General features: G+C 69.2%; 56 protein-coding genes and 9 pseudogenes (2 of these 65 only partly in view). 47 read left to right on the top strand and 18 right to left on the bottom strand.

What is annotated here, in order from left to right; translation table 11 throughout:
• Positions 1-50: the 3' portion of a hypothetical protein gene (locus ACKTSN_RS01240; protein ID WP_409467357.1), read on the top strand. It extends 784 nt beyond the left edge of the window; 50 of the gene's 834 nt are visible here — the last part of the coding sequence; the start codon falls outside the window, past its left edge; the stop codon is at positions 48-50.
• A 19-nt stretch (positions 51-69) separates the two neighbouring features.
• On the opposite strand, the gene ACKTSN_RS01235 is transcribed toward ACKTSN_RS01240, so the two are convergent.
• A complete protein-coding gene (locus ACKTSN_RS01235; protein ID WP_409467356.1) occupies positions 70-813 on the bottom strand; it encodes an SDR family oxidoreductase in 744 nt (247 codons plus the stop codon).
• A gap of 493 nt (positions 814-1,306) precedes the next feature.
• On the opposite strand from ACKTSN_RS01235, the gene ACKTSN_RS01230 reads away from it, so the two are divergent.
• The 3 genes and pseudogenes from ACKTSN_RS01230 to ACKTSN_RS01220 form a co-directional block, all read left to right on the top strand.
• On the top strand, positions 1,307-1,942 hold the full coding sequence (locus ACKTSN_RS01230) for an NAD(P)-dependent oxidoreductase (RefSeq protein WP_409467355.1): 636 nt from the start codon (positions 1,307-1,309) through the stop codon (positions 1,940-1,942).
• 829 nt (positions 1,943-2,771) lie between these two features.
• On the top strand, positions 2,772-2,951 hold the full coding sequence (locus ACKTSN_RS01225; protein ID WP_409467354.1) for a hypothetical protein: 180 nt from the start codon (positions 2,772-2,774) through the stop codon (positions 2,949-2,951).
• Positions 2,930-3,247: pseudogene (locus tag ACKTSN_RS01220) on the top strand (DUF5753 domain-containing protein); the annotation flags it as partial. The gene ACKTSN_RS01225 and the pseudogene ACKTSN_RS01220, both read left to right, overlap by 22 nt.
• On the opposite strand, the gene ACKTSN_RS01215 reads toward ACKTSN_RS01220, so the two are convergent.
• Entirely contained in the window at positions 3,244-4,287 is a 1,044-nt protein-coding gene (locus ACKTSN_RS01215) for a DMT family transporter (protein WP_409467353.1), read from the bottom strand. The pseudogene ACKTSN_RS01220 and the gene ACKTSN_RS01215 overlap by 4 nt on opposite strands.
• On the bottom strand, positions 4,284-4,889 hold the full coding sequence (locus tag ACKTSN_RS01210) for a TetR/AcrR family transcriptional regulator (protein WP_409467352.1): 606 nt from the start codon (positions 4,887-4,889) through the stop codon (positions 4,284-4,286). The genes ACKTSN_RS01215 and ACKTSN_RS01210 overlap by 4 nt, the downstream gene beginning before the upstream one ends.
• Before the next feature lie 641 nt (positions 4,890-5,530).
• On the opposite strand from ACKTSN_RS01210, the gene ACKTSN_RS01205 reads away from it, so the two are divergent.
• The 11 genes and pseudogenes from ACKTSN_RS01205 (at position 5,531) to ACKTSN_RS01155 (ending at position 12,347) form a co-directional block, all read left to right on the top strand.
• Entirely contained in the window at positions 5,531-5,755 is a 225-nt protein-coding gene (locus ACKTSN_RS01205; protein ID WP_409467351.1) for a hypothetical protein, read from the top strand.
• Positions 5,734-6,015, top strand: coding sequence for a hypothetical protein (locus tag ACKTSN_RS01200; protein WP_409467350.1), 282 nt, complete (start codon positions 5,734-5,736; stop codon positions 6,013-6,015). The genes ACKTSN_RS01205 and ACKTSN_RS01200 overlap by 22 nt, the downstream gene beginning before the upstream one ends.
• A complete protein-coding gene (locus ACKTSN_RS01195) occupies positions 6,012-7,736 on the top strand; it encodes a transposase (RefSeq protein ID WP_409467349.1) in 1,725 nt (574 codons plus the stop codon). Before ACKTSN_RS01200 ends, ACKTSN_RS01195 begins: the two co-directional genes overlap by 4 nt.
• Before the next feature lie 337 nt (positions 7,737-8,073).
• On the top strand, positions 8,074-8,265 hold the full coding sequence (locus ACKTSN_RS01190; RefSeq protein ID WP_409467348.1) for a hypothetical protein: 192 nt from the start codon (positions 8,074-8,076) through the stop codon (positions 8,263-8,265).
• Between the two features lie 18 nt (positions 8,266-8,283).
• Positions 8,284-8,544 (top strand): ester cyclase, encoded by a 261-nt coding sequence (locus ACKTSN_RS01185; protein WP_409467347.1) that lies wholly within the window; start codon positions 8,284-8,286, stop codon positions 8,542-8,544.
• A gap of 136 nt (positions 8,545-8,680) precedes the next feature.
• The gene (locus ACKTSN_RS01180) at positions 8,681-8,878 is read left to right on the top strand and encodes an NAD(P)-binding domain-containing protein (protein WP_409467346.1); all 198 of its coding nucleotides are present in this window, start codon (positions 8,681-8,683) and stop codon (positions 8,876-8,878) included.
• Positions 8,872-9,396 carry an NADPH-dependent F420 reductase gene (locus ACKTSN_RS01175; protein ID WP_409467345.1) on the top strand — a complete coding sequence of 175 codons (525 nt, stop codon included), beginning with the start codon at positions 8,872-8,874 and terminating at the stop codon, positions 9,394-9,396. Before ACKTSN_RS01180 ends, ACKTSN_RS01175 begins: the two co-directional genes overlap by 7 nt.
• A 260-nt stretch (positions 9,397-9,656) precedes the next feature.
• Positions 9,657-10,442, top strand: a complete 786-nt coding sequence (locus tag ACKTSN_RS01170; RefSeq protein WP_409467344.1) for a helix-turn-helix transcriptional regulator — start codon at positions 9,657-9,659, stop codon at positions 10,440-10,442.
• A gap of 615 nt (positions 10,443-11,057) precedes the next feature.
• Entirely contained in the window at positions 11,058-11,915 is an 858-nt protein-coding gene (locus ACKTSN_RS01165; protein WP_409467343.1) for a quinone oxidoreductase family protein, read from the top strand.
• A 13-nt stretch (positions 11,916-11,928) separates the two neighbouring features.
• A pseudogene (locus tag ACKTSN_RS01160) lies at positions 11,929-12,158 on the top strand (AraC family transcriptional regulator N-terminal domain-containing protein); the annotation flags it as partial.
• A 42-nt stretch (positions 12,159-12,200) separates the two neighbouring features.
• On the top strand, positions 12,201-12,347 hold the full coding sequence (locus ACKTSN_RS01155; RefSeq protein WP_409475114.1) for a hypothetical protein: 147 nt from the start codon (positions 12,201-12,203) through the stop codon (positions 12,345-12,347).
• A 325-nt stretch (positions 12,348-12,672) separates the two neighbouring features.
• On the opposite strand, the gene ACKTSN_RS01150 is transcribed toward ACKTSN_RS01155, so the two are convergent.
• The 5 genes from ACKTSN_RS01150 to ACKTSN_RS01130 all read right to left on the bottom strand — a co-directional run bounded on the left by ACKTSN_RS01150 (position 12,673) and on the right by ACKTSN_RS01130 (position 17,304).
• Positions 12,673-14,319, bottom strand: a complete 1,647-nt coding sequence (locus ACKTSN_RS01150; RefSeq protein ID WP_409467342.1) for a hydroxysqualene dehydroxylase — start codon at positions 14,317-14,319, stop codon at positions 12,673-12,675.
• Positions 14,286-15,029 (bottom strand): transposase, encoded by a 744-nt coding sequence (locus ACKTSN_RS01145; protein ID WP_409467341.1) that lies wholly within the window; start codon positions 15,027-15,029, stop codon positions 14,286-14,288. The genes ACKTSN_RS01150 and ACKTSN_RS01145 overlap by 34 nt, the downstream gene beginning before the upstream one ends.
• 139 nt (positions 15,030-15,168) lie before the next feature.
• Positions 15,169-15,726, bottom strand: a complete 558-nt coding sequence (locus tag ACKTSN_RS01140) for a helix-turn-helix domain-containing protein (RefSeq protein WP_409467340.1) — start codon at positions 15,724-15,726, stop codon at positions 15,169-15,171.
• Positions 15,727-15,911: 185 nt separating this feature from the next.
• Positions 15,912-16,586: a class F sortase gene (locus ACKTSN_RS01135; RefSeq protein WP_409467339.1), complete on the bottom strand. Its 675-nt coding sequence runs from the start codon at positions 16,584-16,586 to the stop codon at positions 15,912-15,914.
• Positions 16,587-16,812: 226 nt separating this feature from the next.
• Positions 16,813-17,304 carry a sortase gene (locus tag ACKTSN_RS01130; RefSeq protein ID WP_409467338.1) on the bottom strand — a complete coding sequence of 164 codons (492 nt, stop codon included), beginning with the start codon at positions 17,302-17,304 and terminating at the stop codon, positions 16,813-16,815.
• Between the two features lie 337 nt (positions 17,305-17,641).
• Here ACKTSN_RS01130 and ACKTSN_RS01125 point away from each other — a divergent pair.
• A pseudogene (locus ACKTSN_RS01125) lies at positions 17,642-17,734 on the top strand (cation transporter); the annotation flags it as partial.
• Positions 17,735-17,966: 232 nt separating this feature from the next.
• Here ACKTSN_RS01125 and ACKTSN_RS01120 read toward each other — a convergent pair.
• The 3 genes and pseudogenes from ACKTSN_RS01120 to ACKTSN_RS01110 form a co-directional block, all read right to left on the bottom strand.
• Complete coding sequence (locus ACKTSN_RS01120; RefSeq protein ID WP_409467337.1) at positions 17,967-18,620, bottom strand: IS200/IS605 family accessory protein TnpB-related protein; 654 nt, start codon at positions 18,618-18,620, stop codon at positions 17,967-17,969.
• 174 nt (positions 18,621-18,794) lie between these two features.
• On the bottom strand, positions 18,795-19,367 hold the full coding sequence (locus tag ACKTSN_RS01115) for a hypothetical protein (protein WP_409467336.1): 573 nt from the start codon (positions 19,365-19,367) through the stop codon (positions 18,795-18,797).
• Positions 19,368-20,012: 645 nt separating this feature from the next.
• A pseudogene (locus ACKTSN_RS01110) lies at positions 20,013-21,005 on the bottom strand (helix-turn-helix transcriptional regulator); the annotation flags it as partial.
• A 227-nt stretch (positions 21,006-21,232) separates the two neighbouring features.
• Here ACKTSN_RS01110 and ACKTSN_RS01105 point away from each other — a divergent pair.
• The 10 genes and pseudogenes from ACKTSN_RS01105 (at position 21,233) to ACKTSN_RS01060 (ending at position 33,139) form a co-directional block, all read left to right on the top strand.
• A complete protein-coding gene (locus ACKTSN_RS01105) occupies positions 21,233-21,658 on the top strand; it encodes a VOC family protein (protein ID WP_409467335.1) in 426 nt (141 codons plus the stop codon).
• A 100-nt stretch (positions 21,659-21,758) separates the two neighbouring features.
• Positions 21,759-22,014: pseudogene (locus ACKTSN_RS01100) on the top strand (aldo/keto reductase); the annotation flags it as partial.
• 858 nt (positions 22,015-22,872) lie between these two features.
• Positions 22,873-23,907 carry a hypothetical protein gene (locus ACKTSN_RS01095; protein ID WP_409467334.1) on the top strand — a complete coding sequence of 345 codons (1,035 nt, stop codon included), beginning with the start codon at positions 22,873-22,875 and terminating at the stop codon, positions 23,905-23,907.
• An 18-nt stretch (positions 23,908-23,925) separates the two neighbouring features.
• Complete coding sequence (locus tag ACKTSN_RS01090) at positions 23,926-25,611, top strand: CHAT domain-containing protein (protein ID WP_409467333.1); 1,686 nt, start codon at positions 23,926-23,928, stop codon at positions 25,609-25,611.
• On the top strand, positions 25,611-28,682 hold the full coding sequence (locus tag ACKTSN_RS01085; RefSeq protein WP_409467332.1) for a tetratricopeptide repeat protein: 3,072 nt from the start codon (positions 25,611-25,613) through the stop codon (positions 28,680-28,682). The genes ACKTSN_RS01090 and ACKTSN_RS01085 overlap by 1 nt, the downstream gene beginning before the upstream one ends.
• A complete protein-coding gene (locus ACKTSN_RS01080) occupies positions 28,679-30,490 on the top strand; it encodes an FHIPEP family type III secretion protein (RefSeq protein ID WP_409467331.1) in 1,812 nt (603 codons plus the stop codon). The genes ACKTSN_RS01085 and ACKTSN_RS01080 overlap by 4 nt, the downstream gene beginning before the upstream one ends.
• Before the next feature lie 65 nt (positions 30,491-30,555).
• Entirely contained in the window at positions 30,556-30,726 is a 171-nt protein-coding gene (locus ACKTSN_RS01075; protein WP_409467330.1) for a hypothetical protein, read from the top strand.
• A gap of 163 nt (positions 30,727-30,889) precedes the next feature.
• Positions 30,890-31,030: a hypothetical protein gene (locus ACKTSN_RS01070; RefSeq protein ID WP_409467329.1), complete on the top strand. Its 141-nt coding sequence runs from the start codon at positions 30,890-30,892 to the stop codon at positions 31,028-31,030.
• 1,373 nt (positions 31,031-32,403) lie between these two features.
• The gene (locus ACKTSN_RS01065; protein WP_409467328.1) at positions 32,404-32,613 is read left to right on the top strand and encodes a DUF2180 family protein; all 210 of its coding nucleotides are present in this window, start codon (positions 32,404-32,406) and stop codon (positions 32,611-32,613) included.
• Positions 32,614-32,701: 88 nt separating this feature from the next.
• Positions 32,702-33,139 (top strand): Fur family transcriptional regulator, encoded by a 438-nt coding sequence (locus ACKTSN_RS01060; RefSeq protein ID WP_409467327.1) that lies wholly within the window; start codon positions 32,702-32,704, stop codon positions 33,137-33,139.
• Positions 33,140-33,212: 73 nt separating this feature from the next.
• Here the strand turns inward: ACKTSN_RS01060 and ACKTSN_RS01055 are convergent, their stop codons facing one another.
• On the bottom strand, positions 33,213-33,461 hold the full coding sequence (locus ACKTSN_RS01055) for a hypothetical protein (protein WP_409467326.1): 249 nt from the start codon (positions 33,459-33,461) through the stop codon (positions 33,213-33,215).
• Positions 33,462-34,504: 1,043 nt separating this feature from the next.
• On the opposite strand from ACKTSN_RS01055, the gene ACKTSN_RS01050 reads away from it, so the two are divergent.
• The 5 genes and pseudogenes from ACKTSN_RS01050 to fmdA all read left to right on the top strand — a co-directional run bounded on the left by ACKTSN_RS01050 (position 34,505) and on the right by fmdA (position 40,116).
• A complete protein-coding gene (locus ACKTSN_RS01050) occupies positions 34,505-34,933 on the top strand; it encodes a hypothetical protein (protein WP_409467325.1) in 429 nt (142 codons plus the stop codon).
• A gap of 358 nt (positions 34,934-35,291) precedes the next feature.
• Positions 35,292-36,947, top strand: a pseudogene (locus tag ACKTSN_RS01045) (IS200/IS605 family accessory protein TnpB-related protein).
• A 631-nt stretch (positions 36,948-37,578) separates the two neighbouring features.
• Positions 37,579-37,857, top strand: a complete 279-nt coding sequence (locus ACKTSN_RS01040; protein ID WP_409467324.1) for an FmdB family zinc ribbon protein — start codon at positions 37,579-37,581, stop codon at positions 37,855-37,857.
• Positions 37,858-38,037: 180 nt separating this feature from the next.
• Positions 38,038-38,691 carry an AmiS/UreI family transporter gene (locus ACKTSN_RS01035; RefSeq protein ID WP_409467323.1) on the top strand — a complete coding sequence of 218 codons (654 nt, stop codon included), beginning with the start codon at positions 38,038-38,040 and terminating at the stop codon, positions 38,689-38,691.
• A gap of 177 nt (positions 38,692-38,868) precedes the next feature.
• Positions 38,869-40,116, top strand: coding sequence for a formamidase (fmdA, locus tag ACKTSN_RS01030; RefSeq protein ID WP_409467322.1), 1,248 nt, complete (start codon positions 38,869-38,871; stop codon positions 40,114-40,116).
• A 385-nt stretch (positions 40,117-40,501) separates the two neighbouring features.
• Here fmdA and ACKTSN_RS01025 read toward each other — a convergent pair whose 3' ends face one another.
• Together ACKTSN_RS01025 and ACKTSN_RS47510 are read right to left on the bottom strand one after the other, a co-directional pair.
• Entirely contained in the window at positions 40,502-40,657 is a 156-nt protein-coding gene (locus tag ACKTSN_RS01025; protein WP_409467321.1) for a hypothetical protein, read from the bottom strand.
• A 233-nt stretch (positions 40,658-40,890) separates the two neighbouring features.
• Positions 40,891-41,181 carry a recombinase family protein gene (locus ACKTSN_RS47510; protein WP_431197140.1) on the bottom strand — a complete coding sequence of 97 codons (291 nt, stop codon included), beginning with the start codon at positions 41,179-41,181 and terminating at the stop codon, positions 40,891-40,893.
• A 194-nt stretch (positions 41,182-41,375) separates the two neighbouring features.
• Between ACKTSN_RS47510 and ACKTSN_RS01015 the strand changes: the two genes are divergently transcribed.
• Positions 41,376-41,897: a hypothetical protein gene (locus ACKTSN_RS01015; RefSeq protein ID WP_409467320.1), complete on the top strand. Its 522-nt coding sequence runs from the start codon at positions 41,376-41,378 to the stop codon at positions 41,895-41,897.
• Positions 41,898-42,174: 277 nt separating this feature from the next.
• On the opposite strand, the gene ACKTSN_RS01010 is transcribed toward ACKTSN_RS01015, so the two are convergent.
• Positions 42,175-43,026: an NmrA/HSCARG family protein gene (locus tag ACKTSN_RS01010; protein ID WP_409467319.1), complete on the bottom strand. Its 852-nt coding sequence runs from the start codon at positions 43,024-43,026 to the stop codon at positions 42,175-42,177.
• Positions 43,027-43,170: 144 nt separating this feature from the next.
• Here ACKTSN_RS01010 and ACKTSN_RS01005 point away from each other — a divergent pair, with 144 nt between their 5' ends.
• The 9 genes from ACKTSN_RS01005 (at position 43,171) to ACKTSN_RS00965 (ending at position 49,403) form a co-directional block, all read left to right on the top strand.
• The gene (locus ACKTSN_RS01005; protein ID WP_409467318.1) at positions 43,171-43,470 is read left to right on the top strand and encodes a transposase family protein; all 300 of its coding nucleotides are present in this window, start codon (positions 43,171-43,173) and stop codon (positions 43,468-43,470) included.
• A 152-nt stretch (positions 43,471-43,622) separates the two neighbouring features.
• On the top strand, positions 43,623-43,844 hold the full coding sequence (locus tag ACKTSN_RS01000; protein ID WP_409467317.1) for a hypothetical protein: 222 nt from the start codon (positions 43,623-43,625) through the stop codon (positions 43,842-43,844).
• Positions 43,845-43,991: 147 nt separating this feature from the next.
• Positions 43,992-45,344 carry a M28 family peptidase gene (locus ACKTSN_RS00995; protein ID WP_409467316.1) on the top strand — a complete coding sequence of 451 codons (1,353 nt, stop codon included), beginning with the start codon at positions 43,992-43,994 and terminating at the stop codon, positions 45,342-45,344.
• Between the two features lie 599 nt (positions 45,345-45,943).
• Positions 45,944-46,687 (top strand): SOS response-associated peptidase, encoded by a 744-nt coding sequence (locus ACKTSN_RS00990; protein WP_409474699.1) that lies wholly within the window; start codon positions 45,944-45,946, stop codon positions 46,685-46,687.
• Between the two features lie 90 nt (positions 46,688-46,777).
• Positions 46,778-47,035, top strand: a complete 258-nt coding sequence (locus ACKTSN_RS00985) for a hypothetical protein (protein ID WP_409467315.1) — start codon at positions 46,778-46,780, stop codon at positions 47,033-47,035.
• Entirely contained in the window at positions 47,032-47,403 is a 372-nt protein-coding gene (locus tag ACKTSN_RS00980) for a fic family toxin-antitoxin system, toxin component (RefSeq protein ID WP_409467314.1), read from the top strand. Before ACKTSN_RS00985 ends, ACKTSN_RS00980 begins: the two co-directional genes overlap by 4 nt.
• Positions 47,404-48,004: 601 nt before the next feature.
• Positions 48,005-48,211 carry a DUF6417 family protein gene (locus tag ACKTSN_RS00975; RefSeq protein ID WP_409467313.1) on the top strand — a complete coding sequence of 69 codons (207 nt, stop codon included), beginning with the start codon at positions 48,005-48,007 and terminating at the stop codon, positions 48,209-48,211.
• A 428-nt stretch (positions 48,212-48,639) separates the two neighbouring features.
• On the top strand, positions 48,640-48,888 hold the full coding sequence (locus ACKTSN_RS00970) for a transposase (RefSeq protein WP_409467312.1): 249 nt from the start codon (positions 48,640-48,642) through the stop codon (positions 48,886-48,888).
• Between the two features lie 11 nt (positions 48,889-48,899).
• Positions 48,900-49,403, top strand: a complete 504-nt coding sequence (locus ACKTSN_RS00965) for an IS3 family transposase (protein WP_409467311.1) — start codon at positions 48,900-48,902, stop codon at positions 49,401-49,403.
• Positions 49,404-49,546: 143 nt separating this feature from the next.
• Here ACKTSN_RS00965 and ACKTSN_RS00960 read toward each other — a convergent pair whose 3' ends face one another.
• The gene (locus ACKTSN_RS00960) at positions 49,547-50,020 is read right to left on the bottom strand and encodes a DUF1348 family protein (RefSeq protein WP_409467310.1); all 474 of its coding nucleotides are present in this window, start codon (positions 50,018-50,020) and stop codon (positions 49,547-49,549) included.
• Between the two features lie 131 nt (positions 50,021-50,151).
• On the opposite strand from ACKTSN_RS00960, the gene ACKTSN_RS00955 reads away from it, so the two are divergent.
• Positions 50,152-50,706: a TetR/AcrR family transcriptional regulator gene (locus ACKTSN_RS00955; RefSeq protein ID WP_409474698.1), complete on the top strand. Its 555-nt coding sequence runs from the start codon at positions 50,152-50,154 to the stop codon at positions 50,704-50,706.
• 179 nt (positions 50,707-50,885) lie between these two features.
• On the opposite strand, the pseudogene tnpA reads toward ACKTSN_RS00955, so the two are convergent.
• A pseudogene (gene tnpA, locus ACKTSN_RS00950) lies at positions 50,886-51,067 on the bottom strand (IS200/IS605 family transposase); the annotation flags it as partial.
• Here tnpA and ACKTSN_RS00945 point away from each other — a divergent pair.
• The 4 genes and pseudogenes from ACKTSN_RS00945 to ACKTSN_RS00930 all read left to right on the top strand — a co-directional run.
• A pseudogene (locus tag ACKTSN_RS00945) lies at positions 51,064-51,912 on the top strand (RNA-guided endonuclease InsQ/TnpB family protein); the annotation flags it as partial. The pseudogenes tnpA and ACKTSN_RS00945 sit on opposite strands and share 4 nt — an antisense overlap.
• A gap of 115 nt (positions 51,913-52,027) precedes the next feature.
• Positions 52,028-52,498 carry a transposase gene (locus tag ACKTSN_RS00940; protein WP_409467309.1) on the top strand — a complete coding sequence of 157 codons (471 nt, stop codon included), beginning with the start codon at positions 52,028-52,030 and terminating at the stop codon, positions 52,496-52,498.
• Positions 52,450-52,878 carry a hypothetical protein gene (locus ACKTSN_RS00935; RefSeq protein ID WP_409467308.1) on the top strand — a complete coding sequence of 143 codons (429 nt, stop codon included), beginning with the start codon at positions 52,450-52,452 and terminating at the stop codon, positions 52,876-52,878. Before ACKTSN_RS00940 ends, ACKTSN_RS00935 begins: the two co-directional genes overlap by 49 nt.
• An 82-nt stretch (positions 52,879-52,960) precedes the next feature.
• Positions 52,961-53,701 (top strand): annotated as a pseudogene (locus ACKTSN_RS00930) (transposase).
• 344 nt (positions 53,702-54,045) lie between these two features.
• Here the strand turns inward: ACKTSN_RS00930 and ACKTSN_RS00925 are convergent.
• Positions 54,046-54,582: a hypothetical protein gene (locus ACKTSN_RS00925; RefSeq protein WP_409467307.1), complete on the bottom strand. Its 537-nt coding sequence runs from the start codon at positions 54,580-54,582 to the stop codon at positions 54,046-54,048.
• 493 nt (positions 54,583-55,075) lie between these two features.
• Here ACKTSN_RS00925 and ACKTSN_RS00920 point away from each other — a divergent pair, with 493 nt between their 5' ends.
• On the top strand, positions 55,076-55,163 hold the beginning of the coding sequence (locus ACKTSN_RS00920) for an SDR family oxidoreductase (protein ID WP_409467306.1). It continues 803 nt past the right edge of the window; the window shows 88 of its 891 coding nt (coding positions 1-88); its start codon is at positions 55,076-55,078; the stop codon falls past the right edge of the window.

Here is a 55,163-nt window from a genome sequence, read left to right as displayed (position 1 = left end):
CTGGCCGGCTGCCCGCCCATGAGGTCAGTCCGGCCCACCCGGGGCGGTAGCGGGACCTCCCCAGCGGCCCTATCGCTGCCTCGCGAGCCATTCGTCGAAGGTGGTCGGCGCAATGCGGGCGCCCTCGCCGGGCAGCAATACGTCACCGGCCATCTCCGGGCCGAGCACCGACGACCACGTCGGCACGAGCTTGACCGCGTGGCCGCGCGCGTCGTTGGTACGCCGGGCCATGTCCACCAGGTCCTGCAGATCCGGGCCGGCGACATCGCGGTAACGCCCCTGCGGCGCGCCCGTGGCGATCTCGGCGAGAACATCGGCCACGTCCTCGGGCGCGATCGGCTGTACGAGCAGCGGTGGGATCGTGGCGACGCCGTCCTGCTCGGTCCAGCCCGTCACCGTCGCGGCGAAGTCGTGGAACTGGGTGGCCGGAACGATTGTCCACGGCACCGGGCCCTCGGTCACGAGGCGCTCCTGCTCCCGCTTGCCGGCGTAGTGCGCGTTGCCTACAACACGATCGACCCCAACGATCGAGAGCAGCACATGGTGACGGACCCCTGCCCGCTTCTCGGCAGCGAGCAGGTTCTGCGTGGCGGTGCCGAAGTACGCCACTGCCGCGTCCCGGTCCGCCCCCGTGTAGCTGGTGGCGTCGACGACGGCCTCGACGCCCGTCAGGGCGGCGTCGAGGCCGTCGCCGGTGGTCAGGTCCACACCGAGCGAGCGGCTGATGCGAACGACGTCGTGTGCTGCCCGCTCCAGGGCGGCTACGGTAAGGGCTCCGATGTTCCCGGTCGCGCCGGCAACGGCGATTCGCATAGTGATCCCGCCCTTCTCTCGCACTCCGCCTCCGGGTACATCTTGAACTAAACAGACAATCGAGGAATGCCCGCCGCGCCCCGGACAGTCATCGCCTTGGTGGGCAGCTGTACGACGATGGGCACTGCTTCCCCCTTGCCACAGATAAAGGGGTCGCTTCCTGACGCGGATGTTCCTGCCTCCTGCCCGTGTCCGTGCCGCCGTCGTGGTAGGTCGGTGACGGTCCGGGTCAGGCGACTGGCTCGACGCCGTGGCGAAGGGTGCCCGAATGGACCAGGGCCGCCGCCGGACCCATCCGCCGAATGTCCCGCGTCGGTTTGAGCGGTGAACGGACACGGTACGGACAGCCCCACCGCTCAGCGCAAGGACACAACCCCATGGACCTGAAGCTCGAAGTCATCGTGGTGCCCGTCTCCGACACGGACCGGGCCAAGGCCTTCTACGAGAAGCTGGGCTTCCGCCGGGACCTCGGCGCGTACAACAGGAGCCGCACATGAAGATCGTGTTGCTGGGCGCCACGGGCATGGTCGGCAGCCGTATCGCCGCCGAGGCCGCCGCCCGAGGCCACCAGGTGACGTGCGTCAGCCGCTCCGGAGAGGCTCCCGTCCCGGGCGTGGCCTCGACCGCCGCGGACGCGGCGGATACACCCCGGGTCGCCGCCCTTGCCGCGGGGCACGACGCGGTCGCCTCCGCCCTGGTACCGCCGCGCGACGGCAGCGACCCGAGGGAGCCCTTCCTCGCCCTGAACCGCGCCGTGGTCGACGCCGCCCGCACAGCCAATGTCTCCCGGCTCGTCGTGGTCGGCGGTGCGGGCAGTCTGGAGGTGGCGCCCGGCGAGGCGCTGGTGGACCAGCCCGACTTCCCCGCCGACCTCCGCGGCGAAGCCCTCGCGCACCGCGACGTCCTCGCCTTCTACCGCACGGTCGACGATCTCGACTGGACCTACGTGTCCCCGCCTGCCGAGATCGCCCCGGGCGAACGGACCGGCAACTTCCGCATCGGCGGCGACCAGCTGCTGAGTGACGCCGAGGGCCACAGCCGCATCAGCGCCGAGGACTACGCGGCCGCTTTCGTGGACGAACTCGAGAGCAGCGCACATCTGCGCACCCGGATCTCCGCCACGTACTGAGCCGACGGGGGTTCGCGTCGTAGGCGGTTTTGCGACGGCCGGTTGGTCCTGGCCGTGGACGTCTCGCTGTGGCTGCGGTCAGATGCGCCGTGCTCGCCAGAGCGGCTGTTCTGCCACGCCTATGCGGGAAAGGTCGACGCCTGGATCAACAAGACCCGCACCATGTATCCCCCCGCCGCGCGTGTGGCCTCAGCACGGTCGGCCCACCACAGGGTCCGTTCCTCGCTCCGTCATCTGCCATCTGCGCCGTCTGCACGGGCAGGGCCTCACCCGCGAAGCACGCAAGCTGAGCGCTCTGCTGGAGCAGGCCGGTGACGAGGTGACACATGTCGAACGGCAGGAGGCCGACGCATGGATCGCCCGCGCCGCGCGACGCGCCGCGAGCCGGACCGGCTGTCCGACGCCAAGGTCAGCGAAGTGGCGGCCGCCGTGCGGGGCGCGCCGAAGAAGGCCGCCCCGAGCAGTCCACGACCACCTGGTCGCGGCTGCGCCGCCAGCTGGGTTCCGCGCTGCCGCGGCTTCACCCGGACGACCTGGTCGAGGTTCTCGTCCGGGGCGGCGCCAAAACGCTCGCCGATGAGCCCCTCCTGGCCCGCTCATCGCGGCTGCGGACACCAGCTTCCCGGCCGTGTACCAGGGGTCTGGCGGCCCGGCACGGCCGGGACATACCCGACGACGCGGGCACGGCCCGCGCTTGTGAGGGCGGGCTGGACGACGACCGAAGGGGAGAGGGGATGCAGGGCGACGACGCGGGCGGGCAGTCCGCGGCCGCGCACGCCCGGGACCTACAACCTTCCGGCCGGCTCGGGGCACATGATCTGGGCCACCCGTGTCCGAAGACTACCTGCGGCAGATGAAAGGCCGTCATAGAGACGACACCAGGCGGCTGCAGGAAGGCATCGACCGCCGGATGAACGACCAGCGGATCCTGGAGGTGCTGGCCCGGGACGGCTTCCAGGGGGCACGGTATGAGCAGTTCGTGGGCCTCCCTATGGCGACCGTGGGGTGATGCACGGCCGGTTCCAGCACCTGATCGAGATCTCCCATCGCCCCAACGTACGGTTGCAGATCCTGCCGTTCAGCTTCGGCGGCCACTCCGGCGATTCCGGTACGTTTACCACGCTCAGCTTCCCGGAGTCCGACCTGTGGGACGTCGTCTACCTGGAACAGCTCACCAGTGCCCTCTATGTCGACAATCCCGACGACGTTGCTCAGTACGAGAAAGTCCTGAAGGAACTGCAGCAGGACAGCCCAAGCCCGGACGAGAGCCGCGACCTGCTACGCGGACTCCTCCAGCTTTCCTAATCGTCGCTGGTGATGCAGTCGACGCCTCGCAGGAGTGGCTCCAGAGCGCCCTGCTGCGTATCGCTGGTATTGCCTTCGGTGGCCGGGTTCCGGGGCCGCTGCTGTCCGTCGCGGGTGGCGGGTGTTGGGGTGGTGAGGACGGCGAGGCAGGCGACAACGAGTGCGATGCCGGTCCAGCCGGTGGCGGGGAGGCGTTCGCCGACGACCAGGACGGCGAGGACGGCCGCGACGGCCGGTTCGAGCAGAGACAGCGTGGTGGCGGTACTGGCCGGCACGTGCGCGAGCCCCCAGCCGAACAGGACGTAGCCGGCGAACATCGGCACCAGCGCCATATAGGTGCCGACGGCAGCGTTGGACCAGGAATTGACGAGCGGGGCTCCTGTGGCGAGGAGGACGGGCAGGAGGAGCAGTCCGCCGAGTCCGAAGACGGCGCCCATCGCCGCGCGGGAGGGGATCTCGCGGGTGATGAGCCGGCGTGCTGCCCAGGAGTAGAGGGCGTACGTCGCGGCGGCGACCAGGCCGAGGCCGATGCCGAGCAGCGTGGCGACCACGGACGCCTGCCCGGTGCCGTTGGTGCCGTCAGTGGCATGGGAGGCTTCGGTGACGCACAGCAGGGCGGTACCGAGCAGGCCGAGGGAGGCCGCGAGTATCCAGCGGCGCGTGAGCTGGCGGCCGTCCACGACGCGTTCGATCAGGGCCGAGCCGAGCGGGGCGGTGCCGATCGACACCACGGTGCCCACGGCGACTCCGGCCAGGTGCATGGAGCTGTAGAACGCCAGGGGATAGATCGCCACCGAGGCGGCGCCGAGCAGCACCGTGCCGCGCTGGGTGCGCAGCCGGGGCGCGTGGCGGGCGATCTGCCGGGTGGCGGCGAGGGCTTGGAGGAGTCCGCCGAGGCCCATGGCGACGGCGCCTATGGCGAGCGGGCCCGCATCTGGGGCGAAGGTGGCGGCCGTGCCCGTCGTACCCCACAGCACGGAGGCGGCGAGCACGCACAGGGCCCCCATGCCCGCGGACCGGCAGCGCTCGATGCCCTTCACAGCCGGTCCAGCAGGGCCGCAGCCATGGAGCGGGCGTGCTGGAGGCGGTCGCCGTCGCCTTCCAGGCCGGCGCGGGCCATCGCGCCCTCCAGGAGGAAGGCCAGGTGCTCAGCCATCGCGTGCGCTTCCTCGGGGCGGTCGGGCAGCAGCTCTCCCAGGTGCCCGGCGATCAGCCGCTCGACCTCCTCCTTGTGGGCGCGCACCACGGCCCGGCCCTCGTCATCGGCCGGAAGCTCGGCGGCGGCGTTGAGCAGCCCACAGCCACGAAAGCCGTGCTCGTAGGCGAACGCCGCGTGATCGGCGTAGGCGTCGAAGACCGCCAGAACACCCTCGCATGGCCCCTGGGCCTGCTCCAGCCGAGCCCGGTACAAGCCGAGCCACTCCTCGTGCCGCGCGTTCAGGTAGGCCCTCACCAGGTCGGCCTTGGATGAGAAGTTGTTGTACAGGCTCATCTTCGCCACGCCGGCCTCGGCGGTGATCGTGTCGATGCCGGTCGCCGCCACACCATCGGCGTAGAAACGGCGGGCCGCCGCCTCCAGCAACCGCTCCCGCGCCGGACGCCGCCGCCCGCTCCCGGTCGCACTCATGTCGGTCTCGCTCATCACAATCCAAATTAGGTAGGTAGGTCTACCTAGAATGCGGGATAGCAGTCATGGAAGCAAGGCGGCGCGAGTCCGGCGCCTGCCCCTCAGCTGGACCGCCTCAGCCACCCATGGGGTGACCGTGGGCGGCTGAGGCGGACAGAGGAGCTGAGCCCGGCGGGCGGTGGCTCGCCCTTCGGGCGGGATCCGGCAGAGCATGCCCCGGGGACAGTTCCTGGCAACCGCCCTGTCTGTGGGCGTGGCGACGCAGTGATGCCTGGGCGAGTCGGCCGAGGAACTGGCCGACGAGGTGCAGCCCGGTGCGCCGGGTCGGGGTGTCGTCGGCGCAGCCGATGCGCACGGTGTGCTCGATGTCGAAGGCGGCGCCGGGGTGAACATGACGCCGCTCTCCCCAAGATGCTCGCACGTCCCGAGGGCCATGCCCTGGCATGCCATCCCCTCCGGGCTGCCGAACTGGTCATGCAGTTCACGAAAGCGGTAGGCGGCGTCGACCTGCGCCACGCCGCCATTGGTGTACTCCGGCTGGACTACGGCCACCGCCTCGGTCCGCCGCTCCAGCTCGACGGTCTGGCCTACCGGTCTTTGGAACCGCAGTTTTCCGCCCGCGAGCGCATTGATCTGCTGAGTCGCGATCCCGACGGGTGGTCGGCTGGTCCATCGACGCCTCACCCACCGCCGCTTTGGCTACCAACGCACTGAGCATGGTCATCAACAACCGCCATCTGCAGCCGGGCGGCACCATCATCTGCTCCGACCACGGGGTGCAGTTCGGCTCCTGGGCCTTCACCGGACGCGCCCGCGCCTGCGGCCTGCTGCCGTCCATGGACTCAATCGGCTGCTGCAAATGGTCTCTGACGGCAGCGTGACGGTGGTGCGGGTGACGCATGAGGATCGGCTGGCCAGGTTCGGAGTCGGCTGGCTCAAGCGGCTGTTCGCCGTGTACGGCGTCACCCTTGAGGTGCTGCATCCGAAGAAGTCCGGCGGCCGGGACGAACTCCTCGAAGACTTCGTGTTCCTGGTCACCACCTTCGCCGGCCGCCTGTACGGGATGCGTTCGGCGGAGGCCCGCAAGCGGCTGCTCGCCGAGTCCGGGCAGTGTACTGGTGCGCAGGACCGTGCCACGTGAGCCGCAAGATACCGCTCGCCGAGGGCGAGACTTCCCGCACCGCCTGCGCCCGCGCTGTTATGCGCACCGGGATGGATGACACGACCGGCGAACTCCTGCCCACCACCGTGCTCGCCGAGCGCGTCGGCTGGGCGGCTGATCTGGTGTTGGGCATGGTCGGCGTGCTGCTCGGCGAGCACTGGAACGCCACCGACGTGGACGTACTCGCCTCCGGCGAGGATGCAGGCGGCAGGAAGCTACCGTCGAACGCGTGGATGGCCTGCCGTCGGCTCGGCTGGATCGTCGGCCCGCCCGAGGGTGTGAAGGTCAACGACCGGATCGTGCGCATGGCCCAGGAACAGGCCGGACGCACCCTGCGGTCGGTCAAGTGGCGGGCCGACCTGACGGGCGGGGTCATCAAGACATGGCCAACTGATCCGGTGAAGCGCACCCCCGAGGAGTGGGGCGCCGTACGCGACGCCGTTCCCGGCGGTGAGCATCTGCCGTCCAGCGTCATCAAGTCCCGCACCCGGCAGGTCGCCGCGTTCCAGCGGAAGCATGGCCGCCTTCCTGTCGATCTGTTCGAAGCGGAGGCCGAGCCGCGCATAGCGAGGATGCTGCTGCTCGCCTCGTGTGACGGGCAACAGGCCACCATCGAACGGGCTGATGAGCCAGGTCGGGCGCTGCTCAGGTTGCAGCTGCCCACCAGGCCTGATCCGGCCTCGTACCGGGACTGGACGTGGGTGTCCTGCCCGATCAGCCTGCCCCCGACCATCCCGGCCCGTGCGGTGCTGCACCTGCCGACCCTGCGTCTGCACAACGGAAAGGTGTACGCCGACATCGCGTTCACCCACACCGTACCCAAGGCGTCCCGTACGGGGCACGCCGTGGCCCTGGGTGTCGACTGGGGCCTCAATACGCTTCTCTCGGCCGGCGCGATCCGGCGGGGCAGTGACGGCACGATCACTGCTCTCGGTTCCGGGGGCATGTTCCGTGCTGCTGGTGTGCTCGCCAGGCAGCACCGGCTCCGCCGGCACGATGAGCGGCTGCATGCGAAGGCTGACCAGTACGAGCGGCTCATCGGCGGCGCCGAGGATCACGCCCTGACCGTGAAACACCAGGTGCTGCGAGACGAGATCGCTCACGTCTCGGCCCGCAGGTCGAATCTCAACGATGCGTTGGCGTGGTCCGCGGCCCGTTGGACCGTCGATCAAGCTATCGCCGTGGTGACGGTACCTGCCCGCAACACCTCCAAGCACTGCCCGCAATGTCTCACCCCACTCCGGCACCGCAAGGCCCCCGACCGTTCCACCGTCGCGGGTTGGAAGTGGGCGATCTGCCCGAACCTCGACTGCCGGTATCAGGGCGACCGCGACGCCGGCGCGTGGCGGCGTATCGCAGCCCGCGGCCTCACCCACCAGACCGAGACGGTTGTCGACCGCGCCAGCGGCACGATGGTGATCCGCAAGGTCGTCGATGAACTCGAAACCCGCGCCGTGGTCACCCTGACCACCAAAACCAGCCGGAAGGACCGGTCGAAGACCGGCCCCACCCGGCCTCGTACAACACGCCCCGCGCCCAGGCGACGCAGGGCACCCTCCCCCAGCCATCCGCAAGGACGGGCAGGTCAGCGTCCGGAGGGACACGCTCACACGGACCAGAGGCGGCTGCCCCGCGCAGCCCACCGGCACCAGGGCGTGAACACGTCGGTCAAGCACACCCACCAGCCGCACAGGCCGTGAGGGGCAGCACTGGGCGCGGGATTCCACCTGCACGCTCATGCTTCCCCTCCACGGTGGGCAGAACCCACGCCAGGCACTACGCCTTGCATGGGATCGCTTAACTGAGCAGAGACGCTGTGCCTCCAGCCGGGCAGCCTGGACCGGCTGAGCCTGGGACTGGCTGGGCCAGGTTTGAGGGGCGAAGTGCCGTTGCTCAAGTCAAGACTGGAGATGTGCCGCCTGGAAGCCCCTCGGGCCGTGGTCGGTGCACTTCCCCAGGAAATGCCTGCTGGACGCCCTGGCGTCCATGTCGGCCCTGGGTTTCTGCTGCCGTCACCCGAAGTCAGTGAGGAACGACATGAACGACACCACGGTCCAGCGCAACATCGACACCGCCAAACTGCTGCTCGAAGACGCGATGCCGAACGGCAACTTCGACCTCATCCGTTCGCTGGTCACCCCCGACGCTCCGATCCGCCGGGCCGGTTTCGCGGACCTGTACGCGGTCACCGGGGATGCGATCCCGCAGGGGGGCAACTTCGTCGAGTGACTCGAGGCGGGCTGGAAGGTGCTGTCCGGGGCGCTGACCGACCAGACCTCGGAGGCCCGCGACATCGTGGGCTACGGCGACACGGTCGTGCTCCAGTTCCACATGACGGCGCTGCACTCCGGCACGTTCGCCGGTGCCCCGGCCACGGGCAAGCGCGTGAAGTGGGACGAGATCGGCGTGCTGCACTTCGACGACGCGGGCAAGATCACCGACCTGTGGTTCATGTGCCAGGAGCTGAGCCTCGCCGAGCAGATCGGCTACAAGGTGCAGCTCAGCTGAGGCCCTGCCCCGATTCTCCGCATCGGCCCCATGGTGGTTTTCCCTCGGGGACCCCAGGGGGCCGGGCCCCCGTACCCCGGGCGTGTCTCCCGTCGGCCGCCTGCGTGATGAAGGAACGTAAGGAAACACCGAGAAGATGAGCACGATCGGACTGATCGGCAGTGGGCTGATCGGCAGCACTGTCGCGCGGCTCGCCGTCGCCGCCGGACACGACGCCGTCCTGAGCAACCGCCGAGGCCCCGAGACCCTCTCCGGCCTGGTCGCCGAGCTGGGCTCGAAGGCCCGCGCCGCGGCCTCGGCCGAGGCGCACAGGCCGGGGACATCGTCGTGGTGACGATCCCGCTGCACGCCTACCGCTCGGTGCCGGTCGAACCGCTGCGCGGCAAGGTCGTCATCGACACGAACAACTACTATCCCGAGCGGGACGGTCACATCCCGGAGCTGGACACCGAGACCACGACGACCAGCGAGCTGCTCCAGGCCCACCTGCCCGCATCGCGCATCGTCAAGACGATGAACAACATCTTCTCCGTGCACCTCGGCAGGCTTGCCCGGCCCAGCGGCGACCCCGAGCGGTCGGTGCTGGCGATCGCCGGCGACGACGCGCAGGCCAAGCAGACCGTCACCGCCTTCCTCGACTCGATCGGCTACGACGCGCTCGACGCCGGCCCGCTCGCCGAAGGCTGGCGCTTCCAGCGCGACACGGCGGCCTACAGCGAGCCGTACTTCAGCGAGGGGCACAGCCTGGCCGCGACGAACGGGCAGGGAGCAGACCCGGGGCCGGGCCGACCCGTCACGGCGGAGACGATGCGTGCCGCGCTGGCGGCGGCGAAGCGGTACCGAGACATGTGAGCCCACCGCCCGTGGCCGGCGCGGAAGCGTCCCGGCGACGGGTACGCCGCGCCGGCCAGGGACGAGGCGGTCAGGCCAGCGGCTTCGGGCCGGCCAAGGACCAGAAGGCGGACACCGCGGCGTGCACGGTCGGTCCGCGCACCGCTACAGCCTGCCGCCGCACCGTCCGTGCCTCGCTTCCGTCGGGTCCAGTCGAACCTAGGACTGACCGGGCCACCTTCGGGCCCGCGCACCCGCTCCTGGTGCGTCACGCTGAAGGCATGGACCACAACGCCGAACTGGGAAACTTCCTGCGTTCCCGCCGCTCCCGGCTCCAGCCTGAGGACGCCGGGCTGACCCCGGGCGCCGGCACACGCCGCGTACCCGGGCTGCGCCGCGAGGAGGTCGCCCAGCTCGCCGGCGTCAGCACCGACTACTACACCCGCCTGGAACAGGGCCGCCACCCGCACGTGTCCGAGGCCGTGCTCGACGCCGTCGCCAGTGCCCTGCGCCTCGACGACGTCGAGCGCGGTCATCTGCGCGACCTCACCCGCACCACCGGCGGCTCCCGTCAAAGCCGCGCCCATGCTGCTGCGCGCGCACCGCGCGTGCGACCCGCCGTCCACCAGATGCTCGACGTGCTCGGCGACGTCTCCCCGGTCCTGGTCGTCAACCACCGCCGCGACGTCCTGGCCACGAACCACCTCGCCCAGGCCCTGATCACAGACTTCGACGCGCTGCCGTACCGCGAGCGCAACCTGGCCCGCTTCGTCCTGCTCGACCCGGCCGCCCGAGAGCTGTACCGCGACTGGGAGGACGTCGCCCAGGTCTTCGTCGCCAACCTGCGCCTGGCCGCCGGACGCCACCCCGACGACCGGCAGTTGAACGAGCTGATCGGCGAGTTCTGCGTCAAGGTACCGCAGTTCAGCGCGTGGTGGGACAGCCACCGCGTCCAGCAGTGCGCCCACGGCGACCAGCGGTTCCAGCACCCCGTCGTCGGCGACCTCACCCTGCACCACGAGACCCTCGCCCTGCCCGCCGACCCGGACCAGGAGGTCTGCCTCTAATCGGCCGAGCCCGGCACCGCCTCCGCCGAGACCCTGCGTCTGCTCGCCAGCTGGACAGCCCCCACAAACCCGGAAAGGAACCTTCCCACCGATGCCCGGCACCACCCCTGACACCACCGCACCCGGAGCCCACCTCCGGCTGCTCTGGCCCGAGTGGCAGGGGGCCGGCGCCGACATGGTCGGCCACCTCGCCCCCGAGTTCCCGCTCGACATGGCCCGCCGGGCCTACACCGTCGGCACCACCGTCCTGCAGGCCGTGCTGCCGCAGCACGACGGGCCGATCGCCACCGTCCCCGTACCCCTGGGAGATCCCGGTGGTGAGGTGCGGGACGGTGTCGAGTCCAAGACCGTGCTCACCCAGCAGCTCGGTGACGCCCTGAAGATCATCCAGAAGCAGGAGCCGGCCCGCACCGCCACCTTCGGCGGCACCTGCACCGTCAGCGTCGCCCCGTTCACCTCGCTCGCCGCCCGCTACGCCGACGACCTCGCCGGCGTATGGATCGACTCCCACCCCGACGTTGACACCGTCGACGTTGGGGAGCCCTCGGCCTCGGCAAGGTTTCCAATGGCCGCACCGGCGCCGAGGTCAACCGGTTCGCCCGTGACCTGGAGGGCGTGGTCGGTGTCGTGGCGACCACGGTCGCCGAGTTCTTCCCCGCGACGTCCTCCACGTCCAGCAAGCCCTCGCCGGCTTGCCCCTCATCGGCGACTGAGCACACCGGCCAGTCCGTCATCCGGGCCGGGCCCCAGGCACACCTGGGGCCCGGCGTCGCCCTTCCTCGGTCAGCGTTGCCCGACCCACCCTGCCCGGCATGCGACCGAGGCACCGGGACCCATGGTGCTGGGCAACGAAGGATCCGGAACCGTCGAGGAGAGCGACACCCTCTCGCCGGCACCCGAGTTGCCGTCTACGGCCACGGCGGCATCGGCGTCACCACTGATGGGCTCTACCAGCAGTGGGTCTCCGTCCCCGACCATCGTCTCCTGGAACTGCCCGCCACCCTCGACTGGGCCGAAGGTGCCGCCCTCACCGTCAATCACCTCACCGCCTACTTCGCCCTGGCCAAGACCGGCCGTCTGCACAGCGGCCCGACCGTTCTGATCTCCGGCGCCACCGGAAGCCTGGGCAGGGCGCTGGTGCAGACTGTCAAGGCGGTCGGTGCCCGCCCCATCGCTGCGGTCTCCACCCCGCACAAGGCACATCGCGCGGCCGAGGAAGGCGCCGAGGCGGTCATCGACCTGTCCTCGCAGGACCTGCAAACGGCCGTCGCCGACCTCACCGGCGGACAGGGCGCCGACCTGGCGATGGATCCCGTAGGCGGCCCCCTGCCTGGGCGACCTGCTGCGCGCCGTGGGACGCCGCGGCACCCTGGTCTCGCTTGGTTTCACCGGCGGCTCCGTCGTGATCGAGCTTTGACAGCGAGGCACACGCGGCCCGCACAGCACCGGGACAGCATCATCGGCACACCCTGACAGCGAAGCTGTGATCGTCGTCAGCGACGCTCCGGCCGCGCTGCTCGACGCCGTGTCCGGCTGCTGCGCCTGCTCGACGAGTCCCGCGACCGGGCCGTACTGGCGCCGCTGGTCAAACGCGAGCTCCTGGGGCGCCTGATCACCGGCGAGCAGGGTGCGACGGTACGGCAGCTCGGCCTGGCCGACAGCAGCCTCAGCCACGTCTCCCGGGCCGTTCGCTGGATCCGCGAGCACTACGCTGAGCTATACGCGTGCGTGATCGACTCCCAAAGCATCAAGACGTCCGTGAGCCGCAGGCGGAGCATCGTGATCGACACCCTCGGCTTGCTGCCGGCGGTGCTGGTCACCGCGGTCGGCGTCCAGTACCCCGTCGCCGGCACTGACCGGATCGACCACGTCGCAGCCGCTCCTCCCGCCCTGCGCAAGGCATGAGTGGACGCGGCTGCCGCGACCATCTCGTCGAGCCCACGGCCTGGCTCGGCATCGACTTGGAGATCGTCCAACGCCCGCCCGCACAGCGGTGATTCACCCCTCCTCTATACGGGGGGCGTTGGGGGCGCCCTCGGATGGCTGATGTGCCGATGCCTGGTCCGCGACTGCGAAACTGTGTCCAGCCGCTCCGAAGCCGTGATCCGCCTCGCCGTGACCGACCCGATGACCGGCCGCCCCACCCGGGAAGCCACGATCTCGTGGTGCGACCCGCATCGCGGGATGAAATGCCGTCCATGGAATGGAACACCAGGAGAAGTACGGCCTCTCAGATATCGAGGACGTGCGGCAGGCCCAGCCGGTAGCGGATGTGGTCGGCGGCCTTGAGCTCGGCGAATCCCGGTGGTTCGACGCCGCCGAAGAGACGGACCTCGTCGGCTCCGTCGGTACCGGCGGCCTCCAGCACGGCGTTGGCGGCTCGGCGGCCGGTCTCGTTGGCGGTCTCCATGGATGTGAAGTCGAGGTTGCTGTGGGCGCGCACGTGGTAGCCGGCGAGGAAGAGGTTGGGGATGGCGGTGACGGCTTCGGATCGCAGGTGCCAGGAGGAGACGTCGTTGAGGAAGTACGTGTCGTCGTTCTCGAGCCTGCCGCCGGCGGTCTGGGTGACGGCCGGGTCGAGGAACCAGGAACGGACGATGCCGTCGGGGAGGATGACATCGCCGTTGTCCTCGAGGCCTGCCTTCATCTGCGCCCAGACTTCCTCTGAGATCTCCTTCGGGGTGCATTCCTTGGCCGGTTTGCCGTAGAGGGGGCCGGGTGTGTCCCAGTCGGAGATGACGACGGAGAGGGATTCGGCGGCCACACCGTCGCCCCAGGTCTCGGTGAAGGGAGCGGACCAGAAGCGGGACTGCCCGACCGGGGCCAGTGCCCACGGGGAATCCATGAGGGCGAGGTGGGAGACGGGGCCGCGGAAGGTCTCCTTCAGGTAGTACATGATGCCCTGGCACCACGTGGTGCGCAGTCCGTCCATCTTGGCGAGTTGAGGATCGGCCGCCCGGATCTCGGGAGACCACAACTGCCGTACGCGGTCCACGGGGAGGGCGGCCACATACCAGTCGGCGTCGATCCGAGCGGGACCGGCCGCGGTGCGGGCGTGAGCGGCCGCGATGCGGCCGTCGGAGCCGAGTTCGAGGGCTTCGACGAGATGCCCGGTGACGAAGCGGGCGCCCAGGGATGCAAGGTGCCGCACCCACGGGTCGATGAAGCGTTCCGTGGTGGGACCGTCGAGGATCCGGTCGAACGGGCCGTCGGGCCCCATGCCGAGCATGGAGTAGAGGATTTTCGCGATGCCCTGCCCGCAGGTCCGGGTGCTGGCGGTCTCGGGCCGCAGAGCCTCGATGACCTTCGCCGAGCCGCCCCACATCACCTGGTAGAAGTCCGACTTGCCCTCGTATTCGATGAAGTCGAGCCAGCCGGTGTGCTCCCACTGCCCGAACTGGCGCTCGTCGCAGCTCGTCATGAGGATGGCGAGTTTCCGGGCGAACAACGCGCATTCATGGGGCAGGAGTTGGGGCATGGTGCGCAACAGCCCCTCGATGGCGAGGGGGAGGGTGGCCGGGTCGAGGGTGCGTGTGTCGGGCGGGATGGTGGGAAGGTGGAGATCGTCCTTGCCGCTCTCTCTGATGAACGCGAAGTAGGGGACGGTGACGAGGTTGTCCCAGACGCCGTGTGTCCGGTCACCGAAGGGGATGCGCCGCATGGCGTCCGGAAGGTTGGTGTAGAAGCCGAAGAAGCCTCGATGGCCGTGTTCACCGGGCAGGTCGCGGCGGCCACCGGTTGCTGTGCCGGTCACCGGCAGGCTGCGTGCCTTACCGCCCCATTCCGCTCGCCGGTCGTAGACGGTGACGTCGAAGCCGCGCTCGGTGAGCTCGTGGGCGGCGGTCAGGCCGCCGATACCGCCGCCGAGTACAGCCACTCTCGTTCGGGCCCGCTGCGCCGCGGTCGCCTTCGCGGGCCGGAGTCCGAACGCGCCGGCTGCCGCCAGCGATCCACCCCAGCCCAGCACCTGCCTGCGTCCCGGCATCGCATCCTCCCCTCGGCGGCGTCGTCGCCGGGACGCTGGAGGGGCACCCACAAGATCGGAACGTTGGGCTCGTCATGTTCGCATCTTCCGCACATCGGTGAAACAGCGGGCCTGGTGCCGCACTTGACCTGCACGGGCTTCGCACGCACGAAAGTCCTCTTCACGTGCCGCTCGCACCGTGCCGCGTCCGCCATGCGGCAGGGGCCCTCCCCTGCGTGGCGTGGAGTTTGCGGGTGGCGGTGTAAGCGCCTGGTGGGTGGTGCGGGTCTGCCCCGGATCCAGGGTCGGGCGCGGGCGTTGAGCTGGTCGGTGGCGACGCGGGTGGTGTGGGTGATGTGGTCGCGATCGCCGAAGGAGCGCCCGGCGAGAGCGGTCTTGCGAAACAGTCGCCACCAGCCTTCCTGCAGGTTGAGCCGGCACGCGCCGACCGGGATGAACGCGTGACGGATTCGGGGGTGCTCCTCCAGCCAGGCGGGGGTGGACACGCTGTTGTGGGAGGAGAGGTTGTCGGTGATGACGTAGATGTCCCCGTGCGGGTTGGCGTCCTCGACCAGCTGGAGGAACTGCTGGTGATAAGCGCTGTTGCGGGATGGGGCGGCCATGGTGATCTCCTGCCCGTCCCGGGGTCGCAGGGCTCCGTAGACCCAGGTCTTCTCCGGACCGGGGGAGTAGTCGATCTCGCTTTTTTGATGCGGTGTCCGTCCGGCGACCAGCCCGGTGCCGGCGGGAAGGTGCGTGGGATCACCGGTCCGAGCTCGTCGGCGCAGACCACGGTCGCGTCGTCGGGCGGGCTGGTGCAGAGCTCGATAAGCCGCGTCCTTTTCCCTCGAAGCCGGGCTCCTTCGACCGGGCCCAGGACCGGGTACGGCGCCAGCGGACGCCCTCGGCCAGCAAGATCCTGCGCACCTGGGAACGGCCCACCTGGATGCCCAGCTCCTGAGCGGCGGCGGCCAGGCCGTCCAGGGGCCACTCCGCCGGCCCGGTCTCATCCGGCGCCCACATCTCATGCGACGGCTGGACCTCGAGCCGGCCGGGTGGGGTCTGCTTGACCAGGGCAATGATCCGGGAACGTTCGGCCTCGGTGATCCTGCGCTTGCGGCCCTGCCCGCCCAGATCCTTCAGGCCCTCCAGTCCGGAGCGGTTGAAGCGGTGCAGCCAGCGGCGGACTGTCTTCTGACTGCGCCTCAGCTCGTTGGCGATCTGCAGGATAAGCCACCCCTTCCAGCTCAACTCCACCATCCGGCACCGCTCCACCACCACCTTCGGCGCCTTTCTGGTCGACGCCAGGCGGTGGATCATCGCTGCTCGCCCTCGTCACGGCCCGGCCGTGCCCGCAGGACCATTCCCCAGCACCCGCCCCCGAGCACCCGCATTCACCCCGCTACCAACAGCTATACCCACCGAAAGCGGAATCGATCACTAGCCGCTGACTGGTCGCTTCCGGGACTTCTGACCGGGGCTTGCGGCGGCGCCTGTTCGGCTGGCTACGTCACCGCGGTCAGCGTCGCGTAGACCACGACGTTGCTCAGGTAGCCGGTGCGCTTGGTGTAGCCGCCGCCGCAGGTGATCAACCGGAGTTCGGGCTGGCTGGAACTGCCGTAGACCTTCTTGCTGGGGAATTTCTTTCTGTCGTAGAGCTCGACGGCGCGGACGGCGAACACCGCCGTCCGCCGGTCCGCCCGGCTGATCTCGATGGTGGCGCCCTTGGTCAGGGCGCCGAGGTTGTGGAAGACACCGGGGCCGCCGGTGGGCGTGTCCACATGCCCGGTGGCGATGGCGGTCCCTGCCGAGCCGGGAGCCGTGCCATCGCCGTACCAGCCGGCGAGGCCGGGTTTGCCAGGTGGTGGGGTCCGCAGCGCCCCTGCCGCGTCGAGGCCCAGTCGTGTCATGGGGGCGTTCACGCCAATGGCGGCGATCCGGAGCCGGATCGGATCCGCGGGGGGCAGCGGCTGGACGGCGGGGCGGGTGGGTGAAGCCGTACGGGATGCTGAAGCAGCAGGGGCAGCTGAAGCAGTACCGGTGACCGAGGCGGTGCGGGTAGCCGAGGCAGTGGCGGGGGGCGTGGGGTCTGCAGAGGTGGAGAAGGCCTGGGCCGCCGATGGCTGCGGTGGCTCCTCGTCGTGCACCCCGTTGATCAGCAGGACCGCACCCGCCATCATTGCGCAAGCCAGAAGGCGCACTGCGGGGATGAACGGGTCTCGGGAAGCGCTGGCGTGGTGCCCGGGTTCCATCGCGGTTGAGCCTTTGCTTCACGGCGGGTGGATTGTAGGGAGTGGTGTGGGCCTCGCGGTGGGTGGGCCTTGCGGCCCCCGGATCGATGCAGTGTCGGGGGCCCGGTTCAGGCCGGAGTGCACGCAGCTGGTCGAAGTCGGCGGAGTCGGGCGGTCAGGTTCGATTGCCGTTCGGGCGGCGGCACATCCAGACCACACCCCCGGCGGCGGCTCCGGCGAGCAGCGCACCGCCCAGGGCGAGCTCCATGCCTGTGTCTTCGGCCGGTCCGAAGCCGGCGCTGACTGAGCCGCTGGGAGGGCGGCCGGTGACCTGGTACGTATCCGTGATCTTGGTCAGTGGTGGGCACTTAAGGGTGACTGTGTCGCTGCCCGGCCTGGTTCCTTCCGGGATCTGGAACTGGCCGGTGAGTACCCCGTCATAGTCGCCTTCGAAGAGGTGGAACGGCCCTCCCACCTCCGACCAGCCCTTGCCGTAGTCCACGTCAGGGTCGCAGGCCGTTGTACTGACCGTGACCGTGGAACCCGGGGAGGCATTCCACGGATTGATGTGGACTTCTGAGTCGTCAGCGGCGACAGCGGCCGGGATCTGCAGGCCGAGGGCACCGAGAACCAGGCCGATACCTGCACCCATGTGTGTGTAACGCATGCGAATCCTCCGACGGAGCAGTGTCCGGCCTGTCTGCGCGGCGTCTCTGCTGTGCTCCCCTCACGAGGCAACCGACAGTCCGTCAGTCCCGCAACATGACGGATCGGCGGATGTGTCGCCCGGTCAGGTGCAGCGGCGTTCCCATTTGATCGATTACGCAGGTCACCGGCGCGGAGATCATCACGGCGGAGGAAGCGCCGGAGGGGAGCGAACGGGCTACGGGTGCCTCGTCAGGTCTGCGCCCTGGAGACCAGCGCCTGCGGCAGCAACTCGAAGCTGCCACTGGCGTCACCCGCATCGGAACCCAACGCCGCCGACCACCGACCCGATAGTTCACGCTGTCGCCGACTCCAAACAGATCCTCCTCTGCACCTATCTCTCCGCGGTGTTGCTGATCGGCCTGCCGGCGAACCGTTCCTACGGACTGAGCGGGGGTGGGTCCTGTTGCCAGAACCCGTGCTCAGCCGCGTGCCCCGAACGGTGTTGGGCACACTGATCGGCCGCTTTCCCATCGCATCGGGCGCGCACGGATCGTGTCCGTGGTCCGGGGATGCGGGGGCGGCTTTCCTCACGCCCTGGGGTACCTGGTCCGGCCTGGGCGGCCCGATACCCGCGACGATCGCTCTGGTCGTCGCGGGGCGGTGCCGTCCTCCCCCAGTGCCTTAAGGGCCTGGGAGGTACCCCCAGCCGGATCGGGTGCCCGGCGCGTCGTCCGATTGCCACGCCTGCGGCGTGGTGACGCTGGTCTTGCTGGCGAGGAGGCGTTGCCAGTGCTGGGCGCCCCACTTGGAGGTGTAGGCGGGGTCGACGGCGACGAGGGGGATGCCGAGTTCGGCGGCCATCGACGCCAGCCGGGAGCGCAGCTTCGCCACGGGCATGCCGGAGATGAGCTTGCGGAACCGCTTGCGTCTGCCGTGCTTCTCCCGGGTCTTGTCCGCCGCGAAGTCGAGGTCCTCGACCGCGAGGGCCAGACCGTACCGCTTGGCCCAGTGCAGCAGCCGGATGAGGGCGTGGCGGACCTGGGCGTCACGGTGTGGGGCGGTGCCGGACAGGTCGTAGGCGAAGGTGCGCGGGGCACCGACGGGGTTGCCGTGCTCGTCGAGACGCCAGGCGGCCAGATGGTCGGCGTTGGTGTCGACGCCGACCAGGCCCCTCGCGCGGGCGGTGGCCAGAGGCACGGTGGTCACCGGGGGAACGGTCCATGAGGCGGTGAGGTACCAGCGGCCCCGGGTCACGTCTTCGTGGATGCGGTAGGCGACGGCCCGGTTCGCGGCCACGCGGTCGCGCCACTGCTCGCCCCGGTGCGCGAACGCCACCCGCGCGGCGAGGACGTACCGGCCGTGTGGCGCGTTCGCCAGGTGCGCCAGCGGCGCCGGGAGTTTGATCGAGACCTCGCCGTCGGGGGTGACGCGGAGGGTCTCGTTGCCGTACCGCTTGCCGGATTCGCCGTCCGCGGCGAGGAATCGGCGCCCGGCCTGCCACCGCTGCCGTCACTCGGCTTCGGTGAGCCGGGCGGCCTGCAGGCGGTGGCGGGTGTTCAGCAGCTGTTTCCCGCCCCGCACCACGCGCACGAACCCGGCCTGCCAGTCGGCCCGCGCCGCGCCCAGCCGGTCTTGGAGGACGTGCAGGCGGCTGGATTTGGCGAACCGCTCCTGCCTGCTGGGGTAGCCGCCCGGAGAGTGCTTGGTGCCCTTCTCGCCCAAGGGCAGGGACAGCCGGTGCGCGATCGGCCGTACCCCGGCTTCAAGGTTCTGGATGTGCGCGAGCTGAGCCCGGCGGGCCAGCGCCCACTGGTCGTGGGTGGCCTTCGTGAGGCTCCCGGTCCAGCGGGACGACGACTGCGTCCTGAGGATCCGCTTGCGCTCGGCCCAGGCGTCGGTGTCGTGGTCCAGCCTGGCCGCGCAACGGGCCTTCAGGCCACGGGAGGCCAGCGCGCCCAGATGGTCGCCGACCAGGCGCAGCACCTTCTCGTCCATGGTGGTCAGGTGCTTGAGCCGGTCGCGGACCGCCACCCCGAGGGGCCGGGCACGACGAACGACGCCGCCACCTCCCAGCCCGCTCACCCCCTCAACCGGCGCCGAAGAACCCGTCACCGCACCCAGCGACCACCATCCGAAAAGGTCACCAACTCGATGTGAGAACTCCCGTTCCCGTTCCCCCTTCGGGGGGCACACCTGCCGCAGCCCGGACACTCACTCATACGCCCCAGAACATGCTCGTGCGCTGTCATGCGACAACGGTTCACAACCCCTGCTCGGCTGGTCCTGGGCCGACCCGATCGCCGCCCTCGTCAAAGATGGCCCCGAGGAACAACTGACTTCCGGCGCGCCAGAGAGGGCCCTGGCGCCTCGTCCTGGCGGAAAGCCACGGACGCGCGCCGATAGCAAGAGGAATCACGAGACATGCGCCCGGATGACTGGCACCTCACCGAAGACAGGCGCAGCAACAAGCCCCGTTCTAAAACACGGCCTAGCTGGGCCGTGGCGTACTCATGGCCCCGCTCCAGGCGGCGGATTTTCTGCGCCGCCCGGTCGGAAGCGTGCGAGTTCGCAGCTGCCTGGAAGGAGCAATGCAGGAACCCGTACGCCGAGCCGGGTGCGACAGCGGCTCGGCGTACGGGTTCGCTGATGACTGCGGGAGCTGGACGGGCTGGGGCCGACCGAGGCGTCGACGTGCGCTTGGGTCATCGAATCGGGGGGCTGCGTGGCGGGTGCGTCGGCTGCGGTGTTGGCGTAGCGGCGGGCCAGGTGCGCGAAGGCGTCCTTGAGCTCGGCCGGGCCGACGACCTGGATGTCTGCGTCGAACACGCCGATGGTGGCGGCCAGGCCGGGCCATGACCAGGAACCGAGGACGAGCCGGCAGCGGTCCGGGCCGAGTTCCTCGACGACTCCGTCGCGGGTGTACTGGGACACGATGGCGGCGGGCAGGTCGAGGATCACCTCGCCGCGGCAGGGCCAGCCGCCGGAGCCGTCGGAGCCCTGGAACCTGCCGGCGACGAAGGCGGCCACGTCACCTCCGGGTGGTTCGCGCGGGGTGAAGCGGGGCCCCGTTGGAGTGCGCGGGGTGATCCGGTCGGCGCGGAAGGTGCGCCAGTCGTCGCGGTCGAGGTCCCAGGCGACGAGGTACCAGCGCCTGCCCCAGGTGACGAGATGGTGGGGCTGCACCCGGCGCGGCGGAGTTTCGGTGCCGTTCTGACCGGCTCCTGGTGGGGATCCGGGGGTGTAGTCGAAGCGCAGCACTTCGCGGGCGTGGACAGCGGCGCTGACAGCCATGAGCACGCTGCTGTCGGCCTGCGGGTTCGGCCGGATCGCGGGCCGCTCGACGGCAGTGACCTGGAGGGTGTCGATGCGGCGGCGTAGCCGGGCGGGCATCACCTGCCGGACGGTATTCAGCGCGCGTGCCGCGGCTTCCTCGATGCCGGCGCCGGTGGTGGTGGCGATCTGGAGGGCGACGGCGAGGGCGACGGCCTGCTCGTCGTCGAACAGCAACGGGGGCAGCTCCGTGCCGGCGTCGAGCCGATATCCGCCGTCGGGGCCCTTGGTCGCCACGATGGGGTAGCCGAGTTCGCGCAGGCGGTCGACATCGCGGCGCACAGTGCGTGGGCTGATGTCCAGCCGCTCGGCAAGTAGCGCCCCGGGCCAGTCCCGGCGCACCTGGAGCAGCGAGAGCAACGACAGCAGTCGCGCTGAGGTCTTCTGCATGATCGCCATAGTGCCCCAAGAAGCGGCCACAACCTGGCCGCTTCTCCTGCGACTGTGGTCACAGGGGGGCAAGGCCAGGCAAGCCGAGCCTGGTGCTCGTCATCGGCGGCGGGAGTCCAAGCTCGCGCCGTCACCGCAAACCGACCCTGCGGTCGCGCTTTGAGCGCCGTCGGCGCGGATGCGTAGGGCCGCCCAGACAAGACGAATCGAGAGACAGGGAGCCGATCATGTCCGTCAACGTCGTGACCCACCTGAACTTCCGGGGTGACGCCCGCGCGGCACTCACGTTCTACCAGTCCGTGTCCGGCGGGGACATGGCCATGGTCACGTACAAGGACGCCGGAAACGTCCAGGATGTGTCCGAGGCGGACCAGGTGCTGTGGGGCCAGGTGGCCGCCGGCAGCGGTTTTTGCGTGATGGCCTACGACGTGCCCTCGCACATGCCGTGGAACCAGGGCGAGAACGCGTTCTTCGTTTCGCTCCGCGGCGAAACGACTGAGGAGGTCACCGCGTACTGGGAGAAACTCTCCGACGGCGCGACCGTCCTGCAGCCGCTGGGGCCTGCGCAGTGGGCGCCCCTCTACGGAATGCTGAAGGACCAGTTCGGCGTCACCTGGGTCGTGGACGTCGTCAGCGAATACAACGCGTCCTGACCGCCGATGCCCGGGGCGGGCATCCGCTGTCCGGCCGCCGCTGCGATGACGGCGTTCGACAACGGCCTGCTGCCCGCCACCCCGGTGGCCGGCAGCAGGCCTCGTCGGCCAGGCCCTGAAGGGCCGGCGCGACGACGGCGTGCCGGCCACCAAGGTGAACGGCTCGATGGGGGAGGACCCCAACCGCGGCGGCAGCTCACGGCGCTGGATCGTCACCGAGGTCGAGGACTCGTTGCGGCGCCTGCAGACCGACCACATCGACCTCTACCAGATCCACCACCCCGGCCCGCGAACCGACATCAAGGAGACGCTCTCCCCCCTGGCCGGCCTGGTGCGCAGCGGCAAGGGCGCCGCTGTGTACAGTCGGAACTCGAGCGGTGATACCGCTCTCGAGGCCTTCACCGCACGCGAGGTGGCCGAGCGGATCCGGACGAGCACCGGACCAGCGCCTACCGTCGGCTGCTGTTGAGTGAGGAAACCGAGGCGGTGTACACCACGGTGTTGCGCCGCCGTCCTTGCGGGCATGAGGCCGCCCGGGCGGCGGCTGACGAGGCCCGCCATCGCATCGCCCCGTACTTTCTCCACCAGAAGCTCGGGGAATTGCAGGCTCTTCGTGTGCGGGCGGTAGGTAGGGCATTGCAGCAGCCGAGTTGAGAGACAGTCCTCGTGCGCCGGTGCCCCAGTGGCAGACGTCTCACGGGACACCTCCGCCTCGGCAATGCCACTCCGGACGTCGGACCGCCCTGCACCGACCCCAACACAAGCCGATGCGGGGGTGATCGTGTGCCCAGATCCTCGGCTGACGCCGGTCACGTCCAAGCGCGTGCCCCACGGTCACCGGAAGGCTTTTGCAGCAGGGGGGACTTCGGTAACCTTCGGTGCCGACGGCGGTGCTGTGCGTGAGTCTTCCACTGCTCCGCGATCCCGTCGGGGGGTGGGGGGCTTCTCATGACGTTGCTGAGTCGGCTTCGTGAACGGTGGCGCGGTTTTCCTTCTGCACCGGGGGTAGGAGCAGAGGCCGTTGGCACGTCGTTGTGCCGGCGTGAGGACGGCCTGGACGTGACGCCCGCCTTCCGCGCGTTCCCGGTCGGACGAATGGGGGCCTGGACGGCACCGGATGCTGACGGACTCCGGAAGGCAGGCGGCCAGGCGGCAATCTGGGTGAGCCGGCCCTGCGAACGGCTCGTCCGGCCCGGTCGGGAAAGCAGGGTGTCATGAGTGCCGGCGAGAGCCTCACCGCCCGGATGCGGGGATTGCTGCGCACGCCGGCGCGGCCGCCGCTGTGGGTGGCGATCGATCCTCAGCGCGTCGACCGCCCGCTGTCCGGGGGGCTACTCGATCCTCGCCGGGACTACTTCGCCGTGCGGATCAACCGGCTCCACCTCGGCTACGAACGTGAATGGTTCACCCGCTACGTCCCGGTCGTCTTCGCGGCGACCGAGTTCTCCCACGATGGGACGAGCACCGTGGCGCCCGCCATGGTCGGACCCGGCCTGATCGAGCAGCTGGGCGGAGCGACACCGGTGGGGACCGTGGTGGCCGACACCAGGGTGGCGGGACCGCATCCGGTGCCACCCGAAGGGGTCGCGGTCTCGGTCGTGTTGTACCGCGTGGAGAAGGAGCAGTTGGCCCAGGCCTTCCTCGACGTGGTGCAGAGCGCCGCGGGAGCTCTCGACCTCGCGGCCGGGATCGCGCCGTTCACCGCGCTGGCCAAGGTCGTCGTCAACGGCGTCACCGCGCTGGTGGGCGGTGACCAGCCGGTGCTGGCTCGGCGTGACAGCTTCGCACCGGTGACGCCCGGACACTATGCCCTGGTCGATGACACCGGTGCGGTCGATCCGGCGGATCTGCACGTCGAGCACGGCGAACTCGCGCAGCGGGTAGGCGGAGGGCTCAGGCCGTACCGGGCGTCGGACTATGTGCTCTACAGCATCGAGGGCGTACCGCCGACAGCCGTGGATCTGGCCCGCCTCCCGCTGTACCGCCTGTGGCAGGACGTCATGGGGCAGGCGACGACGGCTGTCTCGGATGAGTTGTGGAACGGGACCAAGGCCATCATGTCCACGCTCGTCGGCCTGCTCTACGCCAGTCCGGACCTGACCTGGGAGCACGCCAGGATGCTCGAGCAGGATTGGACCCAGACGATGGTGACCTTGCGGGAGGCGGCGGTACGGCGCGCGCACTTGGCCGATGACCAGCAGCGGCCCGACATGGCGCGGTCGCGGGCGCTGGCGGTACTGGATCTGTAAAGCGCGGCCATGCAGGGGGTGACGTCCACACTCACGATCCTCGATGACTTCCACGGCGAGTACGAGGACAACGTGCTGTACCGCCGCGCGCAGAACAGACACGTGAGCGGACGCCTCGGCGGCAGTCCGCTGATGCGCGAGACGCTGTTGCTGCTCAACCGCTGGGTGGGCAGCTACGACATGTGCCGGCGGCCCGAATTCACCCTGCTGGGGCAGTACCTTTACATCGTGGCCTTCGGCGACACCCAGCCGTTCGACAGCGGGCAGGCGCCGGTTCCCGCGGCGCTGCCGCCGCTGCGCAGGGCCTTCGAGGAGTCATACGAGTGGCACCTGCAGCAGCAGCTCCGCGACGACTTCCGGTTGCGGTTGGTCGTCCGGCGCGAGGCGCGGGAACTCGGCAGTTACCCCTGGGAATTCCTGTTCATGCCCCGACCCAGCGGCGGTTTCTTCCTGGCGGAGGAGGACAGCCGGTTGGTGCTGAGCAGGTACGTCCCCAACACGGACTTCACCCAGGACACCGAGGTCCGCCTCGGATCGCCGGAGGGGCACGACGAGGGGCTGCGCATCCTTGTGGTTCTCTCCCGGCCCCGGGCCCCGGAGCTTGCCGAGCCCAAGGCCGACGAGCTGGTCAGGGCCGTCGAGAATCTGGCGGAGAACTCGGACGTGGACGTGGACGTCATCGAGTCCCCGACCCGTGGCCAGCTGCGGAGAAGCATCGTGGAGAAGCCGACGCACATCATTCACTTCATCGGGCACGGCCGGGCCGGTGCGATCGCGCTGAAGAAGGACGACCAGCAGCTGAGGGAGGACCGCGCGAAGTGGCAGCTGCAGCGGTCGCGGGACGACACGGTCTTCGAGGTGGACGAGGCGGACTGGGCGGACAACCGCTCGGTGTGCACGCTGCTGCGGAGCGGGCTCGCGGGCGACCCCGACTACGTACGCGCACATCCGCGGGGTCGGCTCATCTTTCTCCACGCCTGCCACGGGGCCTCCGCGCACGGGCGGGAGGATTCTCTGCAGAGCTTCAGCAGCATTGCCCGGGACCTCGCGGACGGCGAGCGCGTCGCCGCCGTGGTCGCGATGCAGTACGCGATCGAGATGGGTCACGCGCAGCAGTTCGCCATGGACTTCTACTCGCGGATACGGTCCGGGAAACGGATGGACGATGCGGTCAGCTGGGCCAGGCGGGAGCTCGGGCTAACGCCCGTGCCCGGCCGGCAGGTGTGGGACCACCGCTGCTTCGGTACGCCCGTCATCTACGTACGGCAGGAGGCTCCGTTCTTCCAGCCCCCACGACGGGTTGCGGTCTCGGCGAAGACGCAGTGCCCGAACACCCGGTGCCAGGGCTTGGTGATCCGCGACCGTCCGCCGTGCCGTGAGTGCAACTCCCAGTTCCGGCGCTGCCCGAAGCCCGACTGCGAGGGCGTACTGATGCTGGCACCGGGTTCGGCCTGTACCGACTGCGACTACCTGGTCGAACCGCGAGAGGATCCGGGCTCTGGGGAAGGACCGTCGGGGGGGCAGGGTCCCCGTCCCGGGCCGTCGGGCGGCACGGGCTTCGACGGTGGCGGGCCGCGGACCGGTCCCAGCCTTCCGGGCGACGGGCGGGGCGCGGCAGAGCGGGGGCGGACGAGCGGGGCCCGGGACATCGGCTACGGCGATCAACTCAGTGGCGGCTCGGGCCCGCCGGATCGGGGGGACTGATGGCTCGCACCGCCGCCGTCCTCGACCTCCTGGCCGACGCCTACCGGGACGCGGCCCTCGCCGGGGCCAATATGCACCATGCCGTGGACGTCCTGGAGCACCTGCGCGGCGCCGCCCACGAGGGCGCCGACCTGTACCGGTTGCTCGAGGTGGCGGACGCGCGGGCGGGTGAGGCCGTCGGAAAGCCACTGCTTCCGGTTCTGGACCGGCTACGGGACCGGTTCATTGGGGTGCTGTGCGAGACACTGACCGAGTCGCTGCGCAGTTCGCTCGACCATGGCCCGGACAGCGGTCGGCGAGAGTGGCTGCGTTGCTGGGCCGAGGCCCTGATGCACTACCGCGAGCCCGTTCTCAGGCACCTGCTGACGGTGGATCTCCCGATTCCGTTCCCGAACCCTTCCGGTCGCGAGGAGATTGCCCGGTGCGCCGAGTACTGGTTCGCCGAGCGGTGGGAACACGTCCACCCTCTGCTGGAGCACCTGCTGGAGTACGCCGACGTCAACGGCGGGGCGCGTGTGAACCTTCTGGTCACAGCCGGTGAGCTCGAGCTGTACTGGCGCGGGGGCCCGGCCACGGCCAAGCCCTTCATCGACACCGCGCTGGAGGAAGGCCCGTGCGACCCGCGGGCTTGGGAGGGCCTCGGCGAATACAGGCTCCAGGTACGGGATGTCGACGGCGCGGAGGACGCCTTTGAGCGGGCCGTGGAGCTGGCGCCGGACCGCAGCCACGGGTACCGCGGTCTGGGTAACTGTGCCGCCGAACGAGGCAATCTCGACGAGGCCGCACGCCACTACCTGCGCGGAATCGCGGAGGTCCCCCATGCGGTGGACAACTACCGTGCCCTGATCGAACTCTACGGACACCCACAACTGTTCGAACAGCGCAAAGGTCGGCTCGACGGGATCGCGGCGCAGGCCGTCGCCGTGGAGCCACCGTCCCGGTACGGCATCGAGGTCCTCCTCGGCTCGGTCTTCCGGCAGAACGACGACCGCGAGCGGGCCCACCGCCATTTGCGCGCCGCCTTGGCCCTGCGTCCTGACCGCTTCGACGCCCGCGTCGAGCTGTCCGCCCTGTACAGACAGGAAAACAAACTGGACAGTGCCGAATCGGAATGCGAACAGATGCTCCTGCAGGATCCCGAATACTGGTCCGCCCACTACGAGTTGGCGATGACGTGCGAACAGCGCCGGCAGTTTGACCGCGCCATTCGGCACTACGAGAAGGTCCTCGCCGTGCGACCGGCGTGGGCGGCGAGGCTTCACACCGACATCGCGATGACGCACCTCGGAGCCGGCCGGTACGACCGTGCCGCTGCAGTCGTGCTCGACGGCCTGCGCGTCGACCCGGCCGACGACGAGCTGTGGAGCGCAGTGAGCGATATCGCGCTGGGCATGCTCACGGATTCCGAGAATGCGGAAGGCGCGGAAGAACTCCTCAGCCGGGCACGCAACCTGCGCGGCGATGACTTCGAAACGGCATACCAGCAGCGCCGGGGACGCATGTACCACGACGCGGGAATGTACCGGGAGGCTGCCGCCGCATTCGAACGCGCCATCGATACGCCCGCGACGGGCGCAACCGACACCGACTGCCACCGGAACGCGGCGCACTCCTACACCGAGTTGGGCGAATGGAACCGGGCCAGGTCACTGCTGGACCGGGCGTACGCGATCGACGGGGACCAGGACACCTATGAAAAGCAACTGGCGCGCCTCTGCAACGCAGAGGCCAACAGCCACTACGAGGCCGGGCGGTACGCGGAGGCGGCCGAGGGCTACCGTCGGGCTGCTGAGCTCGTACCGGACGACGCGGTGCTCCACTCGAACTTGGCGCTGGCCCTCGAGTCGGGCATGAAGCCAGGTGGGCGGGGAGCGGCTCTCCGAGAGGCCATCACCGCGCTCACGCGGGCCGAGGAACGGTCCGACGATCCCGCCCTCTACAAGGTCCGTCGCTCCCGGCTGGAGCGGCTCGAGAGCCTGGTACAACGCTTCGGTGAACTGGTCGCGACAGCCCCGACCGTGCCACCGGTCCAGATCATGGTCGCGAACGACCTCGTTCCCTGGGTCAACCCTGCCCAAAGCGGTGACACCTTCATGCACGGTGATGTCCCCGCCGCTCGGGAGCGAGTGGGCGAACTCCTCGGTTTCCCGCTGCCCGGCTACCGGTTCAGTAGTGACCCCGAGCTGCGACCGGGCGGCTACGTCATCCATATCCACGGCGTCGAAGAGGGCCGGGGGGCGGTCGTGACTGGCAGCCACTGCCTGGTGGCGTCCGTCGCCACGGTCGTGTCGTCCGGGGTGGATGCCGACCGTATCCGTCCCGGCTGGGACCCCGTCACCCGTGGTCCGTGCTGCTGGGTCGCCCCCGCGGACCTCGACGGAGCATGGTCGGCCGACGAGACAGGGGGCGGCCGGGAGATCCGCCGCCTCACCGATACCGGGTTCCTGCTGGCACACGTGTCCGAGGTGGTGCGGCGCCATGGCTGGCGCCTGCTCGGGACCGACGAGGCGGAGCGATGGCTGACCGACGCCGCCCCCAAGGGCGCGGGTGCGGCGGTCGACGACGTGAGCGGTGGGCTCGGGCACGGCGCGTACGCGTCTGCGCAGACACGTCTGGCCGCCACGCGCGTTCTGCGCGCACTCGCTAGGGACGGCATTACGCTGGCTCCGGCATCCCGGATCGTGGCCCTGCTGGAGGGGGCCGATGTCACCGGCACGAAGCTGGCGGAAGCCGTACGGACGATGCGCCGGGCCTTGCGTGACGGGCTGCCGGGCAATGAGCCGGGGGTCATCCGCCGTCCGGTCCCCGAGTGGGTGGAGGACCGGAGGATCGACGTGCCGCAGGACTCCAGCTCGGCCGCGCTGGACCCGGCGCAGGAGCATCGGCTCGCCATAGTGCTCGGCCACATGTTCGTCCCTGGTGGACGCACGGCCCTGGTCACGGCGGAGCCGGCGCTGCGCCCGTATCTCCAACGGTTGATCGAAGGCGGCATGGGACCGGAGCAGGGGGGATTCGCCGGGGTGTTGGAGACTGTGGAACTGAGCGAGCCGCGCGCGGAGGAGAGGGAATGACGGGGCGGGCCGGCTCGGTCGGCGGCAAGGGGAGCGCAACCGCCGGGCAGACCGGCGGTATCGGCCTGACGGCTGCGGTAACGGTGAGCGGCCCTCTTGCGCGGTACCTGGGGTCCGGATCCGCCGCCGATTCGTCTGCGGCCGCAGTCTGCAAGGAGTTGTCCAAGGTGGCGGCAGCCCTCGGGCTGCCCGGGCCCGTAGCCGTGGATGTCGTCAGTAGCTGCGAGGACCATGTCGCGCCGGAGAACTGGATCAAGCTGTACGTCGACGGCCGCCGCTGCCGCTACCCCGCCGAACTGCTGGCCCAGCTCGCCGCGGCGCTGGATGGCCGTCAGGCCGGACGCGTGCACCCGCCCCTGCCGGAGGACTGGCCGGAGCGGCCGGCGAGCGACCAGCCCTCTCCCACCGCGCGGGCCTCGGCCCTGGAACGGGTCGTCGCCCTGGTGGGCCTGGTCTGCGCCGAGGCGGTCAAACTACGGCCGTCGGCGCTGCTTGGCCCCGGCTGGCTCACGGCGTACGCCGTCGGCTTGGGACAGCACCTCCCCGACCGGCTGTCGGCCGTCGTCACGCCCGAATGGCTGGCCGAGGTGCTCAGCGGCGTGCTCGACCTCGGAATCGGGATCGGCGACATGGCGTCGGTGGCGGGTGTGCTCACAGAGTGCCAGGAGACCCGGCCTCGAGCCGCCAGAGAGCTATTGGTCTCCGCCCTGGCCACCGATGGCGTCGACGTCCTGGTCCCGGACACGATCGCCCCGCTCCTGGGGAAAGGCGATGTCGGCGACTCCGGGGATCTTCTGGGGTACGTGGCCGCTGCCCTGTTCGAGGAGAACGGCATATTGGTCCCGCCGTTCCGGGTGGTGCCCCCGGACGGCATCCCGGAGGCCTGTTTCGCGTTCCGGGTGAACTCCCTGCTCACCGCGCCGCTTGGGCTCCTCGCGCCGGACGACGTCCTGGTCAACGACATCCCCCAACGGCTGGGTCTGCTGGGCGCCGAGGCCCGCCCGGCCGTCAATCCGGCCAGCGGTCTGCCCGGGGCTCTGGTCCCGGCCACGTACAGACAGCGGCTTGAGGACATGGGCATGACCACATGGGGCCCTGCCGACTACATCGTCCTCTGTCTCGCGCAGGAGCTGCGCAGCAGGGCCGGCCAGCTCGTGCACCAGGACAAAGTGCAGGCCCAGCTCGACGTCCTGGAGGACGTACTGCCCGCGGTGGTGGGCGCCGCGAGAGCCCGGCTCCAGTCTGCCGAGCTGACGGCGCTGGTGCGCGGACTGGCCGACGACAAGGTCTGGCTGCGCAATCTCCCCCCGCTCCTGGAACGGATCATCGACTCCGCCCATGCGCAGCCTGGCCCGGACCGCTTCCTGGTCTTCGACGATCCGGTCACGGCCAGCCACACCACTGCGGCGGCTGAGCCGGACGACCCCGCATGGCTGGAGGGGTTCGTACGCACTGGGCTGCGGCGTGAGATCGCCGACAGCCACACCAGGCACACGGGAACCCTCGTCGTCTACCTGCTGGACGCTGCGGTCGACCGGCTGCTGCGGGAGGGCCTCGACGAGGAACGGGAAGACAGGTTGATCGCTGCGGTCAAGGCGGAGCTCGCACAGCTGCCGGAGACCGCTCAGCTGCCCTTCATCCTCACCGACGACGACCTGCGCCCGGTGCTGCGGCCGTTGCTCGCGCGCGTACTGCCGCGCATCGGGGTCGTCGGTTACGGGGACCTGCCGCCCGACCTCAACGTCAAGCCGGTCGCTCGCATCGCGATGGACGTAGCCGAGCCGACGGATGTGGGGAGGCCGCGATGACCGGGACCGGGCGGCCGACCTGGTACGGCCAATGCCCGTGTGGAGGGAGCTATGAGGAGCGCGTGGTGGAGGTGCGGTTCACCGGGCCGGACGACGCTGCGAAGGTACTCCTCGACGTCCCGCAGGGGACCTGCCCGCTGTGCGGGTCGCGCGTCTACAAGCTGGCAGTGCTGCAGCGGATCGAAACCGCCTTCAAGAGCGGCATGAGCGGCCGCGCGCCAGATCGTCCCGGTTGATGTGCGGCGCGGGAGAGCCGAGCCGCCGGAGCACGGCTCCGGTTCGTTGACCAGTGTGCAATTGTCGTGCGGACGTTGCCGCACCCGGTCTGGATCATGTGGGGGCAGTACCTCATCCCCGGCTGCCTCAAAAGGGAGGGCGAGATGGCCATCCTGGTTGCGGATGTCGTGCTGTCGGAGCGAGCGGCTGACGCAGAGGTCCGCGCCGGAAGACCTGTGCGCCGCCGTCCACGAGAGCCAGCCCCGCGCGATGGGTCTGCTCCTGGCCGACGCCGCCGACGTTCACGACCTGGCCCGGCAGTAGATGGTGGACATGGTTCTCACGGCCATCACAGCGAGCACAAGTCGGAGCTGCACTCGAAGGTGCCGGAGAAGCACTCCGGGGCCATGTAGGCAGGGGTGCCGATCAGCATGCCACTGGCCGTGATGTCGTGCTGTACGCCGGTGCCCTTGGTGATTGCTGCCGGCCGACGGGCAGGCCGAGCAGGGGTCCGTACGGCGGGACACGACTAGGGCATAAGCCGGTGGCGTCTGTACCTGACGCAGCTCCGCCTCACCACGGATGACCTGGTCCAAGGGTGCGGGCCGCCACCGCCGCGTCGCCTCCTGCGGTCGAGCGCGAGGATGCCCCCGATGGGGGTGTTCGGGCAACCGCTGAGGATGCCGGTGAGCGCTGCTCGTTCGGCGGGGTCGATTGCCAGGCTCCACCGGGTTTTGGCGTTCCTCCAGTCCGTGGCGTAGGTGCATCGGTAGCTCTCGGCCGGCGGCTTCCGGGTGGCGGGGTCCAGGTCGGCCTTGGACCGGTTGGAACTGGCGGATACGGCGATCAGTGGGCGTCGTGGAGGTCGTTGGCGTATGTCTCCCGCTCTTTCGCGGTCCAGGCGAGGCGCCCAAGGCGCCACCAGAGGTGAAGCAGTGTCGGTGCCGCGTCGGCGGTCGGAAAGAACGATCAGGAGGGATACGTGGCAGATCATCATCGTGATGCCCAGCATCGTGCGCATCTTGCAGCCCAGGCCCTGGAGGAGATCATCGACTCGGTGCAGTGGGCCACCGTAGACGCGATGCCGGCAATCACCCTGGCTCTGACGGCCGCTTCCGTCTTCGGCGGGCCGACTGATCGGAGAAGGACGGGACGCGGACAAGCTCGACGTCGAAGTGGCCCGGGCTGTGCTCGTACGGCTGCGGGTTTTCGACGTGGGGACGAGAGGTCATGCGGCGTGTCCCCGTGGGAGCGTCGGCCGGCGATCAGGCGGCACGGGGCGCTCCGCTCGGCAAGGGCGGAGTTAGGAGGATGGCGAATTGCGCCACGCGGGCCTGGTGGTGGGCAGCCGGCGGAGAGGGCTTGCCTCTCGTGCGCGGAGAACGGCGAGGGCGCGCTGGACGGCGTCGGCCGCTCGGACGGTGGGGCCGGCCCGCGTACGGGGTTCGGCGCCCTGCGTACATCGCCGCTGCAGCTCCAGCCGCCGGTCATCTCGATGCGGTTGAGCCGAGCCGCGGGCTAGATTGGACTCTGTCCAATCTAGTGCGTACGTTTCGAGCCATTGGCGGGCAATGCGCAGCCGGACGACACCGTCCGCCGACTCTGCGCTCTGACCTCAATCCCCCGCCCTGGGCTCACTGTCGACAACGCACCGGCACACAACCGAAGCCCCGGCCGCCCATGCAATGGAGTAAGGCATGAACTGCTACGACTGCATCCAGCAAGGACGCGACGACAGCACAGGCATAGGCGTCTGCGCCCGATGCGGCGTGTTCGCCTGCCAGGACCACGCGCACATCGTGCGGGAACACGTCCAGCAGCCCAACGGCGTCACGCGCACGACGAGCCGTCTGCTGGCGCGCAGGGTCGTCTGCACCACCTGCCGCGCGGCCGAGACCGCACGCTAGGACACCGAGCCTCATCAGATTCGACCGTGTCAAATCTGGACGTAGCGTGCATGTTGGGACGACACTGCCGATAACTGAGGGGGCAGCCATGGACGCACTGCCGGGCGACCTGCTCAAGCGGAAAGGTCTGCGCAGCACGAGCCAGCGCCGTGCCGTTCTGGCCGCCCTGCAAGGGCATCCACACTCCACGGCGCCGGACCTCGAGGCGAGGATCGGCGTGGGCAAGGGGTCCGCGAGCGGTCTTTCGCGGCAGGGGTTGTACAACGTCCTCGAGGACCTGACGAAGGCGCAGTTGGTCCGCTGCATCGAGCCGGCGGGCTCGCCCGCCCGGTACGAGCTGCGCGTCGGCGACAACCATCACCATCTGGTGTGCCGCGGTTGTGGGCTCGTAGAGGATGTGGACTGCACAGTCGGAGCGGCTCCCTGCCTGGATCCGGTGGACAGCAAGGGCTTCGCCATCGACGAGGCCGAGATCACGTGGTGGGGACTGTGCCGCGACTGCCAGGAGCGCGCCACCGCCTCTTAACGGCCACACGGGAATCAGCCCCGGTGGATCGAGCGGCATTGGCCATACCCCCGATGGATAGGGTTCGGACCGGTCAGGACACGCGTCGAAAGGCGCCGACGGGTCCGATCGCGCCGGGGGCGAACTTGTCGCGGATGCGATCCATGGCCTCTTCAGCGACCAGGCGGGCCTCGCGGGTGCGGTCGAGGCTAATAGATCTGCTGGGCATCTGGCTGGCGTCGACGAGGTCCTCACCCTTGAGCCCTATGCCGCTCAGGCGGCCGCGCTGCAAGCCCACGGCGTCGAGAGGCCTGTACGCCATCGAGCGCAGGTCGTGGTGCATGGCACCTCCAGCAGCCGCCGTCTTCTCCCAGCCGGCTGTTCGAGTTTCACGACCGGATCTCGCCGTTTGCCTGCGCGTGAACGCCTTGGACAGGGAAACGTGAGATACACGGCTATACCGCACGTATCCCTGAGAGTTCTCTAATCAAATTCCGCCAGGAGCTTTTGTGTAGGAAAAACTGAAGCTGGAAACGGACCGTTCTTCTGGTCACCACCCCCTGGGTGGGCGCACAAGGCGGATATATGGGTCGCCGCACATGCCTCTGGCGCAGATCCATTGTCGGAGCTCATCCCCACGCCGCGACTGAGCCCTGACATCCACGGCTGACAACAACCACGCAGCCCGGGGTGCAGATCAGCACCCCCGTCCGGCCACCGTGACGACTGGTGACGACGGCCGGAACGGACGCCGATCGAACTTGTTTGTGACGCGTCGCCTGGCCACCCCCTGGCTAGGACGGGCTGGTTCCGTCGGCCAAGGGTCCGCGCTCGGGAAATGAGCCTCCGACCGACACGGCGGGTGGAGCTGCGACGCCTTGGATGAGCAGACCGTCGTCGCTCCCGGGACCGGCGCCCTCGGCATCGTCATCCTCACCCTGGCCCGCTTCCTGGCGGCCCGTCCATGAACAGCGCCGGGCTCCTGCAACCCCAGATCGAGGATCCTGTTGGGGGCCCCGGCTCCAATGCGAGGGCGCAGCGGATGCTCGCCGCCCTCGAGATGGCCGCAATGAACCAGCTCGGCATGTCACCACGCCCCCGACCCCTCCGCCTCAGCCAGGAAAACAGAGATACGGCGCCTGTGAGCCAATTCACCGATAGATGACTGGACTGGCACGAATCGCAGACTTTAGCCTCCTTGGAAGCATACGAGCCTTATAGGGGATTTCTGTAGCGGGGCCGACCGGTCGCGAAACAGGAACGGGTCAACCGGAGACCTGGCGGACAGCCGCCCCGTCCAGACACTTCAGAGCCCATGAGGAAGATGCGGCGTACCTCCGCACGTCGGCATCACCAGTGGGCCACTCGAGCCCGGAAGGTGGACAAGTGAGCGAAGACGCCGTATGGGTCAGAGGCGTGACCGGCATCCAACTGCACCACGTCACCGATCTCCAGGACGCTCGACGCTTCCTGGGCAACGCTGTCATGGCACTGAGCGCCGCCCACGTGAGAACCGGCGACGCCAGGTTCTCCGGCCTCGCTGAGCAGCTCAAGGGCATGGTCGCCGAAACGCGCGCCTTGGAGGGCGAGGCCCGGGAGAGCATGCACCGGCTGCACTCCACGGATCCCGAGCGGTTCGTACGCTGCCGAGAGGGCGAAGAGCCCTGGCCGGACGAGCTCCAGGGGGGCTTCATCCCGCGCCACACCTGCCAGGACGAGTGCCTCTACCACGACCGCGGGGTGTTGGACGGCATCCTGCAGTGCACCTGCGGCCGGCCCCCGTGCCGCGCGTGCGCGATAGCGGGCTCGCCCTGACACGTACGTACGCCGGGGCACAGCATCCGCCCAAGGTCGGATGGAGCCACTGCTGCCCAGGCGGCGATGGCCCCGCCGGCTCCCACCGTGAACGTCAGACCGTGTACGAGCGAGCCCCCTCCTGGTCCCGCAAGCCTGGCGCCCTCCACGATGGGGTTGTGAGCAGGTGGCGATCGGCGGCGCTTGAGCGTGTTCTGGCGCGTATGAGTGTGCCTCCGGGCAGTGGCAGGCGCACTTCCCGGCGGGGAACAAGAGTTCTTGTATCGAATACGTGACCTTCGCCGGTGGCGGTCGTTGGGTGTGGTGAGAGATTTCTTCGACACCGGGCCGGAGGTGAAGGGGTGGGGGACTGCGGGAGGTGGCGGCGCCGTTCGTGGTGCCCGGCCCCTCGGGGTCGCGATCCGTACCCGGCTCAAGCACCTGACCGCCGGGGACGAGAAGGCGCTTCGCCTGGTCGGCGACCACCTCGGTTCGCTCGCCTCCCGTGATCTGAAGGCGCGCTGCACGGCCGGGCCGGACCACGACACCGAGCAGTGGGCCGACCGCAAGCGCACCCTCACGCAGGAGTCCTTCTCGCGCTGGGCAGGATCGATCACAAGGCCACCCACGATCAGTGGGCGCTCGCCCGGAGCGGCCGGCTCGCACACATCCAGAACCTTCAGGCAGGTGTGCGCACCATCGCGCACCGGCTGTCCCTGCCCATGGGTGAGAAAGGCGGCAAGCGCGCTCCGGGTGGCTACCGCAGCAAGCAGGAGTGGTTCGCCAAGACCCGCCGCCTGCACCTGCTCGAAGACCGGCTCGAGGCGGCGCGGGCCGACCGCGAGGCCGGCGTCGTGCACGTGGTGCGCGGCGGGAAGCGGCAGCTGAACACCCCCCGCCACCACCTGGACGCCGCCCGGCTCCCCGAGCCGCAATGGCGCAAGCGGTGGCAGGCCGGGCGCCGGTTCCTGCAGGCTGATGGCGAGTCCGGAAGTGGTACGGCAACGAGACCATCCGCGTGACCCCCGACGGCGAGGTATCGGTCAAACTCCCGGCGCCGCTGGCGCATCTGGCGAACGCCCCGCACGGCCGGTACGTGCTCACCGCCCGCGTGAACTTCCCGCACCGGGCCAAGCAGTGGGCCGACCGCGTCAGTGACCGGGCCGTCGCCTACCGCATCCACGAAGACACAAGCCGGGGCCGCTGGTACCTGACCGCGTCCTGGACCATCCCACCGGTGAAGACCGTCCCCCCGCAAGCGGCTCGCACGAACGGCCTGATCGGCGTCGACACCAACGCCGACCACCTCGCCGCCTGGTGCCTCGACACCCGCGGCAACCCCGTCGGCGAACCCCTCCGGTTCGGCTACGACCTCACCGGCACCACCGGCCACCGCGACGCCCAGGTCCGCCATGCCCTGATCCACCTCCTGCACTGGGCCAAGCGCCACGGCCTCGCCATCGCGGTCGAAGACCTCGACTTCACCGCCGAGACCACCCGCGAGAACCACGGCCGCCGCAGACGCTTCCGCAACCTCATCTCCGGCATGCCCACCTCCAGGCTGCGGGCCCGGCTCGTCAGCATGGCGGCCGGACTCGGCATCACCCTCGTCGCCGTCGACCCGCCCTACACCAGCCGCTGGGGCGCCCAGCACTGGCACAAGCCCCTCACCACGAAGAACCGTAAGACCACCCGTCACGACGCAGCCACCGTGGCGATCGGCAGGCGCGCCCGGGGGCACCCGATCCGGCTGGGGGTACCTCCCAGGCCCTTAAGGCACTGGGGGAGGACGACACCGCCCCCACAGCACCAGAGCGATGCTGCGGGGCATCGGACCGTCCAGGCCCGACCGGGCACCCCGGGGTGTGAGGGAAACCACCCCCGCATCCCCGGACCACGGACACGATCCGTGCGCGCCGGACGCGGAGCGAACGCGGTGGACCAGAACGCCCAACACCGATCGGGGCGTTCGGCTGAGCATGAGTTCTGGCAACAGGACTCACTCCCGCTCAGCCTCCAGGCACGGTACTCCTGACGGATCGGTCGAACCAACACCCCATGATCTCCCGGACGCCTGCCGCGGACCTGGCCTGCGCGGAGAGCGTCGAAACGGCTACGTGCCGTGCAGGTGCAGATCGACAGCCTCAGGAGCGGCGCGCGCCGGATCCGGGCAGGGGCGAGATCGGTGGGCCGGAAGGGCTGCGAGATCACCACATCGACGTCGGGGAGTTCGCGGTCCAGCACGGAGTCGGGCCCTCCTCGTCGGAGATGACGACCGGCTTCTGGCGCTCTCCAGGATCGGACGCAGATCGAGTTCGCCGGAGACGCCGCCGACCCACTCGCCCGGCTTGAAGTCGAGGCGCTGGGGGAGGCGCCGTCTGAATCAGCGCTCCGGCAACGCCCCGACCGTGTCCGGGAATTCAGCGGACACGGAACATGCACCACTGCCGCGCGGTCTGCGGTGCCCGCATTCGCGTCCGCGGCTCCCGGTAGTGTCCGCGTCGTACCAGGGCCCTTTCGCACGGCGGCCCGGGGCGGCGCCCAGAGCATTTTCGACTCGCCTTGACACGCTGTCCTCCGAGGCGTTGCCTTGAATGTAGAGATCGCGACCAGATCCGCGCGCATGGCCTGGGGCTGGGAGCGCGGCCGGGTGGAGATGACTCCTCATGGCGACGTACGAGTACTCCTGCAACCGCTGCGGATCGTTCGACGTCAAGCTGCCGATCGGCACTGCGCCCGCCGAGCGAGTGTGTCCGCAGTGCTCGAATACGGCTCGGCGCGTGTACTCGCCCCCCGCGACCGCCTTCACGGCACCTGCCGTCGCGGGCCTGCGCGAGCAAGAGGAGAAGTCTCGGGAAAACCCCGCGGTGGTCACGCGGGTGCCTCCCAAGGCTGCTGCGCCGAGGCCGATCCATCCGGCGGTCGCCCGGCTTCCCCGGCCCTGAGAGGGAAGTCGCGCACCGGCCGGATCGGTCGGTACGCCCCTTTCGGGAAGGGTGCGGGGCGGCCTCGACCGTACCGCCTCGGAGAGCATGGCGTGGAATCGCGCACAACTGCTTTTCGGTCGTATGACCGCCCGGCGGGCGCATCGCTCGCGAGAGCGGAATATCAGGAGGTGTGTCCCCTTGGCCAACGTCGGACTTCTCTTCGTTGGCGCGGTGCTGTTCCTGAACGGGTTGATGCTGCTGGGCAAGGTGGACAGCCGGGCGGCCGCCATATTCAACCTGTTCGTGGGCGGGCTTCAGGTCTTGACACCCACATATCTCATCATCGCCGCGAATCAGGATCCCGACCGAATTCTGCTGGCATCGGGTATCTTCCTCTTCGGTTTCACATACCTGTATGTGGGAGTCGGACTGCTCATGGGGCTAGACACGACAGGCGTGGGCTATTACTCGCTGTTCGTGTCGATCGTGGCCCTGGGTTATTCCTTCGTCAGCTTCCGGCAGTTCAACGATCAGCCGTTCGGAGTGATATGGCTCTACTGGGCCTTCCTCTGGTTCCTCTTCTTCCTGCTACTGGGACTGAAAATGGAGGCGCTGACGCCCTATGTCGGCTGGGTGACCGCGATCGAAGGCTGGGTGACCGGCGTCATACCGGCATTCCTGCTGCTGTCCGGTTACTGGGTTGCCGAGAACTTCTATGAGATCGCGATCGCGCTGGGCGCGTTTGGCGTGCTGGTCTTCGCCGCGCTGTGGTTCGTACTGCGTCGGAGGGGGCCCGGCAGGCCCGCCGAGGAGTACGGCGCCCCGGGCTACCCGGCGGGAAGCCCCGGCTAGCGGCCCTGCCGGACGATCGCCGACACCGACACTCGTCGATCGGAGCGCGGGAGGTGGTTGAGGAGACGCAGAAGAGGCATGAGAGGGCATCCGGGGCATCTCCGGATGCTGAGAGCGGGGTCCCTCCGGGCGCTATGCCGCACTCGCTCACCGGTACAGAGCACATGAGGAGTTCACATGCCTGAAGTAATCTTCAGCGTCGACCAGTCCCGGTCGATGCGCGACCAGGATGTACCTGGACACAACCGGTGGCATCCTGACGTCCCGGTCGTCGCGATGGTCCACCCGGGGGACGAGTTCCGCGTCGAATGCCGTGAATGGACCGACGCGCAGATCGGCAACAACGACTCTGCCAATGACGTGCGCGATGTCGACTTGAAGGCCACCCACATGCTCAGCGGGCCGATAGGCGTCGAAGGCGCGGAGCCGGGCGACCTGCTTGTCGTGGACATCCTCGACCTGGGGCCGGTACCGCAGCAGGTCGGGGACGCACCGGGCCAGGGCTGGGGATATACGGGCGTCTTCGCCAAAGCCAACGGTGGAGGCTTCCTGACGGACTACTTCCCGGATGCCTACAAGGCGATATGGGAATTCCACGGGCAAGTGGCGACGTCCAGGCACCTACCCGGTGTCCACTTCACCGGCATCACCCACCCCGGTCTCTTCGGCACCGCGCCCTCAGCGGAACTGCTGGAGAGGTGGAACAGGCGCGAGCAGGCCCTGATCGACACCGACCCCGACCGGATTCCGCCCCTGGGACTCACGCCCGAGCCCGATCAGGCCCTCGTCGGCCAGGCGACCGGATCGGATGCCGAAAGCATCGCCCAGGAAGGAGCGCGCACCGTTCCTGCACGGGAGAATGGCGGCAACCACGACATCAAGAACTTCACTCGCGGATCGCGCGTCTTCTACCCCGTGCACGTCAAGGACGCCAAGCTGTCGGGCGGTGACCTGCACTTCAGCCAGGGAGACGGTGAGATCACCTTCTGCGGGGCCATCGAGATGGGCGGCTACATCGACTTCCACGTCGACCTGATCAAGGGCGGCATGGAGAAGTACGGTGTCACCACCAACCCCGTCTTCATGCCGGGCAACGTCGAGCCGCGGTACTCGGAGTTCATGTCCTTCATCGGGATCTCCGTGGACCACGACACCGACACCAACTACTACATGGACGCGACGGTCGCCTATCGCCGCGCCTGCCTCAACGCCGTCGAGTACCTGAAGAAGTTCGGCTACACCGGAGAGCAGGCTTACCTGCTCCTCGGCGCGGCCCCGATCGAGGGACGCATCAGCGGGATCGTCGACATCCCCAACGCCTGCTGCTCCCTCTACCTCCCGACCGGGATCTTCGACTTCGACGTCCGTCCCACCGCGGAGGGACCGAAGGCCGCGGACCGCGGTCAGTGCGCGGTGTCCAGCTGAGGCCGACGGGTCACCCTGACCGGGGATCCCGCCCCGCCGGACCTTCGCTCGGTACCGCACCAGCCGCCCCGAGGCCGAGTCCCGCCCGGGGGAGCCGCGGTTGGCGCTCAGCGCCTGCGCCGAGGCGGCGGGCCGGCTTCGGGCTGCACTGGGAGTGGGAGCCACCTTGGTCGACGGTCGGCGAACACGTGCATGGGAGACGCACCACCAGGGAGAACAGGCTGCAAGATCGTCCGGCCGTCTCAGTTCCCGTCTCATTCAACGCGGTTCGGGGCCGTCCACGACGGCACGACGACGGTGATCGGGCACCGCGGCAGAACCGGCATGAACGCAAGTGAACGGCCCCGGGCCAACAGAACAGGCAATAGCGTGGCCGTGATGCAGATCAGCTCGCTTCTTGATCCGCCATACGCTGGTAGACGCGGGCGAGCTTCTCCAGCACATCGGCCGGTCCGTGCAGTTGGTCGGCTGCGTCCCGTAGGGGCTTGCCTTCGCACTCCTCCGGGGCCAGCACTGGCGACCTCGCGTAATCGAGAGTCACCTATTCCTCATCGAGTGAGGGTTCGCGGTCACCGTGTGTGGCCCCGGGGGCGTAGGAGCGTCAGGTTCCTCCTGCCTCGGCGGGCGAGCTGGGCGGTGGTCTCGTCGTGGTAGCCGAGCATGCGGGCGACGAGGGGGCGGGGGCCTGGAGGACGAGGTGGCGGATCGCGGCCGTGCGTCCCCGCTGGATGGGGAAGCTCAAGTGGCGGAGCCGGAGTTCGAGGATCTCTGGGGTCATGGGCTGCCCGGCCCGACAGCTGGGGAAGAGCCGGTGGGCCGTGGGGTAGTGGTGTCCAGGTTCTCGTGCAGCGAGGTGAAGCCGATGCCGCGCTCGCGGAGCTCGGCGACCATGTTGATCAGGTCCTGGAGGGACCGGCCGTAGCGGTCGAGTGAAGGGACGACGAGGGTCTCGCCGGGACCGAGGAAGGCGCCGGGCGTGCGGCGCTGGGGCGGCGGTCCCACCGCAGCGGCCCAGCTGTCGTAACCGCGGCTCTGGATTCGCTCCCCGAGCGACCCACTGGCCATCGATCTTCCCAGTAGGACATCCCTTTACCGCGTGGGGACCTTGCCGTCAAGAAACGAATATTCGGGACGAGCTTCTCTCCCCGGTGCCAAGCACCCTGGATGTCGAAGAGAGGCCGGTGAAGCGCGCGCGTAGGACGGTCGTGGTGTTCTCCCGCCTCGCTGAGGATTGCCGATTCATGAAGTGAGGAAATCCCGTGTCCGATTCTTTGGCGATAGCCTTCCTTTATGTCACGCTCGCCCTTCTCGCTGCATTCTTCGTTGTCTGGGTGATCGTCGACCGACGGAAGAAAACCGAGAGCGGCTGGACCGAGTGGTGCCGGACCGCGAAGGCCTTGCCCTGGCGGGACCGGTGGGAGCTGTACCGTGCCACATTGCGCGGCCGTGCGGTCTCGGATCCACCGCTGGCGGCGCCGGCCGTGCAACGCGCAGAGCGTTACCACGCATGGATGGACAGCTCGATCCGCCCCGGCAGCACCACGCGATGGTTCGGGCTCGGATTCGCCGTGCTTTCTCTGCTGGGGTTGTGTCTGGCTCTGATCGGCGGAGCAGCCGAATGGTTCGACTACCGATTGGGTGGCGCGTTGGTCGGGGGCGCGCTGGGAGGACTGCTCACTTATCCCTGGTACGCCCTGCTCAGGAAGCAGGCCCAGCGTTGTATCGACGCCAACCGTCACGCGGCAAGCCTCGGAGAGCCCGACCGCGAAGCGGCGCTGTAGGTGTTCTTGACACGCCGGGTGAACGCCGATCGTTGACTTCCGGGTGCACGCACGATGCACATGCCCGCGCTCGCCGACGGGCAGGACGTCCCGCTCCCGCAACAGCACGGACACCTTCCGGCCCCAGCGCTCGCACGGAGGAACTGGCCGAACGACGACACCTACGAGTTACCCAGCCATGATGACCACCAGTATTGTGGATCTCTCTTTCCGCTGAGGGCTCCGCTGGTGACCCCGGCCGTTACGCAGTTCTCGGCTGCGTCGGCGGATGGACGGTTCAGTGGGCGGTCGCCCACGTGCGGTGCGCCCAGTCCGCGAAGCGGGTCCAGCGAATCTCCGGGTGAGCATCGTGGAGTGCGGGGATGTCGACGCGATAGCCGGGTCCGTTCAGAAACCTCCACATCGCATGCATGTCAGGATTGCCAATCGCCGCCAGCGGTACTTGTTCATGGCGGACTTCCCGTCCCAGCGCCGCGCTGAGCGAGGCCGCCATCTGCGTGGGAGTGGGTGCATCGCTGGCCAGCTCAATGCGCTGCCCGACGTAGGGAGCGGGGTTGAGCAGCACTTGCGCCGCGAACGCGCCAAGGTCGGCGCGGGCAAGCTGCTGCAACGGCCGATCGGGTGGCAGCGGCAGATCAAGAATGCCGCCGAGGATGCGCTCCGCTCCGCCCAACGCATTGTCGAAGAAGTAGGTCGGCCCCAGAATCGTGTACGGCACGTCGCCGGAGGCCAGCTCCGCTTCGATGCGCGCCTTGCTGTCGAAATGCGGTACCCCACTCTCCTGGTCGGCCCCGGCCACAGAGCTGAACACAAGATGCGGGACGCGCTCCTGCGTCGCAGAGGAGAGGATTGCCCGTCCCTGGCCCACCTCCGCCTCCACGCCCGCCTCGAAGGGAGTGGTGAACGCGAAGACACTCGCCACCCCGCTCATTGCCGCGGCGAGCGATCCACGATCGCTCAGCGACCCCGCCACCACTTCGACGCCCTGCTTGGCCAGTTCCCGCGCGGCTCTCCGGTCCGGGTCACGAACCAGCACCCGGATCCGGGCCCGGCGGCGCAGCAGTGCGTCCGTCACAGCCCTGCCCTGGCCGCCGGTTGCCGCAAGCACCAGAATCGGCTCGTCGACCATCAGAAAACTCCTCTTCTCGCACGTGGAAACAGACCATCAGTTGGCCAACCGCAATCATCCGCTGCGGACGACACATCCAGCATCACGGCGCGCACGAAGGTCGAGAGAAGGGCGCTGCAAGTCTTGTACTGTGCACGCACAGTCATGCCGATCCTGTGTCCCCCGCCTGAAAGAGGCCTGTCAAATGATCGGCTTTGTCTCGTAGTCGGTGGTAACGCTGCGTGGCGATTACTGAAGCAGGATCCGGTGGCGGAGAACTCGCGCCGTGCCCACGGCAGTTACCGGCGAACACTCGCCGATGCCGCGGCCGGTGGACGGCCGGTGACTATACGCCTGACAGTGCGTCGGTTCCGGTGCCAGGAGCCGTCGTGCGTACGGCGGACCATTGCCGAGCCGGTCGAGGGGTTGAGCTTCCAGTACGGTCGCCGCAGCCAGCTTCGGTAGACGAAGCTGGTGGCGATCGCCTGTCTCCTGGCTGGGCGGGCCGGCGTCCGCCTCACCCACATGCTGCACTGCCGGGTCAGCCCCGGCACACTGCTCAACCGCGTAGGGCGCTGCCGGCCGAAGAACCGCAGAACAGCCCATGCGTGCTGGGCATGGACGACTTCGCGCTCAAAGGGAGCCATGTCTACGGCACCGTGCTGATCGATATCGAGACCGGCCGCACGGTCGATGTGCTGCCGGACCGGACCAGCGTGAATGCCCGGTACGGAGACCAATCCGACCACGATGTGGCCGTTCCGGATGACGGGCCCGGGCATGACGGCACGGGGCGTCCTACGTCAGCGGTCCGAGGTCGTTGTCCGGGTGTCCGCTGAGCGGACGGCCGTGACCGAATATGGCCCTTGACGGGGTATCAGCATCTGGCTGAACATCAGGCACACACAGCACCCGCACAGCTCTGGCAATTACCGATCCAGGCATCGCTCGACTCCCCTCATCGACGAGAAAGTGCGGCTCCCCACATGACGCATCCGAGATCCAGCCTGCCCACGGCCATCTCCAGACGTATGGCCGCCGTGGCCCTCGTGGCCGCGGCGGGTCTGCTCGTCGCCTCGCCGGCCTCCTCGGCCACGCCCGACCGGACCGGGGTGTCCGCCGTCGGCGCCGGGACCCTGGCGGCACCCGATATCCCGATCAGCAACGTCAAGGCGCACCTGGCGCAGTTCCAGTCGATCGCCACCGCCAACGGCGGCAACCGGGCTCACGGCCGTACCGGCTACAAGGTCTCGATCGACTACGTGAAGGCCAAACTCGACGCCGCCGGATTCACCACCACCGTCCAGCAGTTCACCTCCTCCGGCAGCACCGGGTACAACCTGATCGCCGACTGGCCCGGCGGGGACCCGAACCAGGTCCTCATGGCCGGCGCGCACCTCGACTCGGTCTCCTCCGGCGCCGGGATCAACGACAACGGATCCGGCTCCGCGGCCGTACTCGAGACGGCCCTCGCCGTCTCCCGCGCCCAGCTCCAGCCCACGAAGCACCTGCGGTTCGCCTGGTGGGGCGCCGAGGAACTGGGACTGGTCGGCAGCAGGTACTATGTGAACAACCTGACGGCCGGCGATCGCGCCAGAGTCTCGGGGTACATCAACCTCGACATGGTCGGCTCCCCGAACCCGGGTTACTTCGTCTACGACGACGATCCGGCAATCGAGAAGGTCTTCAAGGACTGGTACGCGGGTATCGGCGTACCGACCGAGATAGAGACGGAGGGCGACGGCCGCTCCGACCACGCGTCCTTCAAGAACGCCGGCATACCGGTCGGCGGTCTGTTCACCGGCGCCAGTCGTACGAAGACGGCGGCGCAGGCCGCCAAATGGGGCGGCACCTCCGGCCAGGCGTTCGACCGGTGCTACCACTCCTCCTGCGACACGAACACGAACATCAGCGACACCGCGCTCGACCGCAACAGCGACGCTCTCGCCCACGCGATCTGGACACTGGGGACGGCTCAGTCGCTGCCGCCCGGCGAGTCGTACGAGAGCATCACCGACGTCGCCGTCCCGGACAACTCGGCTGCGGTGACCTCGGCTCTTACCGTCTCCGGCCGCACGGGAAACGCGCCGGCGGCGCTCCGGGTCGGGGTGGACATCAAGCACACCTGGCGTGGTGACCTGATCGTCGATCTGCTGGCGCCGGACGGCACGGCCTACCGGCTGAAGAACTCCAGCAGCTCGGACTCCGCGGACAACGTCATCACCACGTACACCGTCGATGCGTCCACCGAGACGGCGAACGGAACGTGGCGGTTGCGCGTGCAGGACGTCGCCTCGCAGGACACGGGCTACATCGACAGCTGGAAGCTGACCTTCTGACCGATCGGCTGCGTGTGCCGGGTACCGCCGGCACACGCAGCCGAGGGACCCTGAGGCCGCGACCGCCTGCGCCTGCGGACAGGTGCCCGGCCGCAGGCGATCGCGGCAGGTGACTTTGGGGCCTGGTCGGCTTTGGAGCGGTTGTCGGCTGCGGATACCGTGATCAGGGCACGGTCGTCGTCGAGGTCGTTGGCGTACGCCTGCCGCTCGGTAGCGGTCCAGGTGCAGGCGCCGGAGCCCCAGGCTTCGGCGAGCGAGACCAGGTGGTCGATGTCGAGGGGGCGGGCCGGGGGGAGTAGGCATCGTCGTAAGACAGGCCAAATGTCTGCCCGCGTCCGGGTGGGGGCCAGGTCGGCGGCGGTGTCCCGGCCGCGGGATGCACGCGCGGCCGGTAGTCGCCCGGATGTGCGCCGGTGACTACGCCGACCAAGGCTGTACCTCCTCAACAGCACGGAGGAACTGATCGCGTACTACTTCTGATGCGCCCGGCGACTGCGTCGGCGTGGTGGCAGGGTCCGGGCGGCCCCCACATCGCGCCCTGGTTCGGGGCCGTCCGCCTCGGCCCTTTCGAGGCCGGCTTCGTCTGGCAGAGTGGCTGTATGTGCGGTCGCTACGTATCCACCCGCAGTCCGGAGGACCTGGTCCAGCTCTTCCAGGTCACCGACTGGCGCGCCGAGGAGACCCTCGCGCCGAATTGGAACGTTGCCCCGACCAACGATGTGTGGGCCGTCCTTGAGCGCACCCCGCGCGACAAGGACGAAGCCGCGTCGGCGCGACGGGAGTTGCGGCCGCTGCGCTGGGGCCTGGTGCCGTCGTGGGCCAAGGACGTCAGGATCGGTGCGCGGATGATCAATGCGCGGGTCGAGACCGTGCACGAGAAGCCCTCCTTCCGCCGCGCGTTCGTCCGGCGCCGCTGCCTGCTGCCCGCCGACGGCTTCTACGAGTGGCAGCAGGCCAGGGACCCGGCCACGGGCAAAACCCGCAAGCAGCCGTACTTCATCCACCCCGAGGACGACCAGGTCATGGCGCTCGCCGGACTGTACGAGTACTGGCGCGACCCGGAGGTGAAGCGGGACGACGACCCCGCCGCGTGGCTGATGACCTGCACCATCATCACCACCGAGGCCACCGACGCAGCTGGGCGCGTTCACCCCCGCATGCCGCTCGCGCTCACCGAGGACCACTATGACGCCTGGCTCGACGCGGGCCACCAGGACCCCGACGAACTGCGCGCCCTGCTCGGCCGGCCCGCGGGCGGCCACCTGGAGGCCCGGCCCGTCTCCACCGCGGTCAACAACGTTCGTAACAACGGCCCTCAGCTCCTGGACGCGATCGCCCCGTAGTAGCCGCAGCTCGGCTGCGGAGAACGACGGAGAAAACCCCGGACTGTCAGCGGCTCCGCACTTCTGCTACCACCCTGCTACCTTCTAGATATGGCCTCTCCGAAGAAGCAGACCCAGGTCCGGCTGGAACCCGATGTGCTCGCGGCCGGCAAGCAGGCCGCGGCCGCCCGCGGCCTGGACTTCAACCGGTACGTCGAACGCCTGATCATCGAGGACACCACCGGCGCCCGCGCCGCCGGCATGGCCGCCGCGCAGCACCTCATCGAGGAGCATGGCGCGTTCCTCGACGATCTCGAGCGGGAGCTCGACGCCCCGTACGGGCAGCCCCGGCCGGGTGCCGCCGCATGATCCTGCACATCGACGAGTCCTGGATCCTGGAGGTCGCCGAGCGGGCCGGCCGCCGCGACCCGGGCGTCGACGACTACGGCGTCCCGGTCGCGGCCGTCGCCCGCCACCGCGGCGAACTCCTGGACCACCCCCTCTACGACGGCCCCTACGCCCGGGCGGCAGCCCTGGTGCACACCCTCGGCCGGTGCCGCTGGCTGGAGCGCTCCAACCTCACCGTCGCCTGCGCAGTCGCCGTGATGTACCTCGAGGCCAGCAACATCCCCGTCAGCCCCACCTGCGAACAGCTCACCGCACTCGCCTACGAACTGAGCAGCCCCCGGTGCACCGCCGCCCGCATTGCCGCTCTCCTGCGCACCTGGAAACCCTGATAGCGGCGGGACGGCGCACGCCCGGCTGTGCGCCCGACCTGCGCTGCGGCCGAGCAGGCTATCGGCATGCCGAGCCGGGGCCTTCCCGTGGCCCACGGTCCGACATGTCAGCAGCGCGGGAAAGGCCTGGGGTGGCCGCGTCGTGACCGGGATGGGCAGCCGGCTTCCGCCGCGCGCGGTGCCGCGCGCCCTTCCCCGACCGCGACTGACATCAGAACGGACGACGGGCCCCGCAGAGCGGGTAGTGCGTGCGGCATCCGTTGGGGCCATGGCGGGCGGATGATGATGGTGAGCTCTGGTCCCGTGGTTTCCCCGAGCCGGGACGGGAGCTCACCCCCGGTCGCACATACCGGGCGGGAATGCCCGAGGGGCGGCCTGTGTTGTGAGGGGCGTGGTCGTGGAGGGGACAGTGTCCCCGGGCCTCACCTATTGCCTGCAGGGACGATCGTTCGGCTGAAGCCCTGCAGCGCCTTTCGCCGCGTAGGCGACCGCCCTTCACGATCACGACATCCTGTCCAGCCTCGGCCGGTGCCTCGCCGACCGGGGCTGGACACGTGTCGGGCCGCGTGACCGGCTGGAGCCGGGGTACCTTGCCCAGATCATGGACGACTACGAGCACATCGATCTGGACGACATCGACTTCCCGCCCGGCGAGCACACCGTGGAGCGGCTGGCCCTGCTGACCCTGGAAGAGGCGCACGACTTGCTCCAGCTGCTGCAGGCGGTGGCGCAGCAGGACGGGCCGGTGTCACCGGAGGCGGATCGGCTGGCGCGCGAGATTGCTGCCCGCATCCCTTCGGAGAACTGACCCGCGCCCGGGCACTGTGCGCTCAGGCCATCGAGGCCGGGCTGGTCGTACGGGCTCTGCCTGCGTGCGAGTCATTGAGGCGCCCAAGCCTCCGGTCCGCCGCCACGCCACTCGATCAGCTCGTGCTGCCGCACCCACGCCTCATCGACGTCCTCTAGGCCCGCGAGGTGCAGCAACTTCGACGACGTTCAGCAGCCCGTCCGCAATTCACGCTCCGTCGTCTGCCACCGCGTACACGAACTGATCGAGAAGCACGGCTGCGGGCGGAGACACGCACGACAAGTGGCGGCCCGGCCATTAGGCTGCCACTATTCCTGCCGCGGCCGGGGGAGTGCGGCTACCTGTGGCGTCCCCGCTGAGCTGACCCGGGTTTCGTGGAGTCCCTGAAACCAGGTCTATGATCCTGGCCCGAGGGAGAACCACGGGCAGTGCCAGCACCACGTAAGTACCCGGACGAGCTCCGCGAGCGGGCCGTCCGCGAGGTCCGCACCGCCGGCCGCCCGGTCGCGCATGTCGCCCGGGATCTGGGCATCCACAAAGAAGCCCTGCGGCAGTGGGTCCGCCAGGCCGAGGCCGACTCTGGGGACCGGGACGACCGGCTGACCACCGCCGAACGCGAGGAGCTGAAGCAACTCCGCAAAGAAATAGCGGAGTTGAAGCGGCGAACGAGATCCTGAAAGCCGCCAGCGTGTTTTTGCCCAGGAGATCGACCGTCCCCGGACGAGGCCGAGCCAGTGATCGACCACCTGCGCCAGAAGGGCCTCGAGTCGATCCCGTCTGCCGGGTCCTCGGACTGTCGCCGTCGACGTACTTCGCCCGCAAGAAGCGGCCCAAGTCGGCCCGTCGGCTGCGTGACGAGCAGCTCATGCGGCTGATCGAGCAGGTCCATGGCGAGTCCGGTGGCACCTATGGCGCCCGCCGGATCACCCGCGCGCTGCGGCGCAAGGGCGTGCAGGTGGCCCGCTGCACGGTCGAGCGACTGATGGCCGAGCTGGGCCTGGAGGGCGTTATCCGCGGGCAGCGGCGGCGGACCACCGTTCCCGAGCCGTCGGCGCCCCGCCCGCCGGATCTGGTCGACCGGGACTTCAGCGTACGAACGCGACTGGTGGCGACAACAGGAAGCCCCCCTGCAGTCCGTCTGAAACAAGATCACCGGACTCACCGAAACTCGGGGCAGCTCAAGTCCTCGTAGTCCGTGACTGGGTGCAGGGCGCCACGTTTGGAGTCGCCGACGAGAGCCGTTCCAGTCGTCTGGTCCCAGCCTTCTACACGCACCAAGCGGCCGATCTCGGTGTCAGTGCCGCTGAAATCCTGCGAAAGCTATATAACGCCCCCTCAGAAGCCGAGGTCGCTGAGGCCGGGGTGGTCGTCGGGACGGCGGCCCAGTGGCCAGAAGTACTTGCGCTCGGATTCGGCGATCGGGAGGGTGTTGATGGAGGCGTGGCGGGTGTGCATGAGGCCGTGCTCGCCGAACTCCCAGTTCTCGTTGCCGTAGGAGCGGTACCAGTTCCCGGCGTCGTCGCGGTGCTCGTAGGCGAAGCGCACGGCGATGCGGTTGCCGTCGGAGGCCCACAGTTCCTTGATCAGCCGGTAGTCGAGCTCGGTGTTCCACTTGCGGGTCAGCAATGCGACGATCTCGTCTCGGCCTGTGGCGAACTCCGAGCGGTTGCGCCAGCGGGAGTCCACCGTGTAGCCCAGCGACACCTTCTGCGGGTCACGGCTATTCCACGCGTCCTCGGCCAGTCGGACCTTCTCGATGGCGGTCTCCCGGGTGAACGGAGGCACCGGCGGGCGGGTGGTGTCAGCCATGTCGACTCAACTCCTTCGAACTCTGGGACTCGCCGCAGGTCCAGCGAGCCCCGGAAACAATCATGAGAACGATCGTTCTCGCGACGCTTGCTAGACTAGAGAACGTTGGTTCTCCATGTAAGGGGGCAGAGATGGTGGATCGGGAAACGGCCCGGGAACGAGTGCTCGAGGCGGCCGAGGAGCTCTTTTACAGCCGGGGCATCCAGGCGGTCGGGATGGCAGCGGTGCGCAACGCCTCAGGAGTGTCGCTCAAGCGCCTCTACCAGCTGTTTCCCTCCAAGGAAGCGCTCGTGCTGGAATTCCTGCAGCAGCGGGATTCGCGATGGCAGCGGGCCCTCGCCGACTACGTCGACGCGCAGCCGACGCCCGATGAGCGGATTGCCGCGGTGTTCGACTGGCTGTACAAGTGGTTCTCCGAGCCGGATTACCGCGGATGCGCCTTCATCAACTCCTTCGGCGAGCTGGGCGCGGTCTCGCCCGAGGTCGCAGAGCAGGCCCGGCACCACAAGAAGGCCTTCCACGACCACCTTGCCGGCCTCGTCACGGCATCCGGGCGGCCCGCCGAACTGGCCGATCGGCTCGCGCTCCTCGCCGAAGGGGCGATCACCACCGCAGCGATCTTCGGCACACCCGAACCCGCACGCCAGGCACGAGACGCTGCGCGCCTCCTGATGCACACGCCTTGACGGGGCAGCCGGGGCTGGCCCTGCCCTCACCCGACAGATCGACCTTGACTGGTACGCATCTCGTACCGGCTCTGGTGCCCGCTGACCGAGGGATGCTGCCCCTTCCAGGCGCTGATGACCGGCCGGATCAACTCCCACGCCTCATCGGACAGGTCACTCGGGTGCGGCTGACGCTTCCCGGCGAAGTAGGAGCCGGACCAGAGGTGGCCGCCCACAGGTACCGGCGCACGTGGGCGTTGTACTCCTTGTGCAGCAGCCGGGCGGAGAGGCCTTTGGGGGAGTTGACCAGCTTGGAGAGCTGGACCTTGGGCGGGTAGTGCACGAGCAGGTGCACGTGGTCGTCCTCGCCGTTGAACTGCAGGCGCCCGCAACAAGATCACCGGCGCCCGGCTGGTCAAGGACGCCCTCAGCTGGCATATCGCCTTCCGCACCCAGACCCTCGAACCCGCGCCCGAGCCGCACACCTGGCCCGAGACCGGCATCGACGCGGGAATCACCATCCCCCTCGCCCTGTCCGACGGAAACCACCAGGACCACGGCCCGCCCGCCTGCCGGACGGCACGGCCGACCGGGACAAGTGGCTGAACGCCGACGAGAAGGCCAAGCTGCTCCGACTGGAGCGGCGGACCGCACACCGCAAGAGCTCCCGCAAAACCGGGCAGAAGACCTCCGACCGGCTGAAGCGGACCTACGGCCAGATCGCAAGCCTCCGTGCGAGAGCAAAGCGCAGGGCGAGCGACTGGCAGCACCAGACCACTACCGAACTCGCCCGTAAGTACGGCGTGATCGTAGTGGAACAACTGGACATCCCGAACATGGTCAAGAGCGCCAGGGGCGCCATGGAGAACCCGGGGAGGAACGTCGCGCAGAAGTCCGGCCTGAACCGCTCCATCAGCCAGGAGGCATGGGGCAGGACCATGACGATGCTGACGTACAAGACCGCCCGCCACGGCGGCACCCTGCACAAGGTTCCCGCCCCCGCACCTCCCAACGCTGCTCAGCCTGCGGCTTCACCACACCGGGCAGCCGGGAGAACCAGGCCGTGTTCGTGTGCAAAAAGGAAGGCTGCGGCTGGTCCGGCAACGCAGACCCAATGCCGCCCGGAACATCCTGCACCAGTACCGGATGGGTCACGTGCTCGTCCCGGCTGTCGGAAGGGCAGTCGTCAGGCGCGCTCCCCGCGTCAAACCCGCCACCGCAAGGTAGGCGGGAATCTCCCGGCTTCAGGACCCCGTTGCTGATCTCTCAAATCTCCCCTCGTACCCGGTGCGGAGGCGGGATTGTGGGATGGAGGATCGGGTTCGTAGGTGGTGATGATCCAGTGTCGTTGGAGTCGTGGGCGGGTGGGGAGATCCCCGAGTTGACGCGGCAGGTGGCGCGCAGGGCCTTCCCGAAGGGCTCGCTGGCGATTCGGCTGTGCGACGGTCTGGGACAGGTTTTCGGCGACGCGTTGTTCGCGGCTGCGTTCCCGGACGATGGGCGGCCGGCGGCCGCGCCCGGCGCGCTGGCGATGGTGTCGGTGATGCAGTACGCCGAGGGGCTGTCCGACCGGCAGGCCGCCGGGGCCGTGCGGGCCCGGATCGACTGGAAATACCTGCTGGGCCTGGACCTCGACGACAGCGGCTTCGACCACTCGTTGCTGGCCCGGTTCCGGGCCCGACTGATCGCGCACGGTCTCGAAGAGCGTGTCCTGGAGGCGGTGTTGGAGGCCGCCGCGTGCCAGGGCCTGCTGCGCCGGGGTGGATGCCAGCGACCGACTCCACCCGGGTGGTCGCCGACGTACGCCTGCTGAACCGGATGGAGTTCGTCGCCGAGACCCTGCGGGCCGCGTTGGAGGCGCTCGCCGCCGCTGCACCAGACTGGCTGGAGCAGGCCCTGGCGGAGCGGGAGACCAACTGGCTGGATCGGTACGGGGAACGCGTGGACTCCTGGCATGGCACGCCCGACGACCAGGACCGCGGCAGCTGGCTGCGCCAGGTCGGCGAGGACGGATTCCACCTGCTTTCGGCCGCCTGGCGGCCCGATGCTCCCGACTGGCTGCGCCGCATCCCCGCCCTGGAGACCCTGCGCCGGGCCTGGGTTCGGCAGTATCACCGCGACCAGGTGGGGGGTACGGGCCCGCGAGGGAGAGGACCTGCCGCCGGGGCATCAGCGGCTGGCCAGTCCCTATGACACCGACGCACGCTACGGCACCAAGAAGACCACCGGCTGGACCGGCTACTGCCTGCACCTCACCGAGACCTGCGACATCGACGTGCCCCGGCTGATCACCGACGTCGCCACCACCAGCGCCGCTGAAGGGGACGACAGCCAGACCCTGCCCGGCATCCACACCCGTCTCACCAAGCGGGACCTGCTGCCCGCCGAGCAGCTTGTCGACAGCGGCTACGTCACGGCCGGCACTTTGGTCACCGCCCGCCAGGAGCATGGCACCGACCTCGTCGGCCCGGCCCGCCCCATCGCCGGAGGGGACGGCCACGAACGCTTCGGCCGTGACCACTTCCAGATCGACGACGCGCGGCGCCAGGCGGTCTGCCCGGCGGGGCGGACCAGCATCTCCTGGGCCACCACCCGCAGCAGCCGCCGCACACGCGTCCCCTTGGTCCAGATCCGTTTCGACGCGGCTACCTGCCGCGCCTGCCCACTGCGCCCGAGGTGCACGACAGCGGGCGACGGCAAGTGGGGACGGGCCCTCACCCTGCGCGAACCCGCCCAAAGGGCGGCACTCCAGCACCGCCGCCACGAGTAGAACACCGACGTCTGGCGGGAACGCTACCGACCGCGGGCCGGAATCGAAGCAACGGTCTGCCAGATCGTTCAGCGCATCCACGCCCGCCGCAGCCGTTACCGGACCGCCGCCGCCACCCACCTGGGCCACTGCCTCGCCGCCACCGCCGTCAACCTCATCCGGGTCGACGCCTGGCAGCAAGGACACCGCCCCGAGCGCACCCGCACCACCCACTTATGCCGGCTCCTTGCACGCCCTTCGAAATGAGAGATCAGCAACGGGGTCCTTCAGCCAGGAGAGCACTTCAACGCGTCAGCACTGAGCGGACCCCTGCCGCAGCGACTGTGCCGGTCGGGCACGGGGACGACCGCCGATCCAATCCTGGGCCAAGAGCCGGGAGGCTTTGAACGGCGCTATGCAAAGGATCGCGAGCGCCCTCCCCCGCGCCGGAACCGGCCGGGGGAGGGGCTCCGCTCATGATTCCCCCTCGGTTGACGCGACCGCGGGCCCGGGCAGCCTGTGTGCCCCGGCTGCCCGGCACCGCATCACTGCAGGGTGCTGCATCCACCATGCCCGGGCTGCAGGCCGCGGACAGAACCACGCAGGCCTCGTCACGGCTGCCGAAAGGTCTCCTCGACTTGTCGCCGGCGCAGCTCCTCCAGAGTGGTTTGCTGACGCATGGCCCGTTCGAGCAACTCGTCCAGCAGCCGAGCATCGAGGCGGCCGTCGGACTCGGCCAGCTGGCGGAGCGTCTGCCATCCGGCGGCCTTGCCCACCACACCGATCCGCAGGAGTTCCAGCTCCACCAGCGAACTCAACGGCGAACGCCGCACCAAGCGGCCATTGCTCTTCAGCCGCCCCGTCTTCTCGGACGCCCAGCCCAGGCACACCTTGTAACGCCGCACCGGGATGCCGAGCGTTCTCATGATCAGAAGCAGGCTCGCCCGGTCCTCGGCGATCTCCTGAGCGATCGGGCGCAGGGCCGTGGCCGACACCGAGCCCCGGAACGCTCGCGCCAGCGAGCGAGCCCGCTCCACGCCCGCAGTGGCGCCTGCCAAGTGGTCGTTGAGGTAGATGCCCAGCAAGGCGGTGTCGGTCGTCGGAATGGGGCCTACGGGGGCTCTCTGCGAGTGTGGTTGGTCGTCCATCGCTCTCCCTTTCCGAAGGCGGAGCATTCCGCCGGCTCGGTGTGCCGGGTACCCACCTGCGGCGCCGTGTGCGACTCGGGCGCCCTCGCTGTGCGCGATCGAACGCCCCGATGCCGGCTGACCGCCGAAACAGCCTCCGCCCGTCAGGAGCGAGGACGCAGCTGTGGGGTGGCAGGAAGGGCTGTCCGGTGATGCTGGTGATCAGCTCTGTGCAAAGGTCGCGGAGCTTGATGTCGCGGTGCGGGGGAGACAGACCGCAGGAAGGGAGCCCTCCCCGCGTGCTCCCCCCTCGGCTTTATCGAGCCTTGCGGCTACCCAGCGGCGCACGACACCACCCGCGACGTCGGCGGTGCCACGGGGAGAAGCTCGTGTTCACCGTGCCGTGAACAGCTGCGCGTGAGCCGGTCCGGTATTCACGAATCCTGTTTTCCGCGTGGGGCGGGGCGGGAACTCGTCCGCTCGTCCGGACCCGTACAGAGGTCAGGAGGCCGCCGTGACCGATCCGCAGCACACCCGCCAGAACCCGGTGACACAGCACCCGACTCCCGAGTTTCCGGCCCAGGACCAGCCCCACCCCGGCT

The organism is Streptomyces flavusporus, assembly GCF_046267975.1.
Classification (GTDB): domain Bacteria; phylum Actinomycetota; class Actinomycetes; order Streptomycetales; family Streptomycetaceae; genus Streptomyces; species Streptomyces flavusporus.
The sequence above is the reverse complement of the archived record's forward strand: the minus strand, read 5'-3'. Positions and strand labels throughout refer to the sequence as shown.

Excerpts from the sequence above, each read along its gene's own strand:
- ACKTSN_RS01235 (WP_409467356.1), bottom strand. The coding sequence starts at position 813 with ATGCGAATCGCCGTTGCCGGCGCGACCGGGAACATCGGAGCCCTTACC.
- ACKTSN_RS01230 (WP_409467355.1), top strand. The coding sequence starts at position 1,307 with ATGAAGATCGTGTTGCTGGGCGCCACGGGCATGGTCGGCAGCCGTATC.
- ACKTSN_RS01210 (WP_409467352.1), bottom strand. The coding sequence starts at position 4,889 with ATGAGCGAGACCGACATGAGTGCGACCGGGAGCGGGCGGCGGCGTCCG.
- ACKTSN_RS01200 (WP_409467350.1), top strand. The coding sequence starts at position 5,734 with ATGGTCTCTGACGGCAGCGTGACGGTGGTGCGGGTGACGCATGAGGAT.
- ACKTSN_RS01190 (WP_409467348.1), top strand. The coding sequence starts at position 8,074 with ATGAACGACACCACGGTCCAGCGCAACATCGACACCGCCAAACTGCTG.
- ACKTSN_RS01180 (WP_409467346.1), top strand. The coding sequence starts at position 8,681 with ATGAGCACGATCGGACTGATCGGCAGTGGGCTGATCGGCAGCACTGTC.
- ACKTSN_RS01170 (WP_409467344.1), top strand. The coding sequence starts at position 9,657 with ATGGACCACAACGCCGAACTGGGAAACTTCCTGCGTTCCCGCCGCTCC.
- ACKTSN_RS01145 (WP_409467341.1), bottom strand. The coding sequence starts at position 15,029 with ATGGCCGCCCCATCCCGCAACAGCGCTTATCACCAGCAGTTCCTCCAG.
- ACKTSN_RS01140 (WP_409467340.1), bottom strand. The coding sequence starts at position 15,726 with ATGATCCACCGCCTGGCGTCGACCAGAAAGGCGCCGAAGGTGGTGGTG.
- ACKTSN_RS01135 (WP_409467339.1), bottom strand. The coding sequence starts at position 16,586 with ATGATGGCGGGTGCGGTCCTGCTGATCAACGGGGTGCACGACGAGGAG.
- ACKTSN_RS01130 (WP_409467338.1), bottom strand. The coding sequence starts at position 17,304 with ATGCGTTACACACACATGGGTGCAGGTATCGGCCTGGTTCTCGGTGCC.
- ACKTSN_RS01105 (WP_409467335.1), top strand. The coding sequence starts at position 21,233 with ATGTCCGTCAACGTCGTGACCCACCTGAACTTCCGGGGTGACGCCCGC.
- ACKTSN_RS01095 (WP_409467334.1), top strand. The coding sequence starts at position 22,873 with ATGAGTGCCGGCGAGAGCCTCACCGCCCGGATGCGGGGATTGCTGCGC.
- ACKTSN_RS01085 (WP_409467332.1), top strand. The coding sequence starts at position 25,611 with ATGGCTCGCACCGCCGCCGTCCTCGACCTCCTGGCCGACGCCTACCGG.
- ACKTSN_RS01080 (WP_409467331.1), top strand. The coding sequence starts at position 28,679 with ATGACGGGGCGGGCCGGCTCGGTCGGCGGCAAGGGGAGCGCAACCGCC.
- ACKTSN_RS01070 (WP_409467329.1), top strand. The coding sequence starts at position 30,890 with ATGTCGTGCTGTCGGAGCGAGCGGCTGACGCAGAGGTCCGCGCCGGAA.
- ACKTSN_RS01065 (WP_409467328.1), top strand. The coding sequence starts at position 32,404 with ATGAACTGCTACGACTGCATCCAGCAAGGACGCGACGACAGCACAGGC.
- ACKTSN_RS01060 (WP_409467327.1), top strand. The coding sequence starts at position 32,702 with ATGGACGCACTGCCGGGCGACCTGCTCAAGCGGAAAGGTCTGCGCAGC.
- ACKTSN_RS01055 (WP_409467326.1), bottom strand. The coding sequence starts at position 33,461 with ATGCACCACGACCTGCGCTCGATGGCGTACAGGCCTCTCGACGCCGTG.
- ACKTSN_RS01040 (WP_409467324.1), top strand. The coding sequence starts at position 37,579 with ATGGCGACGTACGAGTACTCCTGCAACCGCTGCGGATCGTTCGACGTC.
- fmdA (WP_409467322.1), top strand. The coding sequence starts at position 38,869 with ATGCCTGAAGTAATCTTCAGCGTCGACCAGTCCCGGTCGATGCGCGAC.
- ACKTSN_RS47510 (WP_431197140.1), bottom strand. The coding sequence starts at position 41,181 with ATGGCCAGTGGGTCGCTCGGGGAGCGAATCCAGAGCCGCGGTTACGAC.
- ACKTSN_RS01010 (WP_409467319.1), bottom strand. The coding sequence starts at position 43,026 with ATGGTCGACGAGCCGATTCTGGTGCTTGCGGCAACCGGCGGCCAGGGC.
- ACKTSN_RS01005 (WP_409467318.1), top strand. The coding sequence starts at position 43,171 with ATGCCGATCCTGTGTCCCCCGCCTGAAAGAGGCCTGTCAAATGATCGG.
- ACKTSN_RS01000 (WP_409467317.1), top strand. The coding sequence starts at position 43,623 with ATGGACGACTTCGCGCTCAAAGGGAGCCATGTCTACGGCACCGTGCTG.
- ACKTSN_RS00995 (WP_409467316.1), top strand. The coding sequence starts at position 43,992 with ATGACGCATCCGAGATCCAGCCTGCCCACGGCCATCTCCAGACGTATG.
- ACKTSN_RS00990 (WP_409474699.1), top strand. The coding sequence starts at position 45,944 with ATGTGCGGTCGCTACGTATCCACCCGCAGTCCGGAGGACCTGGTCCAG.
- ACKTSN_RS00985 (WP_409467315.1), top strand. The coding sequence starts at position 46,778 with ATGGCCTCTCCGAAGAAGCAGACCCAGGTCCGGCTGGAACCCGATGTG.
- ACKTSN_RS00980 (WP_409467314.1), top strand. The coding sequence starts at position 47,032 with ATGATCCTGCACATCGACGAGTCCTGGATCCTGGAGGTCGCCGAGCGG.
- ACKTSN_RS00975 (WP_409467313.1), top strand. The coding sequence starts at position 48,005 with ATGGACGACTACGAGCACATCGATCTGGACGACATCGACTTCCCGCCC.
- ACKTSN_RS00960 (WP_409467310.1), bottom strand. The coding sequence starts at position 50,020 with ATGGCTGACACCACCCGCCCGCCGGTGCCTCCGTTCACCCGGGAGACC.
- ACKTSN_RS00955 (WP_409474698.1), top strand. The coding sequence starts at position 50,152 with ATGGTGGATCGGGAAACGGCCCGGGAACGAGTGCTCGAGGCGGCCGAG.
- ACKTSN_RS00935 (WP_409467308.1), top strand. The coding sequence starts at position 52,450 with ATGCCAGCGACCGACTCCACCCGGGTGGTCGCCGACGTACGCCTGCTG.
- ACKTSN_RS00925 (WP_409467307.1), bottom strand. The coding sequence starts at position 54,582 with ATGGACGACCAACCACACTCGCAGAGAGCCCCCGTAGGCCCCATTCCG.